The sequence below is a fragment of the Micromonospora matsumotoense genome, assembly GCF_050951065.1.
Taxonomy (GTDB): Bacteria; Actinomycetota; Actinomycetes; order Mycobacteriales; family Micromonosporaceae; genus Micromonospora; species Micromonospora matsumotoensis.
In genome coordinates this window covers 4,400,465-4,455,992 of record NZ_CP192025.1, presented here as the reverse complement: position 1 = coordinate 4,455,992, position 55,528 = coordinate 4,400,465, and the positions used below count along the sequence as shown (strand labels likewise).

Below are 55,528 nucleotides of genomic sequence, written 5' to 3'. Positions count from 1 at the left end.
GCCGACTTCGCGGCGGCCGAGGACGCCGTGCAGGACGCACTGGTCCAGGCGGTCCACGGCTGGCCGGCCGACCCGCCCCGGGACCCGAAGGGCTGGCTGGTCACCGTGGCCTGGCACCGGTTCCTCGACGCGGGCCGGGCGGACGTTGCCCGCCGACGGCGGGAGTCACTCGTCGTCGAGGAACCGCCCCCGGGGCCCACGCCCGGGGTGGACGACACGCTCCAGCTCTACTTCCTGTGCGCCCACCCGTCGCTGACCCCGTCGTCGGCGGTCGCGTTGACCCTGCGCGCCGTCGGCGGGCTGACCACCCGGCAGATCGCCCGGGCGTACCTGGTGCCGGAGGCGACCATGGCGCAGCGGATCAGCCGGGCCAAGCGCACCGTGTCCGGCGTACGCCTCGACCGGCCGGGCGACGTCGCCACCGTGCTGCGGGTGCTCTACCTGGTCTTCAACGAGGGCTACTCCGGCGACGTCGACCTCGCCGCCGAGGCGGTCCGGCTCACCCGGCAGCTCGCGGCGATGGTCGACCACCCCGAGGTGGCCGGGCTGCTCGCCCTGATGCTGCTGCACCACGCCCGGCGCGCGGCCCGGACCACGCCGGACGGCAGCCTGGTCCCGCTCGCGGCGCAGGACCGGAGCCGGTGGGACACCGCCCTGATCGCCGAGGGGGTGCGCATCCTTCAGGCGGCGCTGGCCCGGGACCGGCTGGGCGAGTTCCAGGCCCAGGCCGCCGTCGCCGCGCTGCACGCCGACGCGCAGGCCGCCGGGGAGACCGACTGGGTGCAGATCGTCGAGTGGTACGACGAACTGGTGCGACTGACCGACAGCCCGGTGGTGCGGCTCAACCGGGCGGTGGCCGTCGGGGAGGCCGACGGGGCGTGGGCCGGGCTGGCGGCACTGGCGGCGGTGGACCCGTCGGTGCCCCGCCACGCGGCGGTGACGGCGTACCTGCACGAGCGGGCCGGTGACCGGGCGACGGCGGCCCGGTGGTACGCCGAGGCCGCCCACCGGGCCGCCCACCTCGCCGAACGTGACCATCTGATCCGCCAGGCCGCCCGCCTCAACGCCCGTCTGCCCGGCTGACCTCCGGTGCGCGCCGCCCGGCGGGCGGGGCTGACGGCGGCGTCGCGTTGCATCGACGTACTCGATCGTCGTGGTCGCCTGCGACTAGGCTTCCCGTGCCGATGACACGACGTGGTGGGGACGCTGCCACTTCCCTCCCGCCGGATGGGCGGGCGGGCCCGTCGACCCGGCCGGTCGTCGACCGTTGGTCGCTCGGGGCGGTGGATCGCGGCGGCGTACCGCCCCGGTGGCGGGCCCGGCACACGCCGACGGCACCGAGAGATTGGTGGGACAGTGACCGGGTAGACCGCCGCCTGGACCGGGGACGACCCCGAACCGGACTGGCACGCCCTCTGTGCCCGGTTGGAGCTGACCGGGACCGGCGTCCCGTTGACCCGGGAAGACCTGTGCCGACTCGGCCTGTCCGGCATGCTGGCCCCGGGCGGGCTGCCCCGGTTGACCACGCCGGACCTGCGCAGGTACGTGACCGGTTACCTCGACGGCGGTGACTTCTACCGCGAGCACCGGCAGCGGCTCATGCGTCTCGGGGCGAGCCCGCAGGACATCCCGCAACGGCCGGCGTTCATGCTGGAGCAGATGCTCCAGTTCCACGGGCACCGCTGGATCTACGACCTGGACGAGTTGCGGTACGCCCTCACCATCGCGGGCTTTGACCCGGAGGCTGTCACCGTCCGATCGTTCGGCGCGGGGGCGGTGCCGGACGTGGCAACGCTGGACCGGGAGGTCCGCAACGACGAGACGATGTACGTCGAGGCGGTCCGCTGACCGACCGGATCGGTACAGGCGCGGGCAGCCGACGACCGTGTGTCGCAGGTTCGAATCCTGCCGGGGGCACACAGCCGGACATAATGAACCGATCCTTAAACACCCTGGTCAACAGCTTGCACGGAATTGTCGCAGGTCTTGGCCCCTCGCATCTCTAGCGGCAAATACTGGCAGGTCAACGCGGTGCGGGTTCGCGCAGGTTCGTGCCCCTCCACCTTGGCCGTTCGGTCACGTCGGCCCATCCGTTCGAGCCGTGGTGCTCTAACGCCGAGCGCGAGGTCGGAGACACGGCGTTCTGGCACGTGTCCACTGTGCTCATTGGCACAGGATGGCTAGGAGTTCGGCGTAGCGTCCCACAGGCGGCGTTCCCTGTCGTGGGCGATCGGGCGTACGTCGGCCACCTTGTCGCGTACGACGAAGGCGCCGTCGCGCAGGTGTGCCCACTGGTCGTCGAGAGCGATTGAGGCCCGCACCGGCCCGGAGCGCGCCGGAGTGGCGATCCGGGCAGGCGGGTGAGACCCCCCCGATCGCCTGGGCGGCGACGGGCGCTCCGCAGCCCAGCGACGTGCCGGGCATCCAGCCGGCTCCAACATCGACGCGGTGACGCCGGGTCCGACGCGCCGCCGCAAGCTCGTGCGCGTAGTAAAGGATGGCCAGCTCGGCGTTGGAGGACCACCCCGCGGTCGGCCGGATCGCGCTCGACTGCGACACGCTCATCGTCGCCCTCGACGACCTGCGCATCACCGTCTACACCACCGAACCGGGCACCCAGGGCACCGAACGCCGCGCGCTCGCCGTCGTTCTCGGCGCGCAGGCGGTTGCCCACCTGGCACAAGGTCGAGATCGGTCACCCGGCGGTCTGAGACCCCGGCAGAAGTCCTGGTGACCGGACCCGCGTCGGCCACCGGTGACCAGGCATTGGCTCTAGGGCAGCACGAGGACCACTTTGCCCTTCGCCCGGCGTGTCTCGACGCGGGCGAGGGCTTCGTCCGCCCGGGCGAAGTCGTAGGTGCTGTCGATCTTCACGCGCAGTGCGCCGTCGTCGATCAGCGACCCGAGCTCGCGCAGGTCGTCGCCGCTCGGGCGCATGGAGAGGAACCCGTATGTGTAGCCGCCCCTGCGGGCGTGGCGTCGCGGGCCGAGGGTGGCGAGCCGGAGAGCCGTCTCGAGCAGCACGGCCCGCCACGCGGCCATGGTGTAGTCGTGGCGGACGGATCCCGGTGTGGGTGTCGCCGAGACCGTGACCAGGCGACCGCCGGGTGCGACGACACTGGAGAGTGCGGCGGCCGGTGCCCCGCCGACCAAGTCGAAGACCTTGTCGAAGACCCCGGAACCGGTGTCGATCGCCTGTGTGCGGTAGTCGATGACCTCGTCGGCACCCAACCCGCGCAGAAGTGACTGGCTGCTGGACGAGGCTGTCGTCACCACGTGCCCGCCGGCACGCGCGGCGAGCTGGATGGCGAACATGCCGACCATGCTGGAGCCGCCGGTGATGAGCAGGCGGTCCTTCGGTCGGACGTCCAGCGCGTCGCGGATCGCCTGCAGGGCGGTCGTGCCGGCGAGCGGGACCGCCGCGGCAGTGACGAAGTCGAGGCTGCGGGGCATGGGTGCCACCAGCCTCTCCTCGATGGCGACCCGCTCCGCGAGCGCTCCGAGTCGTGCCTTGTCCGTGCGGGCGAAGACGGCGTCGCCGACGGACAGGGAGGTCGCTTCCGCACCGACCGCCGACACCACACCGGAGAACTCGTTGCCTGGCACGACGGGGAACCGCGTCGGATTGGCGAACCGGAACGTGCCGGACCGCTGCAGGATGTCGATGGGGTTCAGGCCGATCGCGCGGGTGTCCACAACCACCTCGCGCGGGCCCGGGACCGGCTCGCGCCGGGCGCCGAGGCGGAGCACCTCCGGCCCGCCGAAGCCGGTGAGTTCATAGGCGCGCATATCGACTCCGGGAAGAAGGAAAAGTTGAGGAGTGCCGAACGCCGGGAGCCCGCCCTCGCGGCGCGGACCGGCTCTAGCCGCGGCGCGGACCGGCTCTAGAGCCGCGGCGCGGGATGCCGGGCAGCCACCGCCGCAGGAGCGCGCCGACGTCGGCGCCGGTCATCGGCGTGCCGAGATCGCCCGCGCCGGGCGCGTTCCGCAGGCCATCGATCATGATTTGCAGGTAGCGTGTCCAGGCCCTGGGGCTCACCTCGCGGCTGTGCAGGGCGACCTCGCTGATCATCGTCAGGAGCAGGGGTACGTCCTCCGCGGCGACGTCGGGCCGCAGTGATCCCTCGGCATGGGCGCGGTCGACCAGTCGCCGGACGACGGGCATGATCCGGTCGCGGATCCGGGCAAGGTAGCGCGCGTCGAAGTCGGCGCCGAGCTCGATGTCGCGTAGGCCCCGGTCGGTGGCGTGCAACTCGGCGGCGCGTCGCAGGAAGCAGACGAACCCGTCCCAGCCGGTCGGCGCGTCCAGTGCCGCCTCGATCGCCGTGGCGTGCTGTTCCAGGCGCTCCTCGAGTGCGGCCTCCAGCAGCAGCTCCTTGGCCGGGAAGCGGCGGTGGACGGTGCCGACGCCGACGCCGGCCTGCTGTGCCACGTCGTCGTAGGTCGCGGACAGCCCGCGTGCTGCGAACACGTCACGAGCGGCCTTGATGATGCGCTGCCGGTTGGCCTGCGCGTCGCGCCGCAGTGGCCGGTCGGACACGGCGGGGTCGGTGCTGTCCATGACGCCAGCCTAGCAACTGGAACGACATATTCCAGTTATGTGATTCCGCCGACAAGACAGCGCCCGGACGCCGCACTTGGGGCTTAGCCTCTCCGGCTAAGTGGAATGATCGGTTCAACTTATGGAGAGTGCGATGGAGACACGGCAACCCTGGCGGTGGTGGGCGCTGGCAGTGCTCGCCACGGGCCAGCTCATGGTGGTGCTGGACGCGACGATCGTGAACATCGCGCTGCCCGCCACGCAGCACGAACTCGGCTTCTCCGACGCCGGCCGGCAGTGGGCGGTGTCCGGCTACGCGCTCGCGTTCGGCGGCCTGCTGCTGCTCGGTGGCCGGCTCGCCGACGCCGTCGGCCGCAGGCGGATGCTTCTGATCGGGTTCGCGGGATTCGCCGCCGCCTCCGCGCTCGGCGGCGCCGCCACCGGCATCACCATGCTGATCATCGCCAGGGTTCTCCAAGGCGTGTTCGGCGCCGCACTCGCACCGACCGCGCTCTCCCTGCTCTCCGTCACCTTCACCGACCCGGTCGAACGCGGCAAGGCGTTCGGCATCTTCGGCGCGGTCACCGGCTCCGGCACCGCCGTCGGCCTGCTGCTCGGCGGGACGCTGACCGAGTACGCCTCCTGGCGCTGGTGCCTCTATGTCAACCTGATCTTCGCCGTCGTCGGCATCGTCGGCTGCCTCCTCAAGCTGCGTGACGAACCCCGGCTGCCCGGCGGCGCCCGGATGGACTGGCCCGGCGTGGTCACCGCCGTTATCGGGCTGGTCGCCCTGGTCTACGGGCTCGGGAATGCCTCCTCGGACGGGTGGACGGCTGCTGGGACGTACGTTTTCATCCTCGCCGGAACGGCGATCCTCGCCCTCTTCGTCGCCGTCGAACGTCGCGCCCGCAACCCCCTGCTGCCGATGCGCGTCGTGCTCGACCGCAACCGCGGCGGTTCCTACCTCGCCCTGACCATCGCCGGTGCCGCCATGTTCGGCGTGTTCCTGTTCCTCACCTACTACCTCGTCGGCGTCCTCGGCTTCTCAGCGATCCGGGCCGGCTTGGCCTTCATGCCGCTGATCGTCGGCATCATGTCGTCGGCGATCACCAGTGGCATGCGGCTGACCCCGCGGTTCGGGCCCCGCCCGGTGGTCACCGCCGGTGCGCTGATCGCCGCGGGCGGCATGCTCTACCTGACTCGGCTGGGACTCGGCTCCGCCTACGCGCCCGACGTGCTGCCCGGGCTGCTCGTCGCCGGCCTCGGCATGGGCATGATCTTCTCCCCCACCCAGAACGCCGCCACAGCCGGCGCCCGCCCCGGCGACGCCGGCGCCGCCTCCGCCATGATCAACATGGCGCAGCAGATCGGCGGCGCGATCGGCACCGCCCTGCTCACCTCGGTCGCCGCTTCGGCCACCGCCGGATACCTGGACGACACGACCCCGGGGCCGCAGACCGCGGCACTCGCCACCGTGCACGGCTACCACGCCGTCTTCTGGTGCTCGGCGGGCTTCTTCCTGCTCTGCGCGGTCATCTCGGCTGTGACCTTCCGCAGCGTCCCCCTCGTCGTCGAGCCTGATCCGGTACCCGCTGACGCGCCCCTGCCGCGCGGCGCGCTCAGCCCTCGCGGAGGCTATGACGGCGCGTGCTCACCTCGGGTGTGTCAACGCCGATCGAAAAATTCGACCGGCGTTGACAGGTTCGAGTCCCGTCCTGGATCTTCGATCCCCCGGACGGGACTCAAGCGCCGCGGCGAAGGAACACCCAGGGTTGTCAAGCACTCACCATCCGATCAAGTCAACACCTTAAAGCCGCACCGAGTCCGACGCGATGCGGACTACCTAGAAGGCAGCACGTATCGGCATTCGATCTCCACCGGAGCACGTTTCGCAGGTCAGATATTGTCGCGGATGCTTCGTGTGGCCTGCCGGAGGCACGTCGCAGAACTGCAAACGCGCAACGCGACCGGCCGACCACTAAGGGCGGAGGCTGCTTTCGCATCTGCGTGGACGATCAAGGATGCCCCGGCCGAGTGGCCGGGGCATCCTTGCCTTGGCTCGATGCACGGGCCCCCGGATCGCTGCTTCCCGGATGCTGAATGCGGCGCCAACCACCGCTCAAGCGACGCAGAACTCGTTGTCTTCCGGGTCCTGCATGACGACGTGGCCGAGGACGTCGCCGTACCGCTCCTCGCGGATCACCGTCGCGCCGGCCACATCATGCGGCCGGCGCGCTGCGGCCCGTCGAGGGGCGGACGGCTCCACCAGGTGCGCTCAGGAGGCGGGTTGGTCGCTGGGGAAGAAGACCTTCTCGACCTGGTCGTGTTGGGTGTGCAGTTCCCAGTACAGCGGCGCGATCTCTTCCGGTGCGGTGGCACCCGGCTGGCGGCCGATCCACGCGCCGATCGCTATGTGGCCGACCTGTACTCCTCGGGGAGCGGTGGCGGCGTGCAGACCGTGGGCCCAGTTTCGCAGCCACGCCGCGGCCGGGGCGACGTTGCCGAACATGTCGTGACCCATCTCCGGGCGCACGGATGAGGCGCCGGTGGTGAACAGGATCGTGCCCGAGCCTCGGGCGAGCATCTCCGGCAACACCTCGTTGACCGCCGCCACGGCGCCGTGCACGTAGAAGTCGAGCTGGATCTGCACGTTGTCGTGGGTCAGCTCGGTGGAGGAAGCCATCGGCAGCGCCGAGCTGGCCGGCGAGTATTCGAGGACGTCGATCTGCCCGAATCGCTGCTTGACCGCCGCGAGGCCGGAGGCGATCGATGGCCGGTCGAGCACGTCGGCGGCGAAGGCCGCCGCTTCGACGCCCTGGCCGGTCAGCTCGGCCACGACCGGGTCCAGCTTGGCCGGGGTACGCGACAGCAGCGCGACCTGGTGGCCTTCCTTGCCGAAGGTCTGGGCGATGGCGAGACCCATTCCGGGACCGGCACCCATGATGGCGATGGTAGGCATAGCTTCTCCTTCGATGACAACAGCGTGGTGAACAGGGGTGGTGAACAGCGGGATTCGGTTGGGACCGCGTGCCGCTCGAGTGGGGAGGCGCAAGAGGTGCAGGCGGGGCGCTGTGGATAACTGCGCGGCGGTGGCGTGCCGTGTGGGTGTCAGTTGCTGATCCGCAGTTCCTGCTGGGCGTATCGCAGGTCGTCGGCCTGAGTGAGCATGAACTGCGCGAGGTCGGTCCGAGAGATGCGTGAGCTGACCCGGTCTCCGGTTCCGGTCCCGGTGCGCACCTTGACCCTTCCCGGGCCGGGCTTGTCGTGGGGTGCGGTGACGACCACGATGGTCCAGTCTCGATCCGAGCTGCGGATGGCCTGGCCCACCTCGACCGTCTCGTTGACCATGGAGCGGGTGGCGGGTAGCTGCCCGAGCAGGGCGAAGCTCGCGCTGCGCACCGCGTCCAGCAGTGGGTTGCGGGGAATTGTGATGCTTGGTCCCCAGCTGTAGATGAGCCTGCTGACGCCGTAGGTGCGCATCGCGGTCAGGATGGTGCCCGTTCCCGACGCGAGGGGCAGGTCCCGGGGCCCGCCGAAGATCTTGGGGCTCAGGGCGGCGAGGACGGCGTCGGCGCCCCGGACGGCGTCGGCGACGGCCGCCTCGTCGGTCAGCTCGCCCTGCGCGACCCGCAGCCGTTCGTGGCGCAGGGTCAGCTTCGCCGGATTGCGCATCAGCGCCATCACGTCGTGCCCGGCGGCGAGTGCCTGCTCGGCCAGGTGCATGCCGGTGCGACCGCTGGCACCGAAGATGGTCAGTTTCATCAAGTCCCCCGAGCCTGGTCAGGGCCGCATCGCGGCACAACTTCTCAAAATGAGGGTGGCCTCACCTTGTGAGGCGAGCGTAGCACAGAAGTTGAGGCATTCCTCAAGTTGGTATGGTGTGGAACATGTCCCCTGAACGCGCACCAGTCGCGACCGCGACCGCGGCCTCCGCTCCCGCCCGGCGGCTGCGCCGCGACGCTCAGCGCAATCGCGATTCGCTGCTGGCCGCCGCCCGGGCCGTGTTCGCCGAGCACGGGATGCAGGCGTCACTGGAACAGGTCGCCAAGCGCGCCGGGGTGGCCATCGGCACGCTCTACAACCACTTCCCCGCCCGGCTGGACCTGGTGCAGGAGGTCTTCGCCGGCAAGCTCGCGATCTGGGTCGCCGCTGCCGAGCAGGCCCTGAGCATGGACGACGCATGGGAGGGGCTGTGCCTGTTCCTGGAAACCATGTGCGAACTCCAGGCCCGCGACCGAGGCTTCAACGACTTCGCCTCGATCCGGCTGCCAGAGAACGCCTGCCTGGCCGGCCAGCAGACCCGGATCCATGACCTCGGCGTGCGCATCGTCGAACGGGCGCGAGAACAGGGCCGCCTCCGGCCCGACCTGGTACCCGAGGACCTCGCCTTCGTCATCTGGTCCCACAGCCGGATCATCGAGGCGACCGACGGGATCGCCCCGCACGCCTGGCGCCGCCACCTGTACCTGATGCTCGACGGCTTCCGCGCCGAGCGCGCCCACCCGCTCCCCGAACCGCCCCTGACCCCCACACAGCTCTACCGCGCCATGCGCCGCCTCGGCGGCACCGACTGACTACCCGGACGCGCCGAGCCGGTGACCGTCATGCCGGACGAGTCCGTTCCCAACGCCTGGCCGTCAGCGCACCAAGCGCCCCTCCGGAACCGCCAACCTGCAACCGTCTTGGCAGCTCGAACACGAGGTCAGACCGCGCATCGGCCCAGCTCAACGCGGGCGATGCCACGGGCAAGCCCTGCAGGCTTGTCTCCAGCCGGGGGCACACTACAGAACTGCATGCCCCGCAACTCGGCCCAGATCGGGCATGTATGCCCCAAGATGCCCGTCCGGTGGTCGAGGACGCGATCACGCTGGCAGCCATCAGCGCTCACGGCAAGGACGTCGCGATCGAGCTGGCCGCGAGGCTGATCACCGAGCACCGAGCGAAGGCGAGAATCTGATAACTCAGTTCTGGGGTGCGGCGTTCTCCGTGTTCGGCTCCCGGGTGTGATCGAGGTTGCCGGATAGTTACTCCCGGTAACCGCATGCTGCCGGTTGCTGCGGAGCGTGCGAGGGTGCCGTCGGGCCCGCCCCAACGTCGGCCAGATCATATTGCGAGACGGTGTCTCTGTTGACGTCGCAGCGGGGGTTGGTTAGCCTGGAGCGATCATCGCCAGCCGCAGGAGAACGCCATGATCCGAGTTCCGCAAGGCTCTGGATTGCTGGTGCGCGGCTACGAGGAGCCGTTGCGGGTACACCCGCCGCGGGAGGGCATGCGCCCCGGGACCGCCGCCGGGGACCCGCAGACCCCGTTCTGATGGATAGGCGCGCCGCCTCCCGTCCGGGACACGGCGATCGCCCACGTCGTTGATCAGCCCGGTGGGCGGCACCGCCCACGCCGGGACATTGACCCGTTTTCCGCAGAACCGACCCTCGGAGCGCACCATCATGACCACCGCAATCGATCTCGCCCCCATCTCCGGCCCGTCCGCCTGGCGCGGTGACGAGCTGCGTACCTCGACCGAATGGGTCTACCAGCTCAGCGACGCCGAACTCGCCGAGCTGGAGACCGTCGGCCGGCGGTTCGTCGCCGACAACCCCGACCTGCGTACGGTGACCGCCGCCGACTACCCGTTGCCGGCCTGTGCCGGGCTCAACGAGGAGTGCGCCCGCCAGCTCGACAGCGGACGCGGCTTCATCCTGGTCCGGGGCCTGCGCACGGAGGAGTACGGCGACGCCCTCGCCGGGGCGATCTTCTACCTGATGGGGCTGCACCTCGGCGTGCCGATGGGGCAGAACCAGATGGGCGACGTGCTCGACCACGTCATCGCCACCTCCAACAAGACCCTCGACGACCCGTCGGCCCTGCCGTCGCGGGTCCGCGACCGGCTGCCGTTCCACTCCGACAGCTCCGACGTGGTCGCGCTGATGTGCCTGCGGGCGGCCAAGGCCGGCGGGGCGAGCAGCCTGGTCAGCGGCACCACCATCTACAACGAGATCCTGCGCCGCCGGCCCGACCTCGCGCCGCTGCTATTCGAGCCCTGGCACTGGGACTGGTACAAGCAGGACCACCAGGCCCCGGCGAAGACCTACGCCTCGCCGATCTGCAGTTACGTCGACGGCGTGTTCAGCACCTACGCCGGCAGCTCGATGATCTTCTCGGCGCAGGACTACCCCGAGGTGCCCCGGCTCACCGACGCGCAGATCGAGCTGCTGCACCTCTACGACGAGGTCTCCCAGTCCGCCGGCCTGGCCCTGGACATGGACTTCCAGCCCGGCGACGTGCAGTGGCTGTTGAACTACGCCGCCCTGCACTCGCGTACCGGTTACGTCGACTTCCCGGAGCCGGAGCGTCGCCGGCACCTGCTGCGCCTGTGGCTCAAGCGGGACGTCGGCCGGCCGCTGGTCGACAGCTTCGGCAAGCACGTGGTGACCGACCGGGAAACCGCGGTCGTCACGCCGGGCGGCCGGTTCCACATCGCCGAGGCGGTCGAGCCCAACTTCGAGTGGGGCAACTGACCCACCGGCCCCTCGTCAGGACGGCCCGCAGCGCCCCAGTGTCGTGGCGCGGCGGGCCGTCCGCGTGTGGTCTCCGGTAAGGCCGTCCGGTCACGCGTGGTGCTGCGGGTCGTTCCCGGGGGGTTGTGGCGCTGCGGCCCCGGCCGGGGCCGGTCTCGGGTGGTGCCGCGCCGTCCGGTCAGCTCACCGGGTGGCGGTGAGCGGCCGTGTACCGGTGTCCGGTGCGACCCGGCGGGCCGCTTGGGCGTTGACCCTGATCGAGACCCGGACCAGCCCGGGCCCAGCATGCTGTCGTGATGGCGCAGGGTGGCCGGGCCGTGCCACGCAACGTCCCGCCCGGAATGGGCCGCCCGGCCAGGGACAGTCGGACGGGCCGGCCCCAAGGGGTGGGCCGGCCCCGTCCGGGGGAGGGTGCTACAGGTCGAGCACCAGCCGCTCCGAGCGGCACCGTCCGACGCAGATCATCATGCTCCGGCCAGCTGCGCGCTCCTCGTCGGTGAGCAGCGAGTCGCGGTGCTCCGGAGTGCCGGCCAGCACCCGGGTCTCACACGCGCCGCAGTAGCCCTTCTCGCAGTCGTAGGTCAGGCCGGGCACCACCTCGCGCAGCACGTCGATCATGCGGCGGTCCCTCGGCACCCGCAGGGTCGCCCCGGTCCGCGCCAGGTGCACCTCGAACTCGGTGTTCGCCGCCGGGTCGAAGGCGACCTCCAGGTCGTCACCGGCGGTGAACCGCTCGACGTGCAGCTGCCCCGACCGGTCCGTCTCGGCGCAGACCCGCTCCACCGCGTCGATCATGCCGGTCGGCCCGCAGCAGTAGACGGCGGTGTCCGCCCCGGTGGAGTCGAGCAGCGCCCGCAGGTCGGGCAGGCCGGCCTCGTCCTGCGGCAGCAGGGTGACCCGGTCCCCGGCCAGCGCCACCACCTCGTCGACGAAGGCCATCGAGGCCCGGCTCCGCCCGCCGTACACCAGCCGGAACGGCACGCCCCGACGGTCGGCCTCGCGGGCCATCGCCAGGATCGGGGTGATCCCGATGCCCCCGGCGAGGAAGAGGTAGCCGGGGGCGTCGACGAGCGGGAAGTGGTTGCGGGGGCCGCGCACGGAGAGGGTGACGCCCGCGCGGGCCAGCGTGTGCAGCTCCACCGAACCGCCCCGGCCGGCCGGCTCGCGCAGGGCCGCGATCCGGTAGTGCCGGGCGTCGTCCGGGTCGCCGCACAGGGAGTACTGCCGGACCCGCCCGGACGGCAGCCGCACCTCCAGGTGCGCGCCCGGCGTCCAGGGCGGCAGCTCCGCGCCGGCCGGGTCGGCCAGGCGTACCTCCAGCACCTCGTCGGTGACGGTGCCGGTGGCCGCCATGACCAGGTCCCGGTCGCCGGTCAGGCTGGCGGTGGGCCGGGTCCCCGCCGCGTCGGCGTCGCGGCGGGGACCCGGAGTGAAGACGGCCGGGATGGCGTCCCAGCCGCTCTGGTTGCCCCGGGTGGGGTAGGCGACGAGGCCCTCCTCCACGACCCGGAAGTCGGGCAGCCGGGTGAGCACCTGCGTGATCATCTCGCGGAACATCAGCCGGGCCAGGTGGGCGCCGGCGCAGCGGTGGCTGCCGATGCCGAAGCTCAGGTGCCGGGCGGCGTCGCGGTCCAACCGGAGCTGCTCGGGGTCGGGGAAGACGACGGGGTCGTGGTTCGCCGCGACCCAGGGGATCAGGACCCGCTCACCGGAGCTGACCGGGCAGCCGCCGACCTCGGTGTCGGCCCGCACGGTACGGGCCATCGACTGGGACGGGGCGAACACCCGCAGGAACTCGTCGGTGGCGGTGAGCAGCAGGTCGGGGGAGTCGATCAGGCGCTGCCGGTCGTCGGGGTGGCGGCTCAGGTGAACCAGGGTGGAGCCGGTCAGCGAGGTGGTGGTGTCCACCCCGCCCGCGATCAGCAGCCCGATGACGGAGACCAGCTCGTCGGCGGCGAACAGCTCCCCGTCGGGGCGACGCTGGGCGGCCAGGTAGCTCACCGCGTCGCCGGTCGGCGCGGCGCGACGATCGACGATCAGCTCCCGGATCCGCTGGTCGAGGTAGGCCAGGCCGGCGGCACCGCGCACGGCGCGCTCGCTGCCGGGCAGCGCGGCGAAGATGTCGTGGATCGGGCCGGCCAGCTTGGCCCAGTCGGATTCGGGGAAGCCCAGCCAGTCGAGGGTGACGGCAGCCGGCAGCGGGTTGGTCAGGTCGCGGACGAAGTCCACCGACCCCTCGGCGATGAAGGCGTCCACCACGCGGGTGGTGTGCCGGGCGACCATCGGGGCCAACTCGGCCACCGCGTCCTGGGTGAGCAGCGGGTTGATCAGGTCGCGGTAGCCGGTCGCGGCGGGCGGGTCCAGCTCGATCGGGTACTGCTCCAGGCCGGGGCCCCGGGGGATGACGATGGCGGTGCCGTCGCCGCCGGCGGTGGACCGGGCGGAGGAGAAGGTGTCGTCGTCGCGGGCGATCCGGACCACGTCGGCGTACCGGGTGGTATAGACGAAGCCGCCGTGCGCGTCGGTACGACCCACCGGGCAGGTCTGCCGGAACTCCCGGTAGTAGCCCACCGGGTCGGTGTTGCACTCGGCCGAGTGGTGGTCGAAGGGCGCGACGGGCCGGTCTTCGGTCGCGGTCTGCGCGGCGGCCGGGGCGGTGCGCTGCTGTTCGGTCATCGGGACGTGCTCCACAGGTGCGGGACGCTGCGCGGTGTTGCCCAGCCGCGCCACTGGGTGTGGGTCTGACGCCAAGGGTAATGTCGCTCACATGGCGAGACAATGTTTCGCCATGAGATACAGCGCTGTCGATTTCGCCCGATCCGGCCAGGTGGGCGGGGTTGCCGGCCTCGGCGGGTGGTCGCGCCAGCGGACGGGGGCCGGCCCGTCAGAGGGTCAGGACGGCCTTGCCGACCTCGCCGGACCGCAGCGCCGCCACCGCCTCGTTGATCTGCTCGAACGGGAACCGGGTGATCAGGCGGTCCACCGGGAAGTTGCCGGCGGCGTGCAGGTCCAGCAGCTTCGGCAGGAAGACCTGGGGCAGGCTGCTGCCGCCGATGATGCCGGTGATGCTGCGGCCGTTGAGCACGCTGCGCCACTCGAAGCTCATCTGCTCGCTCGGGCCGATCCCGACCACGCCGCAGCGGCCGAGCGGGCCGAGCGACTCGACGGCCAGCCGGAGTACGTCCTCCCGGCCGGTGGTGTCGATCGCGACGTCGAAGCCGTGCGGGGCGATCGCGGTCAGCAGCTCGCGCGGGTCGCCGTCGGCGGAATTCACCCCGTGGGTCGCGCCCAGCAGTCGGGCCGTGTCGAGCTTGCCGGCGTTGACGTCGACCGCCGCCACGACGGCGCAACCGGCCACCCGCGCGGCCAGGATCGCCGCGACGCCGACCGCGCCCGCGCCGAAGACGACGAGCGTGGAGCCGACCTCCGGGCGCAGCACGTTGAGCACCGCGCCGGCACCGGTGCCGAAGCCGCAGCCGAACGGGCCGACCACGCCCAGGTCGACCTCCTTGCTGATGGGCACCACCGCGCGGGCCGGGGCGACCACGTGACTGGCGAACGACGACTGACCCAGGAAGTGGCCGTTGACCTGCTGCCCGTCGCGGGACAGTGCCGAGCTGCCGTCGGGTCGCCGGCCGGAGAAGTTGACCGCGTCGAACTGGCGGCAGTAGGCGGGGTTTCCGCCCCGGCACAGCGGGCAGTCGCCGCAGGAGGTGAAGCTCATCGCGACGTGGTCGCCCGGGGAGATGCCGGTGACCCGCGCGCCGACCTGCTCGACCACCCCGCTGCCCTCGTGGCCGAGCACCGCCGGGGTGGGGAAGAAGTTGGCGAACTCCAGGTCGGTGGCGCAGATCCCGACGCTGTGCACCCGGACCAGCACCTCGTCCGGCCCGGGGTCGGCGAGGTCGATCTGCTGCAGGGTGAACGGTCCTCCCGCGTTCTCCAGCACCGCCGCTGTGATCCGCACGCGCCCTCCTAGTGACTCACAAAGCGAGATTGCATCTTGACATGCGAAACGTAGAGGGTCAAGGATTCGCACATGGCTGACCTGGACATTCCCACCGCCCGCCAGCTCATCGACGGCGCCTGGACCGCCGCCGCCGACGGTGGTGAGCTACCGGTGCTCGATCCCGCCACCCGGGAGACCATCCAGTCGGTGGCCCGCGCCCGCGCGGTCGACGTCGACCACGCCGTCGCCGCCGCCCGGCGGGCCGCCCCCGGCTGGGCGGCGACCTCGCCCAGCGAGCGCGGCGCGATCCTGCGTCGCTGGGCCGACCTGATCGGCGCGCACGTCGAGCAACTCGCCGAGCACGAGTCGCGTGACGTGGGCAAACCCCGTTCCGGCGGGCGGCTCAACATGTACATCACCCAGGGCATCGTCGACTACTTCGCCGGGGCCGCGGACAAGCTCACCGGGGTCACCCTGCCCACCCGTACGCCGGACTACTTCGGCTACACCCGGCCCGAGCCGTACGGGGTCTGTGCGGTGATCATCCCGTGGAACGTGCCGGCCGTGCTCACCGTGGCCAACGTCGCCCCGGCGCTGGCCGCCGGCAACACGGTGGTGCTGAAGCCGTCCGAGATCGCGCCGCTGTCGCCGTTCGCGCTGGCCGAGCTGGGCCGCCGGGCGGGGCTGCCGCCGGGCGTGCTCAACGTGGTCACCGGGCTCGGCCCCGAGGCCGGGGTCGCGCTCACCGGGCACCCCGACATCGACCACATCAGCTTCGTCGGCTCGACGGTCACCGGCCGGGCCGTGATGCGGGCTGCCGCGCAGCACCTGGTGCCGGTCAAGCTGGAGCTGGGCGGAAAGTCCCCGAACGTGGTCTTCGCCGACGCCGACCTGGACGTGGCGATCCCGGCGATCATCGCCTCGATCACCGAGAACGCCGGGCAGAACTGCTACGCCGGCTCCCGGCTGCTGGTCGAGGAGTCGATCCGGGCGCAGGTGGTGGAGCGGGTCGCCGCCGGCATGGCGGCGATCCGGACCGGCCCCTGGGACCAGGACCTGGACATGGGGCCGCTGGTCAGCCAGGCCCAGTACGAGCGGGTCCGGGGCTTCCTGGCCGAGGCCCCGTCCGCCGGGGCCCGGCTGGTCACCGGCGGCGAGCCGGCCACCGCCGCGTTCGACGACGGCTGGTACGTCGCCCCGACCGTCTTCGACCAGGTCGACTCGGACATGCGGCTGGCCCGGGAGGAGGTCTTCGGCCCGGTGCTGGCGGTGCAGGGCTTCCGGGGGGTCGACGAGGCGGTGGCACTGATGAACGGCACCGACTTCGGGTTGCTGGCCTGCATCTGGACCAGCGACGTGTCCCGGGCGCTGCGGGTGGCCGGGCAGGCCCGCGCCGGGCAGGTGGCGGTCAACCAGTTCCACGACGCCGGAGTGATCGGCTTTCCGTTCAACATGCAGAAGGAGAGCGGCTTCAGCCGGGGCGGCGGCTACGCGGCGCTGCGCGAGTACACCCAGGAGAAGGCCGTCGCGGTCCGGCTGCTCGACCGACCGTCGGCGTGAGCCGACCGGGTGAGCTGGCGGCGGCGCGACCACGGCTGGCCGTCGCCGCCGGACCGCCACCGGCCGCGTTCGCCCAGTGGCTCACCGAACTCGCCTTCGCCGGTGCCGGCTGGCCGGAGCTGCTGGCCGCGCTGGCCGAGCGGACCGGGGCGGCCTGCCGGCTGGTGGCCGAGACGGGGAGCTGCTCGCCGCCAGCGACGGTGCGGACGGCCCTCGTTGCGCCGCCGCGCCGGACGACGTGCGCCGCGCCCTGGTCGCCCAGGATGCCCGCCGACCCGTACCGGGCGGTCGGGCCGGCGGCGCGGGGGTGCCGGGCGGCGTGCCGACCCCGGTGCGCTGTGCCGACGGGTGGACCGGTCGGGCGGTGGCGGTGGGCACGGGGTCCCGCCGGCTCGGCGCGCTGCTGCTGGCCGAGCCGGTCACGGCGGGGCAGTTGGCGTTCGCGGGGGCCGCGACCACCGCACTGTTGATCGAGGCGGTCCGGCACGAGTCGCCGCCGCCTGCCGTCCGGGACGCCGCGACGGTGCTGCGGGCCCTGCGCGACGGCCTCGGCGACCCCGCCGGGTCGTCACCCGGACCCACCGGGGGCGAGGCCGGACTGCTCCGGTCGGGCGAGACCGGGCCGTCCCCTGCCGGGGGACCGGGCTGCTGCGGGCCGGCGAGGCCGAGCTGCTGCGGGCGGGTGCGGCGCACGGCTGGCGGTTGGACCAGCCGCACGCCGTCGCCGGGATCGCGTACACGGGGGCGCAGCAGCGCCGGTGGGCGTCCGCGCTGAGCTGGCTGGACCGGCCGGTGCTGGCCGAGGGGCGACGGGCCTGGACCCTGCTGCACGGTGACGTGGAGCACGAGGTGACCCGGCTGCGGGTCCGGTTGGACCAGATCGTGGGGGCCGGTCAGGTGCGGGTGGTCGCCGGGTCGCTGGTGACCGGGCCGGCCCGGACGGCGGTCTCGTTCCGTGACGCGGACCGGTTGCTGCGGCTGCTGCTGCGCTCGCCGGACGAGCGGCCCGAGCTGCCGTTCGGGCAGGCGGGGTTGGCGCAGGTCCTGTTGGCCGTGCCGGACGAGCGGTTGCGCTGGTTCGTGCACCGGCACCTGGGGCCGATCGCGCACCGCGACGACCTGCTGCGCACCCTGGACTGCTGGTTGGCGACCGGGGGCAGTCGGCAGGCGGTCAGCGAACGACTGCATCTGCACCGCAACTCGGTGGGCTACCGGGTCGGCCTGATCAAGCGGCTGCTGGGGGTCGATCCGCTCGATCCGCAGACGGTCGCGGTGCTGCGTACGGCGCTGGCCGCGCGGGAGTTGCTGGCCGCGTCCGAGGCCGGTTGATCCCCTGGTGGGCGGCCTGTGAACGGCCTGTACGACCGGCTTCGTTAACCGTTCCGCCTCTTTTGCGGCAAGCCGTTGACACGCCGCCGCCCCGCAGGCAGAGTACGTCGCTAAGCAACGAGAATCACAATGCAAGACGCCATATTGACTGGTAGACCATGGGGGAGGTTGCGATGCGGGCGATGGTCCAGACCGGTTTCGGGGGTCCCGAGGTGCTGCGCCTACGGCACCTGCCCGACCCCGAGCCGGGCGCGGGCGACGTGGTCGTCCGGGTGCACACCGCCGCCCTCAACCGCCTCGACCTGCTCCAGCGGCGGACCGCCCTGCTCCCCGGCTTCGCGCTGCCGCACGTCGGCGGCATGGACGTCGCCGGGCAGGTCACCGCCGTCGGGCCGCAGGTCACCACGGTACGCCCCGGAGACCGGGTGCTGATCGACCCGACCATCGGCTGCGGAGCCTGTGCCACCTGCAAGAACGGTCAACCGGGCTACTGTGCGACGCTGGCCGTGGTCGGCGGCAACCGCCCCGGCGGCTTCGCCGAATTCGTCACCGTCCCGGCCACCGTGGTGCACCGGGTGCCCGCGCACGTCGACCTCGCCGACGCCGCCGCGCTGCCCACCGCCTGGAGCCTCGGCTGGCACGCCGTGCACCGCGTCGGCGCGGTCCGCGCCGGGGAGTGGGTACTGGTGCAGGCCGCCACGAGCGCGGTCAGCATCGCCGCCATCCAACTTGCCCGCCGGGCCGGCGCCCGGGTGCTCGCCGTGGCGCGTACCGAGGCCAAGCGGGCCGTCGCCGCGGACCTCGGCGCGGACGTGCTCGACCTGAACGACCGGACCGTCGAGCAGGTGCGCGAGCGCACCGACGGCCACGGCGTCGACCTGGTCGTCGACCACGTCGGCACCGCCACCTGGGCCACCTCGCTGGCCAGCCTGCGCACCGGCGGACGGATCGTGCTGCTCGGCAACACCACCGGCGACCAGGTCAGCTTCTCCCTCTCCGACGTCTACCGGCGCGGGCTGCGGCTGCTCGGGGCGGGGGCGTACAGCCCGGCCGACTTCGCCGACATGCTCGACGCCTACTTCACCGGTGGCCTGCGGGTCGTCCGGGGGGCGGAATACCCGCTGGCCGACCTGACCGAGGCGTACGCCCGGCAGGAGTCCGGCGACCTCATCGGCAAGATCCTCGTCCGGCCATGACCGCCCCGACGGCGCACACCGCCGACCTCCGCCCGGCCGACCTGCTGATCGTCGACGCCGAGATCGTCACCATGACGCCCGACCGGGTGGTGGTCCCCGGCGGCACCATCGCCGTGGTCGACGGCCGGATCGCCGCGATCGGGCCGGCGGCGACGCTGCGCGCGGCGTACCCGGGCAGTCCCGAACTCGACGCCGCCGGCTGCCTCGTCGTCCCCGGCCTGGTCAACGCCCACCAGCACACCACCGCCGACCCGCTGGTGCGCAGCAGCATCCCCGACGACGTCCCCGCCCAGCAGGCCATCTTCGACTGGATCGTGCCGCTGCACAGCGCGGTCACCGGCGACGACGACGAACTGTCCGCCACCCTCACCGCCGTCGAGTCGCTCAGCTACGGGGTCACCACCCTGCTGGAACCCGGCACGGTGGCCCACCCGCTGCGGGTCGCCCGGGGGCTGCGCGCGGCCGGCATCCGGGCCCGGGTCGGCGGCTGGGGCTGGGACGCCCCCGACGTGCCCTACGCCCGGCCGGCCGCCGACACCCTCGCCGTGCAGGCCGACACCGTCGCCGCCCTGGCCGGCGACCCGCTGGTCACCGGTTGGATCACCCTGGTCGGGCACGACCTGGTCAGCGACGAGCTGTTCACCGGCGCGGCGGACCTGGCCGACCGGCTCGACGTGGGAATGACCTGGCACCTGTCGCCCGGCCCCGAGGACGCCGCCGCCTACGCCGCCGCCGGTCGGGCCCGGCCGGTGCGGCACCTGCGTGACCTCGGCGTGCTCGGCCCCCGACTGCTGCTCGGCCACGCGGTGTGGCTCGACGACGCCGAGGTCGACGCGCTCGTCGAGACCGGCACGGCGGTCGCCTCCTGCCCGGGGGCCTACCTGCGGCTCGGTCAGGGCTTCAGCCGGGCCGGCCGGCACACCGCGCTGCACCGGGCCGGCGGCCGGCTCGCGCTGGGCTGCGACTCGCACAACGCCGGGGACACCCCGGACCTGTGGCGGGCCGCCCGACTCTTCGCCGGCCTGGAGCGGGACCGGGGCGTCCCCGACCCGCTGCGCGCCGACGAGGTCTTCGCCCTGGCCACCGTCGACGGCGCCGCCGCCGTCGGGCTGGGGGCGCAGACCGGCTCGATCGAGGTCGGCAAGGCCGCCGACCTGGTGCTGCTGGACACCCGGACCATCCCCTGGACCCCGCGCGGTGACCTGCCCACCCAGCTCGTCTGGGGTGCGGCCGGGCACACCGTCCGGGACGTCCTGGTCGACGGCCGGCTGGTGGTCCGCGACGGGCGGATCACCACCGTCGACATCGACGCCCTGCGCGAGGAGGCCGCCCAGCGTCGGGCCGCCCTGCTGCGCCGGGTCGGCATCGACATCCCCCCTCGCTGGCCCTCCGTGCCAGCGACCGAGTACTCCGCGCGCCGGTCCGTGCCGGGCCGCGCGCCGACCCCACGTGAAGGGAAAGCACCATGACAATGAGGATTGGTCGGGGTCCGGCAGCGCTGCTCGCCGGCGCGCTGGGATTCACCCTGTTCGGTTGCGCCAGCAACGACGCGACCGCCCCCTCGACGGCGGGCTCGGCCAGCAGCAGTGCGGCCCCCGCCGGGCAGCCGGACGCCAACGGCGACGGCAAGGTGGTCATCGGGGTACTCAGCCCCGGCGACATCAACGACAACGGCTACTACGAGAGCTTCGTGGTCGGTGCCGAGAAGTTCGCCACCGAGAAGGGCTGGCAGGTCATCAAGCGCGGCAACGTGCCGCCGACCGAGGCGCTCAGCTCCGCCCGCGCGCTGTGCCAGCAGGGCGTGGACATGGTGGCGCTCGGGGCCTCCGAGCTCAAGGACGCCATCCCGGCCTCCGAGGAAGCGGTCTGCGCCAAGACCTCCTGGTACGTGCCGTCGTCGGAGAACATCCCGCAGACGCCCCGGGTGACGCTGTCCAGCGACGACCCCAACCAGAGCATGCTCGCCGCCGGGTACGCCACCGGCCTGGTCATGCAGCAGAAGAACGCCACCAAGGCCGGCTTCGTCACGGGCATGGAGGCCGACTTCTCGGTCAACGCCGCCAAGGCGTACAAGGCGGGCATCCGGATGGTGGTGCCGAACGCGACCCTGGTGACCACCTACACCGGTGACTTCAACGACTCGGCGAAGGCCCGGGAGGCCGTCCAGGCGCAGATCAGCCAGGGCGTCAAGGTCGTCTACCCGTACCTGGGTGGGGCCACCGACGCCGCCGCCAAGCTGGCCAACACCGGCGGCGCGCTCACCCTGACCCCGGGCACCGACCGGTGCGACTCGACCGACCCGCGCTTCGACATCTCGGTCATCTTCGACCCGGGCGCGTACTTCGCCGCCGCGCTGGAGCTGTTCGCCAAGGGTGAGATGACCCTCGGCACCACCAAGAAGTGGGAGCTGGGCAAGGACCCGTACCCGGCCGTCAAGATCTGCAAGCCGACGCCGGAGCAGACCCAGAAGATGGACGCCTTCGTCGCCGACGTGGCCAGTGGCAAGACCGACACCGCCGCGACGGTCGCCAGGCTCGGTTCCTGATTCCCGCTGCCCGACGACCAACGAGGTGAAACGGACTGTGGACGTTGACGACAAGCTGACGCCGGCTCTCACCCTGCGCGGGGTCAGCAAGCGTTACGGTCCGGTCGTCGCCTGCGACGCCGTGGATCTCGCCGTACGACCCGGCGAGATCCACGGCCTGCTCGGCGAGAACGGGGCCGGAAAGTCGACCCTGATGAAGATCCTCCTCGGCCTGGTGCACCGCGACGCCGGCACCATCACGCGCGGCACCGAACCGGTCGAGATCGACAGTCCGCAGGTCGCCGTCGAACTCGGCCTGGGCATGGTGCACCAGCACTTCAGCCTGATCGAACCGCTCACCGTCTGGGAGAACGTCATCCTCGGCGACACCGGGCGGATCGACCGGGCGGCGGCCTGCGCCCAGGTCGAGGAGGTGTCCCGCCGCTACGGGCTGCCCATCGACCCGCACGTGCGGGTAGACCGGCTCTCGGCCGGGGAACGGCAGCGCGTCGAGCTGATCAAGTGCCTGCGCCGCGACCCGTCCGTGCTGATCCTGGACGAGCCGACCTCGGTGCTCACCCAGGCCGAGTCGGCGGAACTGTTCACCGTGCTGCGCCGGGTGGTGCAGGCGGAGCGGCGGGCGGTCATCCTGATCAGCCACAAGCTCGCGGAGATCATGGCGGCCACCGACCGGGTGACCGTGCTGCGGCGCGGCGCGGTGGCGTTCCACGGCGCGACGAAGGACACCACCGCCCAGGAACTCGCCCGGCAGATGGTCGGCCGGGAGGTGTCGTTGCAGGCCGAGAGCGCGGCGCTGGGCCTGCTGCCCGTCGAGCGTCCCGCGCCGGTCGCGGGTGCCGACGGTACGGAGGTCGCCCCGTCGGCCGCGGGCCCGACGCAGGAGAAGCCGGCGGTGTTACGGCTGCGCGAGGTGACCCTGCTCGTCGGCGGCCTGCCGGTGCTGGACCGACTCAGCCTCGACGTGGCCCCCGGCGAGATCGTCGGTCTGTACGGGGTCGAGGGCAACGGCCAGGCCACCGTCGGTGAGCTGCTGTCCGGGCTGCTCGTCCCCGACTCCGGCACCGTCGAGATCGACGGCCGCCCGGTCGACCTCGTCCGCCCCGGCGCGCTGCACCACGCCGGCCTCGGCATCGTGCCCGAGGACCGGCACCACTCCGGGGTGGTGCTGGACATGAGCGTCGCCGAGAACCTGGTGATGAAGTCCCTCGCCGGGGTCACCACCCGCGGGGTGCTCAGCCGGCGGCGGATGCACCGGATCGCCCAGCGGCAGATGACCGAGTTCAACATCGTGGCGCCCTCGCCCGACACTCCGCTGCGCAGCCTCTCCGGCGGCAACCAGCAGCGGGTGGTGCTGGCCCGGGAGTTGTCCGCCGGCCCGAAGGCGCTGGTCGCCGCCCAACCCACCCACGGGCTGGACGTCGGCGCGATCGAAGACATGTACGTGCGGCTGCGGCAGGCCGCCGCGGAAGGGGTGGCGGTGTTGCTGATCTCCACGGAGTTGGAGGAGGTGATGGCCCTGGCCAACCGGATCGCGGTGATCTCCTCCGGCCGGATCGTCGGGGTGCTCCCCACCGCCGAGGCCACCGCCGAGCGGCTCGGCATGCTGGTCGGCGGGGTGAGTCACTGATGGCCACCCTCGGCATCGACGGCACCGGCCAGCGGCTGCTGCGCCGGCTCAACCCCGGACCCGGCGGCTGGCAGGTCGGCCTTGCCACGGTCGCCACGGTGGGCGTCGCGGTCGGCCTGTCCGCCCTGCTGATCGCGGTCACCGGCGGTTCGCCGACCGCCTCCGCCAAGGCCCTCTACCAGGGCAGCATGGCCTCCCCGGCGGCCTGGTCCACCTCCCTGCTCTATGTCGCGCCGCTGCTGCTGGTCGCGGTCGGGGCCTGCGTCAGCGCCCGCTCCGGCTTCTTCAACATCGGCCAGGAGGGGCAGGTGCTGATCGGCGCGCTCGCCGGCGCGTGGGTCGGTCTGCGGCTGGCCGTGCCCGGGCCGCTGCTGCTCGTTTTGGTGCTGCTCGCCTCGGTGGTCGGGGCCGGGATCTGGGCCGGGCTCAGCGCCCTGATGTACCGGTTCCGGGGCGTCAACATCGTGGTGAGCACGATGCTGATGACCTTCCTGGCCCAGCAGCTCGTCTCGTTCGCGGTGAACACCCCGTGGCTGCTCCAGGAGTCCCGGCTGGGCCGGGGCACCCTGTCTCCGCAGTCCAACCCGGTGCCGGAGAACGCCCGGCTCGCCTCCCTCGGCGACTACCCGAACCTCCAGCTCAACGGCGGTCTGGTGCTGGCCGTCGTGGTGGCGGTGGCGCTGGCGCTGGTGATGGCCCGTACCCGCTGGGGTTTCCGGTTGAAAATGGTCGGCCTCAACCCGGCGACGGCCCGGCACGCGGGCGTGCGGGTCGGCGCCCTCGGCGGCATCGCGCTGGCGATCTCCGGGGCGCTGGCCGGCCTGGCCGGTGCGCTGCTGCTGACCAGTCCGGTCAGCACCAACCGGTTGCAGCCGGGGATGTCGCTCAACATCGGGTGGGACGGCCTGCTGGTCGCCCTGGTCGCCCGGAACAATCCGCTGCTGGCCATCCCGGTGGCGGTACTGTTCGGCGTGCTGCGGGCCGGCGGCAGCTTCCTGGCCGCCACCGGTGTGCCGTCGTTCCTGGTCGACGTGGTCAAGGCGCTGCTGGTGCTGGCCTTCGTCGCGCCCCCGGTGGTGATCGGCATGCTGCGCCGACGTCGCCTGGCCGACGAGCCGGCGACCCCCACCTCCACCCCGACGGCACCGGCCGCTCCGATGGGCGCTCCGGCCCCGACGGCGCCGACCGCCGGGTCGGCCGAGGCTGCCGGGTCGGCCCCGGCCGGATCGGCGGCCCCGGTGCCCGGCCCCCGGACCACCGCGCCGCCACCGGCGGACCCCGGCGACGCCGGGACCGCCGGCAACAAGGACGCCATGGAAGGCAGGTTGGCATGAGCGCCGCCGACAACATCGCCACCATCCTCTCCAGCGGGGCCCGGCTCACCGTGCCCCTGGCCTTCGCCGCCTGCGGGGAGTACGTCGCACAGCGCGCCGGCACCCTGAACATCTCCGTCGAGGCGATGATGCTCGGCGCGGCGTTCGGCTCGATCGCGGTCGCCAGCGCCACCGGCAGCGCCACCATCGGCCTGGTGGCCGGCGCGCTGGTCGGGGTGGCGGTGGCGTTCGTGCACGGCGTCCTGTCGCACCGGGTGCAGATCAACACCTTCGTGGTCGGCCTGGTGCTCAACGCCCTGGTGCTCGGCCTGACCAGCTACCTGATCACGGTGAGCACCTTCACCGGCCACCAGGTCTGGCAGGTGAACGTCCCCGGGCTGCGGGACATCCCGATCATCGGGCCGATGCTGTTCGTCCAACGCTGGCCGGTCTATCTGCTGCTGGCGGTGATCCCGCTGACCTGGTGGCTGGTCGAGCGCAGCCGGTGGGGGCTGGAGCTGCGGGCGGTGGGGGAGAACCCGCAGGCCGCCGACGTGAGCGGGATCGAGGTCAACCGGCGACGACGGCAGGCGCTGCTCTGGTGCGGGCTGCTCGCCGGGCTGGGCGGGGCCTACCTGGCGGTCGGCGAGGTGGGGTCGTTCAACCAGAACATGACCGCCGGCCGGGGTTACCTGGTCATCGCGGCGGTCATCTTCGGGGCCTGGCGGTTGGGCCGTACCCTGATCGGCTGCGTCGTCTTCGGTCTGGCCGACGCGATGCGGCTGGCGCTGCCGGCGCTCGGGGTCACCATGAACTCGCAGCTGCTGATCGCCGCGCCCTACCTGCTCGCCCTGCTGGCGATGCTGGTGTTCGCCACCACCCACCGCGAACCCCGGGCGCTGGCCCAACCGTTCCAACGCGGCACCACCTGACGGGGGATTCCTCGACTCCGGTCCGCCCACACGGCGCAGCGGCCACCCTCCTCCGGTGGCGGTCGCTGCGCCGTGTGGGTCCTGGGTCGGCACCCGCCCGCCGTGGTGGTCGTATCTCGTTGATCACGAGGACCCGGGGGCTCACGGGGCATACCATGACTTTTTGTCACGATCGGTCGTGACAGCAGGACACTTCCGCAGCGCCTCGCGCGCTTGATTGGCTGGTCAGGCATCACGGGAGTGATCCGGATGCGCCGCCGATCCGAAATGAGAACCCATGCGAAAGCCCGTGCGAGTCGTGCTCACCACCCTCGGTGTCCTGGTCGCCGTGCCGGTGCTCCTGCTCGCGACCACCGCCGTGGTGAACGTGGTGGCGACGAAGTCGGAAGCCTCCTCGATCACCCGTTACGGGCAGCTCGTGCCCGTGGACGGCAAGCAGATGAACGTGGTGGTCGCGGGCAGCGGTGCCGAGACGGTCGTGCTCCTGCCCGGCCTCGGCACCGCCGCCCCCGGGCTCGACTTCCAGCCGCTGATCACGGAACTGCGGAGCACCTACCGGGTCGTCGCGGTCGAACCGTTCGGCACCGGCCTGAGCGACCCCGCCGACACCGACCGCACCGCCGCGAACATCACCCGGGAGGTGCACGAGGCGCTCCAGCACCTCGGCATCGACCGTTACGTGCTGATGGGCCACTCGATCGCCGGGATCTACGCGCTTACCTACAGCGCCAGCTACGCCGACGAACTCGTCGCCTTCGTCGGCATCGACAGCAGCGTCCCCGACCAGCCCGGCCGGGACGAGCCGATCCCGACCGGGGTGATCGTCGGCCTGAGCAAGCTCGGCATCACCCGGGCGCTGGCGGCGATCGCCGACGACCCGTACGCGGGCCTGCCCTACGACGAGCGGACCAGGAAGCAGCTGCGGTTGCTCAGCGCGAAGAACACGGCCGCCCCGACCATGGTCGACGAGATGGACCACGCCTCGGCGAACTTCGCCGCGGTCAGCGGGAAGACCTTCCCGAAGGGGCTGCCCGTCCTGTTGTTCGTGCGGTCGGACGACCCCGACGTGGCGGGCTGGGTCGCGCTCCACGAGCAGCAGGCGGCGAGCGTCGACACCGGTCAGGTCGTTCTCCTGACGGGCGACCACTACCTGCACCACACCCTGTCGCCGGAGATCGCCCAGCAGACCAGGGCTTTCCTGGCGGCGCGGTCGCTACGCTGAGCCGGTGACGGACACCTGGCCGGGTGCACCGCGGGTGACCGCCGACCTCAGGGCGATGCGGCTGTTCACGGTGTTCTCCCTGGGGCTGGGGATGCTCGTCGGCGGCGTCGTGCAGCTGGTGCTCGGCGCGGGCACGGCCACCGGCGTGCGGGCGGTCACCCTCCTGGTCGCCACGATCGCCGCCGTCCTGGTGGGGCTGGCCGCGATCCCGCTGCTGCTCCGGGCCCCCGACGAGGCGACGCCCGGGCATCCACTCGTCCTCGTGCTGCTGGCGCTGTCCGGCGCGGTGTGGGTGCTGGCCGTGCTGCCGCCGTTCGCGGGCTGGGGGTGGGCGTTCACGCTCGCGATGGCGGGCGGCGTGCTCAGTTGCCTCGTGCGGGGCTGGTGGCGGGCGGCGGTGATCCTCGGCTCCTGGGCCGCGATCGGGCTCGGCGGCCTTATCGGCGTGCTGGCCCGGCCGCAGGCCGCCGTCGTGGCGTGGCGTGCCGAAGCGGGTGCCGAGGCCGTCGTGATCGGCACCCTCGCGCTGGTCACGCTGCTGCCCCTGAGCGCGGTCTGGGTGCAGCAGGTGGTGTGGCGGCTGGAACACGCCCGCCGGCTCGCGTCCGACCTGGCGGTGGCGAAGGAACGGCTCCGGTTCGCCACCGACCTGCACGACATCCAGGGCCACAACCTGCAGGTGATCGCGTTGAAGAGTGAGCTGGCGGAGCGGCTGCTGCCCGATCGGCCCGAGCGGGCCGGCCGGGAGATCGCCGAGATCCGCCGGATCGCGCAGGTGGCCCTCGACGACACCCATGCCGTGGTGAACGACTACCGCACCGTCACCGTGGCGGTGGAGGCGCGCAACGCGGCGGCGGTGCTGCGCTCCGCCGGCATCCGCTGCGCGGCGCGCATCGAGACACCGGACCTGCCGGTGGCCCTCGGCGCGGTGTTCGCCGTCGCGATCAGGGAGGCGGTGACGAACGTGCTCCGGCACAGCAGGGCGACCGAAGCCACGATCGCACTCGTCCGCGTCGCGGCGGAGTACCGGCTGACCGTCACCAACGACGCCGCAGGCGTGCCGCGCCGGGACGGAACGGGCCTGGCCGGCCTCACCCAACGCGTCGCGGCCCACCGCGGGACGGTCGAGACCACCCGAGAGGACGACACCTTCACCCTGATCGTCCGCATTCCCGCGACGGACGCCGCCGTGCCGGGGCCTGTTCCGCAAGAGCGGACCCCGCCGGGGAGAGGAAAGGGGAACCGCCGGTGATCCGGATCGTGATCGCCGACGACGAGGAACTCATCAGGGGCGCGCTCGTGGCGTTGCTCTCCCTCGAACCCGACATCGAGGTCGTCGCGGATGTCGCCGACGGCGAAGCCGCGGTCGCGGCTGCCGTCGCGCACCGACCCGACCTGACCCTGCTCGATCTCGAAATGCCGGGACTCGACGGGGTCGACGCCGCCCGACGACTGCTGCGTCTCGTTGCGACGCAGGTCGTCATCGTCACCCGACATGCCCGACCGGGGACGTTGAAGCGTGCGTTGAGCGCCCGGGTGCACGGCTTCGTGCCGAAGTCCACCCCCGCGTCGGAGCTGGCCAGGATCATCCGGTCGGTCGCCGCAGGCGAACGCTACATCGATGCGCGTCTCGCCGCGTCGGCCCTCACCGAGCAGGAGAGCCCGCTGACGCCCCGGGAGATCGACGTGCTGAGACTGACCCGGGACGGCCTGCCCACCAAGAACATCGCGCGGCAGCTCGGCCTGGCCCACGGCACCGTCCGCAACCACCTCTCGTCCGCGATGGCGAAACTGGACGTCGATTCGCGCACCGCCGCCGCCACGATCGCCTGGGAACACGGCTGGATCTGAGCGTCCGGCCGTGGGACGCCCCGTTGACGCTTTTCGCTATTTCGCCGATATGGCGGTATCGAAGTGACGTGATGCCGCAACATCGGCGACATTGAGTCGATCGAGGCTGTTGCCGGTAAGTCGGCGGGCAACCGTGACGGCGTGGAACGAGGGGTTATGCGGTGACGGGACGCTCGGTAGCGTTGGTGTGACGGCGGCCGGTGGGCCGGTGGCGCATCCCGTGCTGACGAGGAGGTCGGGGTGGATTCCTTGCCGGAGTTGACGTTCGGGCAGCGGTTGAAGGTCTACCGGGAGCGTTCCGGCAAGACCCGCGCAGTGCTCGGCGGGTTGGTCGGCCGGAGTGCCGAGTGGGTCAAGGCGGTGGAGACCGATCGTATTCTGCCGCCGCGTATTCACATGTTGGACCGGATCGCGCGCGCCCTCAAGGTCGACGTCTCCGTTCTCGCTGGTGAGCTGGGCAACCGGGCGGCGGTGGTCAACGGCCCGGAGCATCCGGCGCTGGCGTCGGTGCGGGACGCGGTGAACCGCTTCGTGGTCCTTCCGGATGCTCCGGCCGAGTCGTTGTCCAGCCTGCGGGAGCGGCTTGCGGCGGCGTGGCGGGCGCGTCATCAGGCGTCCGATCACCGGACGGTGCTGGGTGCGTTGCTTCCCGGCCTGCTGCGGGATGTGCAGCACGCCGCTCTAAGGTGCGAGGGCACGCAACGACGACAGGCGCAGGCGTTGTTGGCCGAGACGCTCGGGCTGGTGCAGATGTTCCTCGCCTACCAGCCGGCTGCGGAGCTGATCTGGCGGGTTGCGGATCGGGCGATGGTGGCGGCGCAGGAGTCGGGCGACTCCGAGGCGATCGCCAGCGCTGGGTGGTTCCTGGGGCAGGTGCACCGCGACTCCGGCGATTGGGATACCGCGATGGTGGTGACGCTGGACGTGCTGTCCGCCCTGGAACCCCGGGCGGCTGAGGGGGGTACGGGTCTGCTAGCCCTGTGGGGGGCGCTGAACTTCGAGGCCGCCTACACCGCGGCTCGGGCGGGAGAGGAGGGCCGGGCATGGCGGTACTGGGACCGCGCGGACCGGGTCGCGCAGCGCCTGCCGCAGGGCTTCTACCAGTCGCAGACGTCGTTCTCCCAGGTCATCATGGGTGCTCATGCCGTGACCGTGGCCGTGGAGTTGCAGAAGCCAGGCGAGGCGCTGCGGCAGGCACGCCGGCACGAGGCGGCGGCGATTCCGTCGAGGCCACGCCGGGCGCGGCACCTGATCGAGGTCGCCCGGGCGCACTACGGCAAGGGTGACAAGGAGACGACCGTGGCGACGCTCCGGCAGGCGTACGAGTCGGCCCCGGAGACGATCCGTTTCAACGGGTATGCCCGGCAGATCACCCTGGACCTGCTCGACGGTCCACGGTCCACCCGCGACGAGGCCCGCGACCTCGCGGTGAAGGTCGGCCTCGTCCCGTGAACCGGGGGTAGAAACCCTACCCATTCCCCATGGTCACCGTACGTAACGTCTTCCGCACGGGATGCGGCGGGCGGTGCGACGTCGCCTGGTCGCCGCGTCCCCCTCAGCACGGAGGCGAGCGATGCCCCGTGATCCGGCGCGGCGGCTCCCGACCACACCGCCGCGCCCCTTCCGAAGGGGACGCGCGTGGGTGAGCTGGACAGTGATCGGGGCGCAAGCCGGGGCGAGCAGATCCAGGCGGCGGAGCGGGAGGCGGCGCGGCAGCGGCTGCTCGCGCAGGCCGAGGCGGAGCGGATACCGGTGGAGGAGACGACCCGGGCGGTGCCGGATCGGCGGTGGCGTGGTGGACGGTAGCGGGTTGTTGCCGGTGGGTCGGCGGGTGGCGTACTGGCGGGGGCGGCGCAACCTGTCGCAGCAGGTGTTCGCCGACCGGTTGGGCAAGTCGAAGAGCTGGGTGGACAAGGTCGAGCGGGGTGTCCGCACCCTGGACAAGGTGTCCACCCTTCAGGACATCGCCGTCGTGTTGCGGATCGACACCAGCGTGCTGCTCGGCCGGGACGTTCCGCCGGCCGGGACGGCGGGGCAGGTCGAGGGGGTGGGGCGGGTCCGGGAGGCGCTGTCGACGTACGACATCGTGGTGGGCCGGCCGGCAGCGCCGGGTCAGGTGCTGTCGGTGGATCGGCTGGCGCGGGACGTCAGCCTTGCCTGGGCGACGTTCCAGCACGCCCGGTATCCGCAGCTGACCGGGATGCTTCCGGGGTTGTTGGCAGGCGCCCAGCGCGCCCATGCCGCTGATCCGGCGGCGGGCCGGGTGGTACTGGTGCAGGCGTACCGGCTCACCGCGTCGCTGCTGGTCAAGCTGGGTGAGCTAGAGCTGGCGTGGTTGGCCGCCGATCGGGCGATGACCACCGCAGCCGGTGACGTGGTGCTGGTGGCCGCCGCGACCGTGCCGCTGGTGCAGGTGTTGCGCGCGTCGGGGCGGGCGCATACGGCCCGGTCGACGGCGCTGGCCGCCGCGTACCGGATCGCCCCGCCCGACCTCGATGCTGCGCCCGCGCCGGTGCTGTCGCTGTGCGGGACCCTGGTCGTGCAGGCCGCGTTGGCCGCCGCCCGGGTCGGCGACGACCGGGCCACGGCCGACCTGCTCGACGAGGCGGCGGCGATGGCGGCCCGGGTCGGCGACGGGCACGACCACCACCGGACCGGGTTCGGGCCGGTCGCGGTGGACCTGGCCCGGGTCGCCGCCGCCCTCGACCTGGGCGACGCCGGTGACGCGGTGGCCCGGCACGAGAAGACCACCACCTGCGACGCCTGGCGGTGGTTACCCGCCGAACACCGCGCCGCCCACCTGCTCGACGCCGCCCGCGCCTACCTGCACGTCGGCGACCCGGTCAGCGCCGGCCGCGCCCTGCTGGCCGCCGAGCGCACGGCCCCCGGCGAGGTACGCCACCGGCCCGCCGCCCACGCGGTGCTCATCCCACTGGCCCACGACCCGCACGCCCCCACCATGATCGTCCAGCTCGCCGCCGCCCTCCGGGTGACCTGAGGATGACCGCCTCGTTGCTGTCGCTGGCCCAGATCCGCAACCGGCTGATCCTCCAGGCCCGCCGCGCCGGGCGGCTCGCCGCCGATGGCCGCTGCCCCTGTGCGGGACGGTCAGGGACGACGGCGCAGGGTCGGGTCGGTCAGCGCCGGCACCTGGTAGCCGGCGTCGGCCGGGTTGACGTCGTGGCCCGGCCGGACCAGCGTGTCGATCCGGTCCAGCACGTCGGCCGGCAGCCCGGCCGGCTCCCCGGCGGGCAGTTGGCTGCGCAGTTGGGCCAGGGTGCGTGGGCCGATGATGGCGCTGGTCACCGCCGGGTGGCTCAGCACGAAGCCGAGCGCCAGCTCGATCAGGGTCAGGCCGCTCTCGTCGGCGAGCGTGGCCAGCTCGTCGACCAGGGCGAGCTTGCGGTCCCGGGTGGCGGCGTCGCGGAAGTCGAAGTGGTCGCCGTTGCGCCCGGCGCGGGAGTCCGCCGGCACCGCCGTGGACCGGTACTTGCCGGTCAGCCAGCCGCCGTTGAGCGGGCTGAACACCAGCACGCCGAGCCGGTACCGGGCGGTGGTGGGCAGGGCGGCGGCCTCGACGCCCCGGGTCAGGATCGAGTAGCCGAGCTGTTCGGTGGTGAAGCGTTCCCGCTGCCGGCGTTCGGCCACCCACTGCGCCTCGACGATCTGCTCGGCCGGGAACGCCGAGGTGCCGATCATCCGGACCTTGCCCTCCCGGACCAGGTCGGACAGCGCGCCGAGGGTCTCGTCGACGTCGGTGAGCGGATCGGGCCGGTGCACCTGGTAGAGGTCGATCCAGTCGGTGCCGAGCCGGCGCAGGCTGCCCTCCACCGCCTGCCGGATCCAGCGGCGGGAGTTGCCGCGCCGGTTGCGGTCGTCCCCCATCGGCTCGTGGAACTTGGTGGCCAGCACCACGTCGTCGCGCCGGCCACGCAGCGCCCGGCCGAGGATCTCCTCGGACTCGCCGTGGGCGTACACGTCGGCGGTGTCGACCAGGTTGATCCCGGCGTCGAGCGCCTCGGCGACGATCCGATGGCACTCCTGCTCGTCGGGGTTGCCCCAGGCGCCGAACATCATGGTGCCGAGGCAGAGGGTGCTCACCTCGACCCCGGTTCCGCCCAGTCTGCGGTACTGCATGATCCGATCGACCTCCCGTACGCGGTGTGCCCCCACGCTGGCACGCCGGCCGGCCGGTGGCACCGTCCCGGCGCGTCGAACCCGGCACGCCGGCTTTGTGTCCCCGGCACATCGACCCCGCCGCCGAACAGTGAATAGGCTGGTGGAGGCGATAATGATGGACATTTCGGTACGGTGGAGGTAACAGTGGCGACCGGTCTGACCCAAGCCCGATGGACGCACGTGGCGTTGCCCACCGGCGACCTCGACAAGGCGATCTCCTTCTACACCGCGCTCACCCCGCTGGTGGTCGTGGAGCGGTTCGCCGACGCCGACGGGGAGAGCGTCTGGCTCTCCAACGACAAGCAGGCCGACACCCCGTTCGTGCTGGTGCTCGTCTCGTTCAACAAGGACAAGGGCGGCCAGCTCGGTCTGCTGCACCCGTTCGCGCACATCGGCATCGAGGTGCCGCAGCGTGCGGACGTCGACGAGATCGCCGCGCGGGCCCGGGAGCTGGGCTGCCTGCACTGGGAGCCCCGCCAGATGCCGCCGCCGGTCGGCTACATCTGCGCGCTGAAGGACCCCGACGGCAACGTCATCGAGATCTCCCACGACCAGCAGGTCTTCGACACCGTGCGGCGTCGGTGGGGGAGCTGACCGCAGCGTCCACCCGCGCCGCCGTACTGCGGTACCTGGCGGCGTTGAACGCCCACGACGCCGATGCCGTCGCCGGCTGCGTCAGCGCCGACTTCGTCAACGAGCACACCGCCGCCCTCGGCCGGACGGTGGTCGGCCGGGTCCGTTACCGGGCCCGGCTCGACGGCTTCCTCGCCGAGTTCGTCGACCTGCGCTACGAGGTGGAGGAGCTGCTCGTCGACGGTGACCGGGCGGCGGTGGCCTACCGGATGTCGTTCCGGCTGGTGTCGGCCGGCCGGGCACCGGTGCGCATCCGCGGCGTGTTCCGGTTCCGGGTCGACCCGGACGGGCTGATCGCCCACCGGGTCGACTACTGGGACAGCGGCGAGGTGCACCGTCAGCTCGCCGCGGCCACCGGACCGCCGCCCGCCCCCGGTTCGGGGGCGGGCGGCCCGGCGTAACCCGCCCCCCGCGCCGCGTCCCCGGGCGGCGATCTTGGTGGCAGATGGCCCCTCCGGGGGCCGCGATCCTCCAAGATCTGTCGGGACACCGCGCGTCGCCGTGCGGGACCGGCCACGTGCCGGGCCTGTCCGTTGTCGGGCGGGACGCCGGTTGCGGGGGAGAAGTCGGCGGCGTGGTGTGGTGTCCGTGTCGCCGGATGCGGTCGGTGCTCGGTAGAGTTCGCCTTTCGGTGGACGGCGGCGAGTGCGGGGTGACGCGGTGACGGGCGGAGTCGACGAGCCGGCCGGTGACGCGCCGGCGATCCAGACCGTGCAGCGGGCCGCCACGATCCTCCAGGCGTTCTCGGTCGAGCGGCCCCGGCTCACCCTGGCCGAGTTGACCGCCGACCTGGCCATCAGCCGGGCCACCGCGCACCGGTACGCCCGCGCGTTGCGGGCGGCCAACCTGCTGCGCTTCGACGTGGCCACCGCCACCTACACGCTGGGTCCGCAGGTGTTGGCGATGGAGGCCGCCGCCCGTGCGGCGCTGCCCATCGTCACCGCCGCCGAGCCGTACCTGGACCGGCTCACCCGGTTGACCAACCAGACCTCGGTGCTCAGCGTCTGGAACGGTGAAGTGCCGACGGTGGTCCGCTGCATGGACAACACCAGCGGTGACGTGCGGTTGAGTGTGCGCACCGGCTCGCCGTTGGATCTGCTCCGCTCGGCGCAGGGCCGGGTGTTCTGCGCCTACCTGTCGGCCGCCGAGGCGCCCGCGGTGGCCCGCCAGTTGCGGCTGTCGGCGGGGTTGCGGGTGGTGGTCGAGCAGGTCCGCCGGGACGGTTTCGCCGCCAACTCCCCGGAGGATTTCGGGGTACGCGTGCTGGCCGCGCCGGTGTTCGAGCGTACCCAGGTGGTGGCGGCGTTGGCCGTGCTGGGCACCAGCACGACGCTGTCCGGCGCGGTGGAAGCCGCCGCGGCGGACAGCGTCGTGCTGGTGGCCCGGGAGTTGTCCGAGGCGCTCGGCGCAGGCTGAGCCGGGGCCTCCCGCCCGTCAGCGGTGGCCGTTGCTGCCGGCCGGGGGGTGGTGGCCGTTGCCGCCGCTGCCCAGCTCGGCGGTGACCAGGGCGGCGACGCGTTGCAGGGCGATGGCGAGCGGGCTGTCGGTGCCCTCGGGGACCGAGGTGGTGGTGCCGACGATCGCCATGGCGGCGATCAGGGTGCTGCCCCGGAAGATCGGCGCGGCGATGCTGCGGACCCCGTTGGCCGAGGGCGTGTTGGCCGAGATGCCGGTACGCCGGATCTTGTCGACCTCCCGGCGCAGCTCGGCGGAGGCCGCGATCTCGCCGGCCAGCCCCGGGACGTCGGCCTCGGGGAGGAAGGCGCAGAACACCCGGCCCTGGGCGGACTCGGTGCGCGACAGCCGCGAGCCGGTACGCACGCTGACCCGGATGACCCGGTCGGTGTTGTCGTCGGCGCGGACCACCACGGCGGTGTCGCCGTCCCAGACGCTGAGCACGACGGTCTCGTCGATCTCACGGACCAGTTGCTGCATGCGCGGGCCGGCGATGCTGATCACCGGCATCGCCGCGCGGGCGGCGGCGGAGAGGGTCAGGATCTGTGGACCGAGGGAGTAAAGTCCCTCCCGCTCGTCGTAGCGCAGCAGGTTGCTCTCCCGCAGCGCCTTGGTGTAGCGGTGCGCGGTGGCCTTGCTGGTGCCGAGGCTGGCGGTGAGTTCGTTGAGGCTCAGGCGCGGACGTGCCGCCGTGAACGCGTTGAGGATGACCGCCGCGCGCTGCACGGTCTGGATCGCCGGTGAGCTGGGATCAGCGCTCTTGACCGGCGAAGGGGCATCGTCCGCCATCTGGATTCCTTTGTGCGCAGAGTGAGACAGTATCATGGCATATGACACGTCAGCCTGTCGATGCCTGCTGGTGCCGCAGTGCGATGTCGGCGTACAACCGGGCGAAGCGCATCAGTTCCGGCACCGCGTACCTTTCCCGTCGGGGATCGGTCGGATCGGGCGGTAGCGCCGGCGGGCCCAGTCGGACCGTCGGCACCCCCCGTCGACGCAGCACCACCCCGTCGGTCGAGCCGGTCCAGCCGCGCACCGGTGGGGCCGGCCGACCGTATGCGGCGAGCCAGGCTCTGCCCGCGTGCCGGCAGATCGGCGCGTCCGTCGGGGTGGCGGCGGACGGATGGGCCGGGTGGCCGGCCACCGCCAGCCCGCAGCCGGCCAGGGGAGTGCCCCGCAGTCGCTGGACCAGGGTCGCCCGCAGCGCGTCGGTGATCTGCCCCGGATCGTCTCCGGGCACCGTGGTCAGGTAGAGGTGGACGTCGACCGCCCCGGGCAGCAGGTCGGGTTTGCCCGGTTGGCCGGCCCGGACCGCCCCGATGCCCAGTTCCGCGCCGACCAGGGCGTCCGGGTCGGCCCGACGGGCCAGGTGCGCGCGCCGGAACTCCTCCAGCGCCTCGACGAGCACGCCGAGGTGGGTGAGCAACCCGCCCGGGGGGGTGGCGGTGTCCCGGAACAGGGCCGGATGGAACCCGCTGGACAGTCGTACCCGCAGGAACATCGCCCCGGGCTCGGCGGTGAGGATGCCCGGGCTGGTCTTGGCCACGATCGCGGCGGCCGGCAGTGGCCGGTCGCGCAGGTGGTGGAGCACCCCGCCGGTGGTGGGGGCGGGCGCCACCCCGTCGTCCGGACCGGCGGTGGGATCGTCGCGGTGGGTGCCGGTGGCGGCGAGCAGCAGGGTCAGCCGGTGCGGCCGGCCGGCGGCCCGGCAGGCCTCGGCCGCGGCGGCGTAGCCGACCAGGGCGGCGGCGGCTGCCGCCCGCGCCACCCCGAGGCCGAAGCCGCTGACCACCTCGCGGGCCGGGCCGGACAGCTCCAGCGCGGGGGCGGGGGTGCGTCGACCGGTGATCGGGGCGTCGAAGTCGGTGGCACCGGTCAGTGAGGTGTCCAGGTGTGAGTAGATCAGCAACTCGGGGCGTGCACCGAGGTCGGAGCCGCCGACCAGGTTGGCGCTGTCCGGCGTGGCCGCCGTGCGCGGCACCGGGTCGACCCGCCAGGACAGCTCGGGCCAGCGGGTGGCGGCCCAGTCGGCGACCCGGTGCGCGGTGGCCCGTTCCCGGCCGTACGGGCTCGGCTGCGCGGTGAGCGCCGCCAGGGCGTCGAGCAGGGTGGCCTCGTCGACCGCCCGTTCGGCGGCGTGGCGCAGGGTCGCCGGCACCTCGTCGTCCATCCGGTTCCTCTCGCCAGCGTGACTTCATTCAAGATGACGTCTCGTATGTTGACATACTCTGGGCCAGGTCTCTAGCGTGGCCTGACACCCAACGACATCGCCCCCGCATCCGGCGACGTCACGGAACGGGCCCGGCACGCCGGATCGGCTGCGCGCCCCGACCTGCCGCGTCGGCTCGGATGTGGCGGGCCGACCGAACCGCAGGAGGACCGATGACCTACGTGGTCACCGACGAATGTGTGGACGTACAGGATCGGTCCTGCGTCGAGGAATGCCCGGTGGACTGCATCTACGAGGGCGACCGGATGATGTACATCAACCCCGACGAGTGCGTCGACTGCGGGCGCTGCGAGCCGGTCTGCCCGGTCACCTCGATCTTCCATTTCGACGACCTGCCCGCCGACCGGGCCCGCTTCGGGCCGATCAACGCCGAGTTCTTCAGCGAGATCGGCACCCCGGGCGGCGCCCGCAAGATCGGCCGGGTCGGCCACGACCACCCGGCCGTCGTGGAAAGCGCCAGCTGATGGCCCCGCGGCACGAGGTCGATCTCGCCATCATCGGCGCCGGGCCGGCCGGCCTCTACGCCACCTACTACGCCGGCTTCCGGGGGATGAGCGTGGCGGTGATCGACTCGCTGCCCGAACCCGGCGGGCAGATCGCCGCCCTCTACCCCGAGAAGGCGATCTACGACATCGCCGGGCTGCCCGCCGTCCGGGGCCAGGAACTCGTCGACGCCCTGCTCACCCAGGCCGCCACCGCCAAGCCGACGTTCCTGCTCGGAGAGAGCGCCGTCGAGCTGACCTGCGCCGAGGACCACGTGCTGATCGGCACCGACGTCGGCACCCAGGTCCGGGCGGCGGCGGTGCTGCTGACCGCCGGCATCGGCACCTTCACCCCCCGGGAGCTGCCGGTCGGCAGCGACCACCTCGGCCGGGGGCTGCGCTACTTCGTACCCCGGCTGGAGGAACTCACCGGGCAGGAGGTCGTGGTGGTCGGCGGCGGCGACTCCGCCGTCGACTGGGCGCTGGCCCTGGAGCCGTACGCCCGCAGCGTCACCCTGGTGCACCGACGGCCGCAGTTCCGCGCCCACGAGCGCAGCGTCACCCAACTGCACGACTCGACCGTGCGGGTGCTCACCCCGTACGAGGTGTGCGGGATCGACGGGGAACAGACCGTCGAGGCGGTGCACCTCGCCGAGGTGCGCGGCGAGGGCCGGGAGACCCTGCCCGCCCAGGCGGTGGTGGCCGCGCTCGGTTTCATCGCCGACCTCAGCGCGATGGAGCGGTGGGGACTGGAGATGCGTCGCCGCTACGTCGCCGTGGACCGGACGATGCGCACCAACCTGCCCCGGGTCTTCGCCGCCGGCGACATCACCGACTACGACGGCAAGGTACGCCTCATCTCGGTCGGCTTCGGTGAGGCCGCCGCCGCCGTCAACAACCTGGCCCCGCTGGTCAACCCGGCGCTGGGCACCGTTCCCGGCCACTCCTCGGACGCGGCATGACCGCCCCGGGGCCCACCGCCCCGCACCTGGTCGTCACCCGGTACGGGCTGGGCCGGATCACCGGCGACGACGTCGAGCTGCTCGACCTGCCGTACCCGGACGTGGCGGCCCTGCTGCGCGCCGGCCTCGGGCTCACCCCGGCCGCCGAGGCCCGGGTCCGTCGCCGGCTGCCGCTGGAGACCCTCGTCGGCGATCTGCGCCCACCGCTGGCCGGCACCCGGGCGGTGTGGGGGGTCGGGCTGAACTACCACTGCAAGGCCCGGACCACCGGGCGGGCGCTGCCCACCCGACCGGTGCTCTATCTCAAGTCGCCCAGCGCCGGTTCCGGCCCGGGGGACACCGTGCCGCTGCCCGGCTCGGTCAGCGAGCAGCCCGACTACGAGGGTGAGGTGGCTCTGGTCGTCGGCGCGCGGATGCACCACACGCCGGCCGAGCAGGTCTGGGCGCAGCTCGCCGCGATCACCGCCGCCAACGACCTGACCGCCCGGGACGTGATGGCCGCCACCGGCAACCCCACCCTGGCCAAGAGCTTTCCCGGCTTCGGGGCCCTGGGCGCGTCCGTGCTCGGCCTGGGTGCGGTCGCCGACCGCGAGGCCATCGGGGTCCGCACCACCGTCAACGGCGAGCTGCGTCAGCAGGCCAGCACCGCCGACCTGATCTTTCCGGTGCCCGAGCTGCTGGCCTGGATCACCCGGTACGTGGTGCTGGAGCCCGGTGACGTGGTGCTCACCGGCACCCCGACCGGCACCGGCCAGGACCGGGGCTGCTTCCTGGGCCCCGGCGACCTGGTGGAGGTCACCGTCGCCGGGGTGCTGCCCCTGCGTACCCGGTTCCGTGCCGAGAGCCCGGACCACCCCGCGCCGGCCGCCGTCAGCGCGTCGACCCACTCGCTTCGCACAGAGAGCCCGATGTCATGAGTGAGAATTCCGACCGATACGACCTGGTGCTGGCCGGTGGCCAGGTGTTCGACGGCGAGACCGGGGCCAGTCGGGTCGCCGACGTCGCGGTCACCGGCGACCGGGTGGCCCGGATCGCGCCCGGCCTCGCCGCCGACGCCGTCCAGGTGGTCGACTGCACCGGGCAGTACGTGCTGCCCGGCCTGGTCGAGGCGCACACCCACATCTTCGCCGAGGTCTCCAAGGTCGGCGCCCCGCCGGACGAGGCGCACCTGCACCGGGGTGTCGTCGCCGCCTGCGACGCCGGCACGGTCGGCGCGTCCACCTTCGCCGCCTTCGAGCGGTACGTCGCCGAGCCGGCCCGGATGCGGCTGGTGAACTTCCTCAACGTCTCGGTCCTCGGCCTGATCGACTTCCGGTTCGGCGAGCTGATGAACCCGGGCACGCTGGTCCCCGAGGACGCGCTGGCGGTGGCCGAGGCGAACCCGCACCGGGTCCGCGGCTTCAAGATCCGGCTCTCCGAGGACGTCGTCGGGCTGGACTGGCGTCCGCTGCTCAAGCGGTCCCTGGCGCTCGCCGCCGAGGCCGGCCTGCCGCTCATGATCCACATCGGCGAGACGCCGGAGCCGCTGCCGGTGATCCTGCCCCTGCTGCGCCCCGGCGACGTCGTGGCGCACTGCTACACCGGCAAGCCGTACGGCATCCTCCACGACGGCACCGTGCTGCCCGAGGTGTACGCCGCCCGCGAGCGCGGGGTGCTGTTCGAATCCGCCCACGGCAAGAGCAACCTCAGCTTCGCCGTCGCCCGGCCGGCGATCGCGCAGGGCTTCCTGCCCGACGTGGTCACCTCGGACACCAGCGCCCGCAACTGGCGCGGCCCGGTCTTCGACCTGGTCACCAGCATGGCCAAGCTGCGGGCGATGGGGATGACCCTGGAGCAGTTGGTGCCCCGGGTGACGTCCGCACCGGCCCGGCTGACCGGCCTGGACGCCGAGGGTTACGGCAGCCTGGTCGAGGGCGGCCCGGCCCACGTCACCGTGCTGGCCGAGGCGGAGGAGGCGGTGCTGCCCGACGCCGCCGGCAACAAGATCACCGCGCCCCGGCTGGAGCCGAGCGTGGTGCTGCTCGCCGGTGAGCAGGTGCCGACCGTGCCGTGGCGCGGCCTGCCCGCCACCGGGGCGTGACCCGCTGATGTCCGCCGCCGAGCCGCAGCCGGGGAGCGCGGCGTCGACGTCCACCGGGTCGACGCCGGGTAGTGCGGCGTCGATGCCCGCCGGGTCGACGCAGGCGTCGACGTCCGCCGAGCCGACGACGCCCACCGGCGTGCACGGGTCCCGCGCCCGGCTGCGGGCCGTGCTGCGCGGCGGCGGGCAGCTCGTCGGCACCTTCGTCAAGCTGCCCGGTGCCGACGTGATCGCCCTGGCCGCCCGCGCCGGCGTCGACTTCGTCGTGGTCGACCTGGAGCACTCCGGGCTGGACGAGCGCACCGCCACCGACCAGCTCCGGCTCGCCGCCCTGGCGGGCCTGCCGGCGCTGGTCCGGGTGCCGGCCGTCGACCCCGGCCAGGTCAACCGGCTGCTGGAGGCCGGGGCCGTCGGGGTGCAGCTGTCGACCGTGCGTCGCCGGGCCGACGTCGAGGCGCTGCGCGCGGCCAGCCGGTACGCCCCACACGGGCGGCGCAGCATCAGCCTGGCGCACCCGTCGGCCGGGTACGGCGGCGACGGACTGGACCGGTACCTGGCGGCGGAGGCCGCGCACCCGCCCGTACTGGTGGCGCAGATCGAGACGGCGACCACCGACGACCCGTTGCCCGCCCTGCTGACCGGGGTGGACGTCGGCTTCGTCGGCACCACCGACCTGGCGGTGAGCCTGGGCCTGTCGGGCACCGACGACCCGGGGCCGTTGCTGCGGCGCACCGGGGACATCGCCGACGCGGCCCGCGCGACCGGGGCCGCTCTCGGCGGGTGGGTCGCCGAGCGCTCCGTCGGGGCGCTGGGCCGCTACGGCCTGACCGACGCGCGGTACCTCGTCGTCGGCTCGGACCTGCAACTGCTCGGTGCCGGCCTGCGACGGCTCGCCGCACCTGCCTGACCCGCCTGAGAAGGGACGCGTTCACATGCTCAATGCGCAGCTGTACGGCATCTCGGTCAACTGGGACGACATCCCGGCCACCGAGGTCCGCCCGGGGGTACGCCGCAAGGTGTACGCCACCGACGAGGTCCTCTTCGCCTGGCACGAGCTGGCCGTCGGGATGGACCTCAACCCGCACCACCACGACGACTTCGACCAGCTGGTGCTGATCCTCGGCGGCCGGTGCAACTACTACGTCGACGGCGTGCCGCACCCGATGGGGCCGGGCTCGCTGCTGCTGGTGCCGCGCGGCGCGGAGCACTACATCGAACCGACCGAGGGCCCGTGCATCAACGTGGACGTCTTCGCCCCGCCCCGGGCGGACTTCCTGCCGCACGCCTGGCGTCCGGGACAGGGCTGACCGTGATGACCGACATCGTCGTGGTGGGCAGCCTCAACGTGGACGTGGTGGTGCCGCTGCACGAGCTGCCCGCCCCCGGTCAGACCGTGCTCGGTGCGGCCGACCACCGGCGCACCGGCGGCGGCAAGGGCGCCAACCAGGCGGTCGCCGCCGCCCGGCTGGGTCGCCGGGTGGCGATGGTCGGCGCGGTCGGCATCGACGCCGACGGGGACTGGCTGCTCGGGCTGATCGCCGCCGAGGGGGTGGCCACCGAATCGGTGCTGCGTGCCCCCCGGCCGACCGGGCAGGCGATCGTGTTGGTCACCGCCGACGGCGACAGCACCATCGCGGTGAGCTCGGGGGCGAACATGTGGCTCGCGCCGGAGCACCTCGCGCCCCTGCGGGACCTGCTCGGGTCGGCGCGGGCGGTGCTGCTGCAACAGGAGGTCGACGCCGCGGTGGTGGCCGAGGCGGTACGCCTGGCGGAGGGCCTGGTGGTGCTCAACCCGGCCCCGGCCCGCCCGGTCGACCCGGCGACCCTGGCCCGGGTCGACGTGCTGGTGCCCAACCGGGGCGAGCTGGCCGCCCTGGCCGGTGCGTCGGCGACGGACGCCGGGGTCGACGGGTTGGCCGCGATGGCCCGCTCGCTGGGCACCCGGGGGCCGGTGGTGGTGACCCTCGGCGGTGACGGCGCGCTGGTGGTGACCACCGACCGGCAGTGGCTGGTGCCGGCGGAGCAGGTCGACGCGGTGGACGCCACCGGTGCCGGGGACACCTTCTGCGCCGCCCTGGCCGACGCGCTGCTCGACGGCGCGGCGATCGACGAGGCGGCCCGGTGGGCGAGCCGGGCGGCGGCGGTCACGGTCACCCGCCCGGGGGCGATGGCCGCCGCGCCGCGCCGCGCCGAGGTGCCCACCGCCGCCTGACCTGCCCGCCTGCGGTCCTGATTCTGCCGCCCGTCGTGCCGTTTGCGGCGAGGGAGCGGCCCGGCTCCGGCCGGCTGCGCGCGTTGCCCCCGGCTTGTCCCGGTCGGGGGCAGCGGCGTGGCGGCGGCTGCACCGGCGGGGCGGGCGCTGAGGTGCCACCCGGTCGATCCGGGTCCGCTGCCGACCTCCCGGTCCCGGCCCGCAGCACGGTGCCACGGGCCGGGACGTCACGCGCTCCGGTCAGAAGTGGGCCGGGAAGTCGGCCTTGCGGATCAGGCAGTGGATGCCTTTCACCCCGTCGACGACCTGGCTGACCTCGAAATCGGCGGCGGCGCTGAGGTAGGCCAGGGCGGTCTGCGGGGGCATGCCCTGGGTGCGGACGAGGAAGTCGACGGCGGCCCGGACGGCCCGCCGCATCGCCTCGTCGAGATCGCTGTGCAGGCCGACCGGCAGCCAGTGGGTGGCGGTCTCGCCGAACGGTCCGTCGATCCCGCCGAGCAGCAGGCCGGCCTGCGCCCGGGGGATGACCGACAGCCGCAGGGTGGCCCGCAGCGGTGCCTCCAGGGCGGTCAGCGCCACCTCGCCGTCGCCCTGGGCGTAGTGCGGGTCACCGGCGTAGAAACCCGCCCCGGGCAGCTGCACCGGCAGGTAGAGGGCCGAGCCGACCTGCAACTCGTTGATGTCGAGGTTGCCGCCGAAGGCGCCGGGCGGCACCGAGTGGACCGGCTCGTCGGTGTCGACGGCGACGCCCATCAGGCCGAGGAACGGCGCGAGGGGGAAGCGGGCCGCGCGACCGTCGCCGTACGGCAGGGTGCCGAACAACCGGCCGCCGTGGTGGACCACCGGGGTGAAGTGGCTGACGGTGCCGTACTCCCGGGGACCGTCGCCGTCCGGGCCGGTGTCGGTCGGGGTGAGCGGGTACTCCCCGGGCAGCGCGCCGTAGCCGTGCCGGCTGCTGATGAAGCCGTAGGGGGCGCGGATGAGCAGGTCGACGACCTCGACCCGGAGCAGGTCGCCGGGTTCGGCCCCGGCCACCGTGATCGGCCCGGTGACCACGTGCGGGCCGTCGGCGTCGTAGTCGTGGGCGACGTCGGAGGCGGCCAGGTTGCGGGCGTCGGTGAGCACCTGGTCGGTGGGTACGTCGAACTGCTTGAGGTAGCCGACGGGGTCGCGCCCCTGGTCCTCCAGGATCCCCTCGTGGCTGAGCGTGTCGATGGTCACGGTCTCGCCGGAGCCGACCCGCAGCACGGGTTCGTGCCGCCGGTTGGGCAGCCGGCCCCACAGGCAGGTGTCCGGGGTGCTGGGCAGGTAGTGGGTTCCACCGATCGGGCCATCGTGCGGCTGGAGCATGACATCCTCCGGGAGGGGTGACACCGGCTGGCGGTGCGACGGGACGGCGCTGCCCGGTGCGGGTGGCCGGCGGCCGGCGACGGGGTGCGCGGGCCGCATCCGGGGGCCGGTGATCGCCGTGGGGCGGATCGGCCGGGCCGAGTCGGATGTGGGGCATCGTGGCCGGCGAATCAGCAGGTACGTGTTGCGTTCGTATTAACAGCGAGTAACCCGGTGCCGGAGTCTGCCCTGCTCTTGACAGTTGCCATGGCGGAGTAGCAGCATCGTGTAGCGAGATGCTGTCTCGCATGACGTAGAAGGCGGTGAGGTGATGGCGCAGCAGACGCCGGTACGTCCGCTCGGTGCAGCCGGCGCGATGATCGACGAGGACTGGGAGGCGCTGCGGTTCCGGGTGCACCGCTCGGCGTACCGCGACCCGGAGGTCTTCCGGACCGAGGTCGACCGGATCTGGAATCACACCTGGCTCTATCTCGGCCACGAGACCGAGATTCCGAAGGCGGGGGACTTCAAGACCCGGACCCTCGGCGGTCGACCGCTGATCTTCTGCCGGGACGCCGACGGCCAGGTGCGGGCCTTCTTCAACGCCTGCACCCACCGGGGCACCGTGCTGTGCCGGCACAGCGAGGGCAACACCAAGTTCTTCCAGTGCTTCTACCACGCCTGGGCGTTCAGCAACGCAGGTGACCTGGCCGCGCTGCCCGGCGACGACGCGTACCCCGACGACCCCGCCTTCCGGGCCTCGATGGCCCTGCGGCAGGTGGCCCGGCTCCAGATCCACGAGGGATTCGTCTTCGTCTCCTTCGACCCGGACGTGCCGGACCTGCTGACCCACCTCGGCCCGGCCGCGCACTACATGTCGCTGACCGCCAAGATCGGCGAGCACGGCATGACCACCCTGCCGGGCGTGCAGCTCTACAGCGTGAAGGGCAACTGGAAGCTGGCCGTCGAGAACGCGATGGACGGCTACCACTTCGCCCCCACCCACAACACCTTCGTCGGCTACCTGCGCGAGACCGGCTTCGCCGTCACCGACGACGACCAGTACGCCTACGACCTCGGCGGCGGCCACGGGCTGCTCGTGCTCACCGGGCACAACGGCCGGATCGGGATGGTGTGGGAACCCCGCTTCGGCGACGAGGAGAAGACCCGCACCGTCACCAAGCGCCGCGAGCTGGAGGCCCGTCTCGGCCCCGAACTCGCCGCCGAGGTGGCCGACGCCAGCCGCATCCTGTTCGTCTTCCCCAACCTGCTGCTGTTCGACCTGGAGGCGCTGACCATCCGGCAGCTCGAACCCGTCGCCGCCGACCGCACCGACGTGCGGGCCTGGCAGTTCGTCGAGGTCGGCGAGCCGGAGTCGGTCCGCGCGCTGCGGATCAAGACGATGGTCAGCTTCGTCGGGCCGGGCGGCCTCGCCACCCCCGACGACATCGAGGCGTACGAGGCGGTGCAGCGCGGCATCACCGCGACCGCCGACTCGGTCGACCCCGCGCACGACTGGAGCGACATGTCCCGGGGCATGGCCAACGAGAAGCAGGGCAACCAGGGCCGCTCGATCGACGAGGGCGCGATGCGCAGCTTCTGGCGACGCTGGGCCGAGGTGGTCGGGGCGAGCACCAGCGTGGCCGGCGACCCGCCGGCCGGTACGCCCGCCGCCGGACCCGCCGCGGGTGGTGCGGGCAAGTGAGCGCGATGTCAACGACGGTCGGTAGCCCCAGGGGAGTGGTCAAGGTGGAGTCGCGTGAGGTGACCCGGGCCGAGGTGGAGGACTTCCTCTACCGGGAGGCCCAACTGCTCGACGAGTGGCGGCTCGACGAGTGGCTCACCCTGATCGAGCCGGGCGGCCGGCTGGAGGTGCCGACCACCGACTGGGCCGGCTGGGACGCCACCACCGCCGGGTACTTCGTCGCCGACGACTACGAGCTGATCCAGGCCCGGGTCAAGCGGCTCAAGAGCCGCAAGGCGCACGCCGAGAACCCGCACTCGCGTACCCACCGGATGATCTCCAACGTGCTGCTGTTGGAGGCCGGCGCGGAGACCGTCTGGATCAGCGCCAACTTCCTCATCCACCGCTACCGCGACGGCGGCGCCTACACCTACGTCGGCCGGTACGAGCACGTGCTCAAGGTCGACCCGGACGGGCTGCGGTTCCGACTGCGCCGGGCCGTGCCGGTGATGGAGTCGATGGACCCCGGCGCCCGACTCAGCTTCATCCTCTGAGCCGGCCTGCCATGATCACTCACATCCTGGTCTTCCGGTTCCGCGACGACCTGCCGCCCGGCGCGGCCGAGTCCGTCCTGGCCGAGCTGGAGACCTTCCCGCGCCGCTATCCCGCGATGCGCAACTGGCGCAGCGGGGTCAACGTCAGCACCCGGGACACCAGCATGACCCACGGCTTCGTCGTGGAGTTCCCCACCGAGCAGGACCTGCTCGACTACCTGCACAGCGACTCGCACGAGCAGTTCGTCCGGGAACGCTGGCGGCCGGTCGTCGCGCGTCAGGCCATCGTCAGTCTCCCCACCGCCGGGGACGCCCAGCCCATCGAGAGGGGTCACAGATGACCACCGAGGCCACCGCCCGCCGCCGTGGGCCGTACGGCATGGAGTACGCCCGGATCGAGGTGCCCGACCTGGCCGCCTCCATCGAGTTCCTCCAGTACCACGTCGGGCTGCAACTGGAGCAGCACGACGACGAGTACGCGTTCCTGCGCGCCGACCTGGAACACCACAGCATCGAGCTGATCGCCGCGCCGCAGCGCACCGAGTCGTGGACCACCGCGGTCGGGTTCAGCGTCGAGAACGACGCGGTCCTCGACGACCTGCGCGAGCGGGTCACCGCCGCCGGGCACGAGGTGTTCGAGCTGGCCGACCGGGTCAAGGGCCTGGTCCAGCGGGGCTTCGCCGTCCGCGACCCCAACGGGCTGATCGTCGAGCTGTTCACCGAGTTCCAGGAGTACGCCGAGCCGCCGCTGATCGAGCTGCGCCCGCTGGACCTGGTACACCCCTTCCTGGCCACCGACAAGTACGACGAGACGCTGGCGTTCTATACCACGGTGCTCGGCTTCCAGGAGTCCGACCACGTCGGCGACGTCACGGTCTTCCTGCGCAGCGAGGACCGCTATCACCACAGCCTGGCGATCCAGCGCAACAACGAGTTCTACGTCGCGCACCTGTGCTTCATGATGAAGAGCTTCGACCACGTGATGCGCGGCCGGGCGCGGGCCCAGTACAAGCAGATCCCGATCGCCTCGGACCTGGTCAACCACTCGGCCTCGACGTCGATCGCCTTCTACATGCACGACACCCGGCACGGGCCGCGCTACGAGCTGTGCGACCGGCACCGGGTGTTCACCCCCGAGGAGCACGAGACGCACCGGGCCCGGCGGATGGCGGTGGACCCGCGCAACATCGACGTGTGGCGGCCGGCCGCCGACGACTGGGCGCGCTTCTGACCGCTCGCCCGGTGACCGGTGGGCGGGGTGTCGTACCCGCCCGACCGGTAGGGCGCGCTGGAGCGGGGTGGCCCGGTCAGGGGGCCACCCCGCCTTCCTGCGCGCGACGTCCGGTCCCGCCGCGCACGCGATGACTTGACCTTGCCATTGATGTCAGGGTTCTAGCATCGCCAGGTGCGGAAGGGGACCAGCGACATGCGGATCGGAGAACTCGCGCGCCACTGCGGCGTCAGCCCCCGGTCGGTGCGGTACTACGAGCAGCAGCGCCTGATCGCGCCACGCCGTGCCGCCAACGGCTATCGGGAGTACGACGAGTCGGCGGTGGTCAGGGTCCGGAACATCCACGAGCTGCTGGACTCCGGCCTCACCATCGAGGACATCCGGCTCTCGATCGACAAGGGCTGCCTCGACGAGCCGTTGAGCACCCTGCCCCGGTGCCCCGACGCGCTCCGGGTCGCCACCGACCGGCTCGGCGCCCTGGACCGGCGGATCGCCGCTCTCCAGGACCTGCGCGGGCGGCTCGCCCGGCAGCTCCTGGCGACCGAGTCGGCGATGGCCCGCACCGAGGCACGCATGGCCGACGAGTGGTCACGATGAGATTCGGACTCTCGCTCGAACCGCAGGCGTGGCCGGGCGACGCGGGTGCCGCCATGCTCCGGGCGGCGCGGGACGCCGAGCGGATCGGCCTGGATTACGTGCTGATGGCCAACCACGTGCTGGAGAACCCGCACGGCACCGGCTTCGACCCGGTGGTCCTGCTGGCGGCGGTCGCCGGGGCGACGACCCACCTGGGGATCGCGACGAGCGTGCTGGTCCTGCCCTACTACCAACCTGTGGTGCTGGCCAACCAGCTCGCGACGCTGGACGCCGTGTCGGCGGGTCGGCTGACGGTCGCCGTCGGCACCGGATGGAACCCGCAGGAGTTCACCGCGCTGGGGGTGCCGCTCCGGCTCCGTGGCCGGCGGACCGACGAGAGCCTGGAGATCATGAAGGCCCTCTGGGCCGGCACCACCGCAGACCTGGACGACAGGTTCGCGAGCCTGCGCGACACCCACATCGGCGTCCCCCCGTACCGGTCCGGCGGGCCACCGATCTGGGTGGGTGGGCACAGCGACGCGGCGATCCGGCGGGCGCTGCGGTTCGGGGACGGCTGGCACGGCTCCGGCATCGACCACGAGGAGGCCCGCCGCTTCCGGCGTCGGATCGAGGAACTGGCCGACGGCACGGGACGTGACCCGGCGACGATCGGGATCAGCACGGTCGGGTTCCTGGTACCACCGGGAGTGCCGGCGGCCCGGCCCGCGCCGGGCCGGCTGATCGGCGGCACCGACGCCAGCACCGAGTCGATCATCGAGGACCTGGGCCGGCTCGCCGACGCGGGGGTGTCGATGTGCTCGCTGTGGATGCCCATCGACGGTCGCCTGGTGGCTGCGGCGTTGGAGTGGCTTGCCGGCGAGGTTCTGCCCCAGGTGCAGCGCACGGGCGGGTCAGGCCCGCGCTAGCCGCCGCTCGGCGGAGGGGGCCGGACAGCCGGCCCCACCCGGCGTGCCGGTTCTTGTATGGCGGGGCCCGTCGCCTTACGGCAGCGGGACGACGTAGGAGTCGACCCGGGCGATCAGCCCGTCGCGGAAGGTGAACAGGTCGTTGAAGGCGAAGCGGAACGGCCCGTGGTCGACGCTGACGCCCCGGCCCTCGCCCGTGACGACGACGACCGGGCCGTCCTCGTGGACGCGGTGGACGTCGAGCGCCGGGCTGCCGGTGAACGCCGGGTTCTCGATCTCGCCGTCGAACTCCGCCCGGCCGTGGGTGGTCCGGTGCCCGTGGATGACCCACTCGACGTCGTCGGTGAGGGTCGCGAGGATGCGCGGGTGGTCGCTCGCCCGGAACCCGGCGAAGTACTCCGCGACGAGGTCGCGCTGGGTCTGCTGGGTCATGGCTGCTCCGTCTTCAGGTGGGCTGGTGCAGGCTTCAGGTGGACTGGCGCAGGTGTGCGGCGAGGGCGTCGAGGATCGCGGTGAGCCCGTCGACCGCCTGGGTGGTGCGTAGCTCAGGGGGGAGCCGTCGCTGGTGGACGGTGAGGTCCGTGCCGTCGGCGGTGGGGCGGAGGGTGACGATCGTGCGCAGGCCGGTGACCGGTTCGTCGAAGACGAGTTCGTGTGGTGCGGTGACGCGCACGTAGACGAACCGGAGCCGGTGGGTGCGGCCGTCCGGCGCGCGGCTGTCGAGCGCGAACTCTCCCCCGGGGCGCAGGTCGACGGTCACCGATCCGGGTGGCACGGCGGCGTGCGAGCCGCCCCAGAAGGCGGTGATGCCGGCCGGCGAGGTGAACGCGGCCCAGACCCGCTCGGGTGGCGCGGCGAGCTGCCGTCGGGCGATCAGCTCGTCGCCGCGCAGCTGCGCGGCGGTCACCGGGCCGCCCCGTCGTCGGTGAGGTGTTGCTCCAGGGCGTCGAGCCGGTCGTTCCAGGTGCGCCGCTGCTCGTCGATCCAGGTGCCGAGCAGCGAGAGCTGATCGGTCCTGAGCCGGCACGGGCGTCGGGTGCCTTCGCGTCGCTGCTCGACCAGGCCGCACCGGCGCAGCACCCCGACGTGGTGCGAGATGGCCTGCGGGGTCAGGTCGAACGGCGCGGCGAGCTGCCCCACCGTGGCATCCCCGCGGGCGAGGCGGGCCACCAGGGCACGCCGGACCGGGTCGCCGAGCGCGGCGAAGGCCGCGTCGAGATCCGGGCCGGGTGCGACGGGTACGGGTGCGGTGGGTACGGGGGCGGTGGGTACGGGGGCGGTGGGTACGGGGGCGGTGGGCACGGGGGCGGTGGGCACGGCCCCACCATAATGCAAACCATTATTTGTGCAAGCGACTATTTGTCGACGGGTTCCGCCGGCGTCGCGCCGGGCGGTGGGCGTCGTGCCGGCCGGGCGAGCAGCAGCACGACCGTGAGAACGGCGGCGGCGACCGGCAGTCCCCAGGGCCGCCGGGCCGCCGACACGGTGAACGCGAGCGGCCGACCGGGCACCGCGATCCGACCATCCACCTCGTACCGGCCGAACGGGGCCGCGTCGGTGGGCACCGCGACGTGGTACTCCCGGGTCTGCCCGGCGGCGATGGTGCCCACCGCCGGGGCGGCCACGATGGTCCGGGCCCGGCCGGGCGGCCCGACGGTCAGCTGGAACGCAGGATCGGTGATCTCCTGCGGGCCGGGGTTGTGCACGGTGATCCGCACCGCGAGTACGCCCGGCAGGCCGAACCACCCGCGCGGCCCGGACCGGTCGGCGGCCCGCAACGCCACCAGGGTCAGCTCCGCCGGGGCGGTCGGCGCGACGGCCGGGGCGGTCACCCCGGCCAGCGTCAGGTCGGCGACGGCGGTGGCCGTGCCGGTCGGCGTCCGGACCCGCAGCACGCACGGGCAGGCCACCGGCGGGGCGGCCAACAGCACCGGCAGGGTGGCCCGGCCGACCGGCGGCACCTGACCGTGGGTGGCGGCCCCGGTCGCGCAGTCGAGCGCTCCGCGCTGGGCGGCGTTGCCGCACACCTCGATCTGGACGGTGCCGGCGGGCCAGCCGTCCAGGCTGACCAGCACCCGCTGCCCGACCCGCAGCGCTCCGGCGGGCAGGGTGACGCCCGGTCCGGCGGCTGCCGCGCCACCGCCGCCGCCCTCCGTGGCATCGACCTTGGCGGCTGCCCCGGGGGCCGGCGTCGTCAGGACGGCGACCACAGCCAGCAGGACGACGGCGCGGACCGGTCGGGTCATGAGGCGTCGGGGCGTCGGGCGTCGGGGCGCGGGTCGACACCCGGAACCGGCCCGGCGGCCGTACCGCCCGACGCGGCCTTGGCGGCCGGTTGCGGTGCGGCCGGGGCGTCGGTGGGGCCCGGGGCGGTTCGCTGATCGGCGGGAGCGCCGGTGGGGCCCGGGGCCGGCCGTTGATCGGCGGGGCTGGGGGCGGGCGGTTGCCCGGCGGGGGCGTCGGCGGGGCCCGGGGTGGTCACCCGGCCGGCGGTCGGCGCGTCCCGTCGTCGCCACCACCGCAGCCCGCCCCCACCGGCCGCAGCGGCGAGCAGGGCCAGCAGCAGCCAGGGCGGGGCCCAGATCCCGGCGGCGCGGACCACCGGCGGCAGCGCGGTGTCCGTGCTGGTGGCCGCGATGTCGACCGCGGCGGTCAGGCGCAGCAGCGGGGGTACGCCGGTGATCCGCTCGGTGACGGTGAAGGTGGCCCCGGGCAGCAGCTCCGGCAGGTCGGTGGGGGAGGTGCGGGCCTGTTCCCACCCGAAGGGCGCGTCGACGGTCACCGTGCCGCTGCCGCCGAGCCGGACGTTGCCGTCGTTGCGCAGCCGGTAGCGGACCACCACGTCGCCACCGGCGAACGGGTTGACCGGGTTGTCGTAGGAGACGTCGACCGCCTCGACGGTGACGGCCGGCCGGACCGGGCCGTTGACCCGCAGGTAGACCCGGGCGGCCAGTCGCTGGTCGACCAGGACCCGCTGCCCGTCGGCGGTGGTCCGGACCCGGGCGACCGCCCCGATCACCCCGCCGGTGTGGTCGCCCGGGGTGGCGTTGGCCGGCACGGCGAGCCGGAACGGGATGTCGACCCGCTTGCCCGCCGGGATCGTCCACTCGCGCCGGTCGACGCTGATCCAGGAACCCACGTCGGTGGCCGGCCGGTCCGCCGGCAGCAGGGCGAACGCGCCGTCGGCGGCGCTGTACGCGTCGGTGCCGTACACGGCGAAGGTGACCGGGCGGTCGCCGAGGTTGGTGATGCCGACGTGGTCGGTCAGGGTGCTGCCCGGGGCCAGGTCGTAAATGAAGTAGTTGCGCCCGGTCGGGCCCTTGGCGCTGGACGGCTGGACGGCCCAGCGGGCCGCGCCGGTCTCCCCGACGCCGGCTGCGGTGCCGGGGGAGGGGGTGGGCGCGGCGTGGGCCGGCGCGGGCAGGGCGGTCGCCACGAGCAGCGCGGCGGCGAGGGCGGCGCTCGTCCGGGACAGGGCGGTACGCAGGGACATGCCGGGCTCCGGGGAGTGGTCGGGCCGGTGGGACGGGAGCGGGTCCCGTCCCACCGGTGTGGTGCCGAATCAGGAGAGGGTGAGGGTCAGCACCGCGCTGTAGTCGCCCGCCGGGGCGGACGCCGGGACTCCGAGGTGGAGTTGGGCGCCACAGGTGAAGGTGCCGTTGCTCGCGCCGGTGGCCGAGGTGCACAGCGCACGTGCCGTGCCCAGGCCGGCACCGGGCGCGGCGGGCGCGCCCGGGGTGACCACGCCGGGGGCCCCGGCGAGACCGTCGACGCCTACGGTGGCGCTCGGCGTCCAACCGAGGTTGTCGGCGGCGATGGCGCCGCCGCTGGCCGAGGCGAAGTCGGCGACCTGCCCGACCAGGCTCCAGCCGGCGTTGGTGCCGCGCAGGTCGGCCACGGTGGCGGCGTTCAGTGCCCCGTTGGTGACCTGCCCGTTGCTGACCGCCGGCAGGGTCACCGAGGAACCGGTCACGCCGAGGGTCAGCGCGCCACCGGTGACGGTGGTGGTGATCTGCTGGCTGGCGTCGCCGCCACCGGCCGGGGTACGGCTGAACGTCACCGGGGTGAAGGTGTCCTGGCTCCGGTCGGCCGCGCCACGGGCGGCGAAGGTGATCACGTAGCACTGCACCGCAGTGCAATCGACCCGGGTGCCGGTGCGGTCGGTGTAGACCGCGCTGATCGGCAGGGTGGTGCGGAACGTGCCGTCGGCGTTGAGGCGGTCGCGGGCCTCGGTCGGCTCGTTCGTCTTGTTGACCCACTTGGTGACCTGGAGGACGCCGGCGTTCGTCCAGTGCTCGTCGACCTTGGGGCCGAAGGAGACATAGATCCCCGCCGCCCCGTTGGCCTCCGGGTCGAAACCGCTGCCGGTGACCGTGATCGTCGCCCCGGCCGGGTCCAACCCGGTGGCCGGGGTGACGCCGACCGCCGGCCCGGTCTGTCCGCTGCCGCCACCGGTGGAGAAGGTGAAGGACAGCGGGTCGAGCGCGGAGCCTGCGGAGTAGAAGCCGTTGAACGCCGAGGCGCCCTCGGCGGTCAACGTCGCCGCCAGGTTGGTCGCGGTCACCGTGCCACCGCTGCCACCGGGCTTGCCGTCGATGGTGGCGATGGTGGCCTGCCGGACCGACACCGGCTCGGCCGCGGTGGTGAGCAGGTCGACGTCCGCCGTGACGGACGTGGTGCCACCGGTGACGACGATCGTCGGGTTGGCCAACGAGATGGTGAAGAAGTGCGCCGGGTACGAGAAGACGATCTTTCCGCCGTACCTGGCGTCGATGGCGCCGGTGTCGGGGTCGTGCGTGCCGCCCTTGGCGGGGAAGGTGAAGGTGCCGTCGCTGTTGATGCTGGCGCCCTCGCTGGCCGCGATCGGCGGGTTGCCGTTGCCGGTGTTGACGTAGGCGCGGAACGACGCCTTGAAACCCCAGGTCAGGCTGCCGGAGCGGATGTCCGTCCCGGCGGCCTGGGCGGGGCTGACACCGATGAGTGCGGCCGATGCGCCGAGCAGGGCGACTGCCGCCCACCGCGCCGACCGCCACCGACCGGTACCGGTTCTGGATCTGACCATGCTGCTCCCTCTCTTGTGCCCAATACGGACAGTGGTTGAGGTTAGGCAAACCTAACTACCGGAGCACAGTGGGCGACAGGTTGAAGATCTTGATCCGAAGAACCCCTTGTGAACTGCGGATCTCTCGCTTAGGTTAGGCAAACCTTAGCTACGGTCGGTGTGTCAGCCGGCCCGATCCGTCATGGGGGGAGCCTGATGCGAGCACTGCGTCGCGCCGTTCTGACCGCCACCCTGATCACTCTCGGTGTTGGCGTGCTGCCGACGCCGGCCCACGCCGGCACCGGTCGGGGCGCTGCCGGGCAGACCCTCACCGTCACCCCCAGCGCCGGGGTGGGCCGCACCGGGGCGAAGGTGACCGTCGCCGGCAGCGGGTACGACGTCACCAAGGGCATTTACGTCGCCTTCTGTGTGGACAACGGGGCCGGCGTCGCCCCCAGCCCGTGCGGCGGCGGGGCCGACACCACCGGCAGCACCGGCGCGTCGCACTGGATCTCCTCCAACCCGCCCTCCTACGGGGAGGGCCTGGCCGTGCCGTACGGCGCCGGCGGCTCGTTCCGGGTCAGCCTCACCGTGGCCACCCGCATCGGCGACGTGGACTGCACCGTCCGCCGGTGCGTGGTCGCCTCCCGGACCGACCACACCCGCACCGCCGACCGCTCCCAGGACGTCCGGGTGCCGATCACCTTCGCCGCCGGGGCCGCTCCGGCGCGTACCACCGCGGCCGCCCCGGCCACGACCGGTGTCGGCGGCAGCACCGGTCGGACCACGCCACCGGCGGCGGCACCGACCGGCGCGGTCGCCGCGCCCACCGGCGCGGGCCCGGCGTCGGTTGCCGCCGGCCCCACCGGGAGCGTCCCCGCCGGGGCCGGCGGCGGGGCCGACCAGGCGGGCCGGACCGACCAGGCCGGCCAGGCGCAGGTGACCCGGGTCAGCGCCGCCTCCGACACCGACCGCTGGTGGCTCGCCGTGCTGGTCGTACCCCTGCTCGGGGTGGCGCTGCTCGCCGGCCTGCGTCGTCGCCGTCGCCGCCGGGCCACGTCGTGACCCGGCGCGCGCTGCCGCTCGTCCTGGTGCTGCTCGCCGGTGCCCTGGTCGGCTGCACCGACCCGGCGGCCGAGGCGCGGTCGACCACACCGACGTCCTGCGGCCCGGTCACCGCCACCCTGCCCGACACCGACGTCACCCCGCTGGACCCGCCGCCGGCCCCGGCCCTGCCCGTCACCGTCACCTCCGCCGACGGCGTCGCCAGCACGGTCACCGACGCCGCGCGCATCCTGCCGGTCAACCTCTACGGCTCGATCGCCGAGATCGTGTTCAGCCTCGGGCTCGGCGGCAACGTCGTCGGCCGGGACAC

Annotated in this window: 56 protein-coding genes and 1 pseudogene (2 of these 57 cut by a window edge); 40 read left to right on the top strand and 17 right to left on the bottom strand. The window is 72.9% G+C overall.

What is annotated here, in order from left to right; genetic code table 11:
* Both ACQP1S_RS19500 and ACQP1S_RS19495 read left to right on the top strand, forming a co-directional pair.
* Positions 1-1,083, top strand: partial view of an RNA polymerase sigma factor gene (locus tag ACQP1S_RS19500; RefSeq protein WP_432897414.1) — the 3' portion only. 63 nt of this gene lie to the left of the window's left edge; 1,083 of the gene's 1,146 nt are visible here — the last part of the coding sequence; its start codon lies off the left edge, out of view; it ends in the stop codon at positions 1,081-1,083.
* 342 nt (positions 1,084-1,425) lie between these two features.
* Entirely contained in the window at positions 1,426-1,848 is a 423-nt protein-coding gene (locus tag ACQP1S_RS19495; RefSeq protein WP_432897411.1) for a hypothetical protein, read from the top strand.
* 332 nt (positions 1,849-2,180) lie between these two features.
* Here the strand turns inward: ACQP1S_RS19495 and ACQP1S_RS19490 are convergent, their stop codons facing one another.
* The gene (locus ACQP1S_RS19490; RefSeq protein WP_432897408.1) at positions 2,181-2,321 is read right to left on the bottom strand and encodes a hypothetical protein; all 141 of its coding nucleotides are present in this window, start codon (positions 2,319-2,321) and stop codon (positions 2,181-2,183) included.
* Positions 2,322-2,497: 176 nt separating this feature from the next.
* Here ACQP1S_RS19490 and ACQP1S_RS19485 point away from each other — a divergent pair, with 176 nt between their 5' ends.
* On the top strand, positions 2,498-2,734 hold the full coding sequence (locus tag ACQP1S_RS19485) for a hypothetical protein (protein WP_432897406.1): 237 nt from the start codon (positions 2,498-2,500) through the stop codon (positions 2,732-2,734).
* Between the two features lie 38 nt (positions 2,735-2,772).
* Here the strand turns inward: ACQP1S_RS19485 and ACQP1S_RS19480 are convergent, their stop codons facing one another.
* Both ACQP1S_RS19480 and ACQP1S_RS19475 read right to left on the bottom strand, forming a co-directional pair.
* Positions 2,773-3,696: an NADP-dependent oxidoreductase gene (locus ACQP1S_RS19480; RefSeq protein WP_432897403.1), complete on the bottom strand. Its 924-nt coding sequence runs from the start codon at positions 3,694-3,696 to the stop codon at positions 2,773-2,775.
* A 166-nt stretch (positions 3,697-3,862) separates the two neighbouring features.
* Positions 3,863-4,561 carry a TetR/AcrR family transcriptional regulator gene (locus ACQP1S_RS19475; RefSeq protein WP_432897400.1) on the bottom strand — a complete coding sequence of 233 codons (699 nt, stop codon included), beginning with the start codon at positions 4,559-4,561 and terminating at the stop codon, positions 3,863-3,865.
* A gap of 121 nt (positions 4,562-4,682) precedes the next feature.
* On the opposite strand from ACQP1S_RS19475, the pseudogene ACQP1S_RS19470 reads away from it, so the two are divergent.
* A pseudogene (locus ACQP1S_RS19470) lies at positions 4,683-5,981 on the top strand (MFS transporter); the annotation flags it as partial.
* Between the two features lie 834 nt (positions 5,982-6,815).
* On the opposite strand, the gene ACQP1S_RS19465 reads toward ACQP1S_RS19470, so the two are convergent.
* A complete protein-coding gene (locus ACQP1S_RS19465; protein WP_432897397.1) occupies positions 6,816-7,499 on the bottom strand; it encodes an SDR family NAD(P)-dependent oxidoreductase in 684 nt (227 codons plus the stop codon).
* A 149-nt stretch (positions 7,500-7,648) separates the two neighbouring features.
* A complete protein-coding gene (locus ACQP1S_RS19460) occupies positions 7,649-8,302 on the bottom strand; it encodes an NAD(P)-dependent oxidoreductase (protein WP_432897394.1) in 654 nt (217 codons plus the stop codon).
* A gap of 125 nt (positions 8,303-8,427) precedes the next feature.
* On the opposite strand from ACQP1S_RS19460, the gene ACQP1S_RS19455 reads away from it, so the two are divergent.
* The 3 genes from ACQP1S_RS19455 (at position 8,428) to ACQP1S_RS19445 (ending at position 11,055) form a co-directional block, all read left to right on the top strand.
* The gene (locus ACQP1S_RS19455) at positions 8,428-9,114 is read left to right on the top strand and encodes a TetR/AcrR family transcriptional regulator (protein ID WP_432897391.1); all 687 of its coding nucleotides are present in this window, start codon (positions 8,428-8,430) and stop codon (positions 9,112-9,114) included.
* Between the two features lie 614 nt (positions 9,115-9,728).
* The gene (locus ACQP1S_RS19450) at positions 9,729-9,854 is read left to right on the top strand and encodes a hypothetical protein (protein ID WP_255554102.1); all 126 of its coding nucleotides are present in this window, start codon (positions 9,729-9,731) and stop codon (positions 9,852-9,854) included.
* A 130-nt stretch (positions 9,855-9,984) separates the two neighbouring features.
* Entirely contained in the window at positions 9,985-11,055 is a 1,071-nt protein-coding gene (locus tag ACQP1S_RS19445; RefSeq protein WP_432897387.1) for a TauD/TfdA family dioxygenase, read from the top strand.
* A 414-nt stretch (positions 11,056-11,469) separates the two neighbouring features.
* On the opposite strand, the gene ACQP1S_RS19440 is transcribed toward ACQP1S_RS19445, so the two are convergent.
* Entirely contained in the window at positions 11,470-13,731 is a 2,262-nt protein-coding gene (locus tag ACQP1S_RS19440; protein ID WP_432897384.1) for a cytochrome P450/oxidoreductase, read from the bottom strand.
* Between the two features lie 208 nt (positions 13,732-13,939).
* Positions 13,940-15,022: an NAD(P)-dependent alcohol dehydrogenase gene (locus ACQP1S_RS19435; protein ID WP_432897381.1), complete on the bottom strand. Its 1,083-nt coding sequence runs from the start codon at positions 15,020-15,022 to the stop codon at positions 13,940-13,942.
* Positions 15,023-15,094: 72 nt separating this feature from the next.
* Between ACQP1S_RS19435 and ACQP1S_RS19430 the strand changes: the two genes are divergently transcribed.
* The 15 genes from ACQP1S_RS19430 (at position 15,095) to ACQP1S_RS19360 (ending at position 31,577) form a co-directional block, all read left to right on the top strand.
* Positions 15,095-16,564: an aldehyde dehydrogenase family protein gene (locus tag ACQP1S_RS19430; protein WP_091243714.1), complete on the top strand. Its 1,470-nt coding sequence runs from the start codon at positions 15,095-15,097 to the stop codon at positions 16,562-16,564.
* A gap of 238 nt (positions 16,565-16,802) precedes the next feature.
* A complete protein-coding gene (locus ACQP1S_RS19425) occupies positions 16,803-17,339 on the top strand; it encodes a hypothetical protein (protein ID WP_432897378.1) in 537 nt (178 codons plus the stop codon).
* The gene (locus ACQP1S_RS19420; protein ID WP_432897375.1) at positions 17,267-17,893 is read left to right on the top strand and encodes a PucR family transcriptional regulator; all 627 of its coding nucleotides are present in this window, start codon (positions 17,267-17,269) and stop codon (positions 17,891-17,893) included. The genes ACQP1S_RS19425 and ACQP1S_RS19420 overlap by 73 nt, the downstream gene beginning before the upstream one ends.
* A gap of 173 nt (positions 17,894-18,066) precedes the next feature.
* Positions 18,067-19,089, top strand: a complete 1,023-nt coding sequence (locus ACQP1S_RS19415) for a zinc-binding dehydrogenase (RefSeq protein WP_432897372.1) — start codon at positions 18,067-18,069, stop codon at positions 19,087-19,089.
* The gene (locus ACQP1S_RS19410) at positions 19,086-20,558 is read left to right on the top strand and encodes an amidohydrolase family protein (protein WP_432897369.1); all 1,473 of its coding nucleotides are present in this window, start codon (positions 19,086-19,088) and stop codon (positions 20,556-20,558) included. Before ACQP1S_RS19415 ends, ACQP1S_RS19410 begins: the two co-directional genes overlap by 4 nt.
* On the top strand, positions 20,555-21,634 hold the full coding sequence (locus ACQP1S_RS19405; protein WP_432897366.1) for a BMP family ABC transporter substrate-binding protein: 1,080 nt from the start codon (positions 20,555-20,557) through the stop codon (positions 21,632-21,634). Before ACQP1S_RS19410 ends, ACQP1S_RS19405 begins: the two co-directional genes overlap by 4 nt.
* Positions 21,635-21,671: 37 nt before the next feature.
* Positions 21,672-23,261, top strand: a complete 1,590-nt coding sequence (locus tag ACQP1S_RS19400) for an ABC transporter ATP-binding protein (protein WP_432897363.1) — start codon at positions 21,672-21,674, stop codon at positions 23,259-23,261.
* Positions 23,261-24,595, top strand: a complete 1,335-nt coding sequence (locus ACQP1S_RS19395) for an ABC transporter permease (protein WP_432897361.1) — start codon at positions 23,261-23,263, stop codon at positions 24,593-24,595. The genes ACQP1S_RS19400 and ACQP1S_RS19395 overlap by 1 nt, the downstream gene beginning before the upstream one ends.
* Complete coding sequence (locus ACQP1S_RS19390; protein WP_363670530.1) at positions 24,592-25,506, top strand: ABC transporter permease; 915 nt, start codon at positions 24,592-24,594, stop codon at positions 25,504-25,506. The genes ACQP1S_RS19395 and ACQP1S_RS19390 overlap by 4 nt, the downstream gene beginning before the upstream one ends.
* Positions 25,507-25,783: 277 nt before the next feature.
* Positions 25,784-26,728 carry an alpha/beta fold hydrolase gene (locus ACQP1S_RS19385; protein WP_432897358.1) on the top strand — a complete coding sequence of 315 codons (945 nt, stop codon included), beginning with the start codon at positions 25,784-25,786 and terminating at the stop codon, positions 26,726-26,728.
* Positions 26,729-26,732: 4 nt separating this feature from the next.
* The gene (locus tag ACQP1S_RS19380) at positions 26,733-27,980 is read left to right on the top strand and encodes a histidine kinase (protein ID WP_432897355.1); all 1,248 of its coding nucleotides are present in this window, start codon (positions 26,733-26,735) and stop codon (positions 27,978-27,980) included.
* The gene (locus ACQP1S_RS19375; RefSeq protein ID WP_432897352.1) at positions 27,977-28,579 is read left to right on the top strand and encodes a response regulator transcription factor; all 603 of its coding nucleotides are present in this window, start codon (positions 27,977-27,979) and stop codon (positions 28,577-28,579) included. Before ACQP1S_RS19380 ends, ACQP1S_RS19375 begins: the two co-directional genes overlap by 4 nt.
* Before the next feature lie 240 nt (positions 28,580-28,819).
* Positions 28,820-30,031, top strand: coding sequence for a helix-turn-helix domain-containing protein (locus tag ACQP1S_RS19370; RefSeq protein ID WP_432897349.1), 1,212 nt, complete (start codon positions 28,820-28,822; stop codon positions 30,029-30,031).
* 186 nt (positions 30,032-30,217) lie between these two features.
* The gene (locus ACQP1S_RS19365; RefSeq protein ID WP_432897346.1) at positions 30,218-30,385 is read left to right on the top strand and encodes a hypothetical protein; all 168 of its coding nucleotides are present in this window, start codon (positions 30,218-30,220) and stop codon (positions 30,383-30,385) included.
* Positions 30,372-31,577 (top strand): helix-turn-helix domain-containing protein, encoded by a 1,206-nt coding sequence (locus tag ACQP1S_RS19360; protein WP_432897343.1) that lies wholly within the window; start codon positions 30,372-30,374, stop codon positions 31,575-31,577. Before ACQP1S_RS19365 ends, ACQP1S_RS19360 begins: the two co-directional genes overlap by 14 nt.
* Before the next feature lie 110 nt (positions 31,578-31,687).
* Here ACQP1S_RS19360 and ACQP1S_RS19355 read toward each other — a convergent pair whose 3' ends face one another.
* On the bottom strand, positions 31,688-32,716 hold the full coding sequence (locus ACQP1S_RS19355) for an aldo/keto reductase (protein WP_432897340.1): 1,029 nt from the start codon (positions 32,714-32,716) through the stop codon (positions 31,688-31,690).
* Positions 32,717-32,902: 186 nt separating this feature from the next.
* Between ACQP1S_RS19355 and ACQP1S_RS19350 the strand changes: the two genes are divergently transcribed.
* From ACQP1S_RS19350 to ACQP1S_RS19340, 3 genes are all read left to right on the top strand, one after another.
* Entirely contained in the window at positions 32,903-33,352 is a 450-nt protein-coding gene (locus tag ACQP1S_RS19350) for a VOC family protein (RefSeq protein WP_091243671.1), read from the top strand.
* Positions 33,340-33,792, top strand: a complete 453-nt coding sequence (locus ACQP1S_RS19345) for a nuclear transport factor 2 family protein (protein ID WP_432897338.1) — start codon at positions 33,340-33,342, stop codon at positions 33,790-33,792. The genes ACQP1S_RS19350 and ACQP1S_RS19345 overlap by 13 nt, the downstream gene beginning before the upstream one ends.
* Before the next feature lie 259 nt (positions 33,793-34,051).
* Entirely contained in the window at positions 34,052-34,807 is a 756-nt protein-coding gene (locus ACQP1S_RS19340; RefSeq protein WP_432897335.1) for an IclR family transcriptional regulator, read from the top strand.
* An 18-nt stretch (positions 34,808-34,825) separates the two neighbouring features.
* Here ACQP1S_RS19340 and ACQP1S_RS19335 read toward each other — a convergent pair whose 3' ends face one another.
* Both ACQP1S_RS19335 and ACQP1S_RS19330 read right to left on the bottom strand, forming a co-directional pair.
* Positions 34,826-35,635 (bottom strand): IclR family transcriptional regulator, encoded by an 810-nt coding sequence (locus ACQP1S_RS19335; RefSeq protein WP_432897332.1) that lies wholly within the window; start codon positions 35,633-35,635, stop codon positions 34,826-34,828.
* Positions 35,636-35,684: 49 nt separating this feature from the next.
* Positions 35,685-37,016 carry a hypothetical protein gene (locus ACQP1S_RS19330; RefSeq protein WP_432897329.1) on the bottom strand — a complete coding sequence of 444 codons (1,332 nt, stop codon included), beginning with the start codon at positions 37,014-37,016 and terminating at the stop codon, positions 35,685-35,687.
* Between the two features lie 212 nt (positions 37,017-37,228).
* On the opposite strand from ACQP1S_RS19330, the gene fdxA reads away from it, so the two are divergent.
* Genes fdxA through ACQP1S_RS19295 form a run of 7 tightly spaced genes read left to right on the top strand, consistent with a single transcriptional unit; the run spans position 37,229 to position 42,812 of the window.
* Positions 37,229-37,540 carry a ferredoxin gene (gene fdxA / locus ACQP1S_RS19325; RefSeq protein WP_432897326.1) on the top strand — a complete coding sequence of 104 codons (312 nt, stop codon included), beginning with the start codon at positions 37,229-37,231 and terminating at the stop codon, positions 37,538-37,540.
* Complete coding sequence (locus tag ACQP1S_RS19320; RefSeq protein ID WP_091243649.1) at positions 37,540-38,520, top strand: NAD(P)/FAD-dependent oxidoreductase; 981 nt, start codon at positions 37,540-37,542, stop codon at positions 38,518-38,520. Before fdxA ends, ACQP1S_RS19320 begins: the two co-directional genes overlap by 1 nt.
* The gene (locus ACQP1S_RS19315) at positions 38,517-39,437 is read left to right on the top strand and encodes a fumarylacetoacetate hydrolase family protein (protein WP_432897322.1); all 921 of its coding nucleotides are present in this window, start codon (positions 38,517-38,519) and stop codon (positions 39,435-39,437) included. The genes ACQP1S_RS19320 and ACQP1S_RS19315 overlap by 4 nt, the downstream gene beginning before the upstream one ends.
* Complete coding sequence (locus ACQP1S_RS19310) at positions 39,434-40,600, top strand: hypothetical protein (protein ID WP_432897320.1); 1,167 nt, start codon at positions 39,434-39,436, stop codon at positions 40,598-40,600. The genes ACQP1S_RS19315 and ACQP1S_RS19310 overlap by 4 nt, the downstream gene beginning before the upstream one ends.
* A gap of 7 nt (positions 40,601-40,607) precedes the next feature.
* On the top strand, positions 40,608-41,507 hold the full coding sequence (locus ACQP1S_RS19305) for an aldolase/citrate lyase family protein (RefSeq protein ID WP_432897317.1): 900 nt from the start codon (positions 40,608-40,610) through the stop codon (positions 41,505-41,507).
* Positions 41,508-41,532: 25 nt separating this feature from the next.
* Positions 41,533-41,907 (top strand): cupin domain-containing protein, encoded by a 375-nt coding sequence (locus tag ACQP1S_RS19300; protein ID WP_357774587.1) that lies wholly within the window; start codon positions 41,533-41,535, stop codon positions 41,905-41,907.
* A 5-nt stretch (positions 41,908-41,912) separates the two neighbouring features.
* Positions 41,913-42,812 carry a ribokinase gene (locus ACQP1S_RS19295; protein ID WP_363670499.1) on the top strand — a complete coding sequence of 300 codons (900 nt, stop codon included), beginning with the start codon at positions 41,913-41,915 and terminating at the stop codon, positions 42,810-42,812.
* Between the two features lie 240 nt (positions 42,813-43,052).
* Here the strand turns inward: ACQP1S_RS19295 and ACQP1S_RS19290 are convergent, their stop codons facing one another.
* Positions 43,053-44,162, bottom strand: coding sequence for an acetamidase/formamidase family protein (locus ACQP1S_RS19290; RefSeq protein ID WP_432897313.1), 1,110 nt, complete (start codon positions 44,160-44,162; stop codon positions 43,053-43,055).
* A 310-nt stretch (positions 44,163-44,472) separates the two neighbouring features.
* Here ACQP1S_RS19290 and ACQP1S_RS19285 point away from each other — a divergent pair, with 310 nt between their 5' ends.
* The 6 genes from ACQP1S_RS19285 (at position 44,473) to ACQP1S_RS19260 (ending at position 49,112) form a co-directional block, all read left to right on the top strand.
* Entirely contained in the window at positions 44,473-45,846 is a 1,374-nt protein-coding gene (locus ACQP1S_RS19285; RefSeq protein ID WP_432897310.1) for an aromatic ring-hydroxylating oxygenase subunit alpha, read from the top strand.
* A gap of 44 nt (positions 45,847-45,890) precedes the next feature.
* Positions 45,891-46,379: an aromatic-ring-hydroxylating dioxygenase subunit beta gene (locus tag ACQP1S_RS19280; RefSeq protein ID WP_432897307.1), complete on the top strand. Its 489-nt coding sequence runs from the start codon at positions 45,891-45,893 to the stop codon at positions 46,377-46,379.
* An 11-nt stretch (positions 46,380-46,390) separates the two neighbouring features.
* Positions 46,391-46,720: a Dabb family protein gene (locus ACQP1S_RS19275; protein ID WP_432897304.1), complete on the top strand. Its 330-nt coding sequence runs from the start codon at positions 46,391-46,393 to the stop codon at positions 46,718-46,720.
* Entirely contained in the window at positions 46,717-47,610 is an 894-nt protein-coding gene (locus ACQP1S_RS19270) for a VOC family protein (protein WP_432897302.1), read from the top strand. Before ACQP1S_RS19275 ends, ACQP1S_RS19270 begins: the two co-directional genes overlap by 4 nt.
* Positions 47,611-47,784: 174 nt before the next feature.
* Positions 47,785-48,207 (top strand): MerR family transcriptional regulator, encoded by a 423-nt coding sequence (locus ACQP1S_RS19265; protein WP_432897299.1) that lies wholly within the window; start codon positions 47,785-47,787, stop codon positions 48,205-48,207.
* Positions 48,204-49,112, top strand: a complete 909-nt coding sequence (locus tag ACQP1S_RS19260; RefSeq protein WP_432897296.1) for a TIGR03619 family F420-dependent LLM class oxidoreductase — start codon at positions 48,204-48,206, stop codon at positions 49,110-49,112. The genes ACQP1S_RS19265 and ACQP1S_RS19260 overlap by 4 nt, the downstream gene beginning before the upstream one ends.
* A 75-nt stretch (positions 49,113-49,187) precedes the next feature.
* Here the strand turns inward: ACQP1S_RS19260 and ACQP1S_RS19255 are convergent, their stop codons facing one another.
* From ACQP1S_RS19255 to ACQP1S_RS19230, 6 genes are all read right to left on the bottom strand, one after another.
* Positions 49,188-49,544: a nuclear transport factor 2 family protein gene (locus tag ACQP1S_RS19255; protein ID WP_432897293.1), complete on the bottom strand. Its 357-nt coding sequence runs from the start codon at positions 49,542-49,544 to the stop codon at positions 49,188-49,190.
* Positions 49,545-49,578: 34 nt separating this feature from the next.
* On the bottom strand, positions 49,579-50,019 hold the full coding sequence (locus ACQP1S_RS19250; protein ID WP_432897290.1) for an SRPBCC family protein: 441 nt from the start codon (positions 50,017-50,019) through the stop codon (positions 49,579-49,581).
* On the bottom strand, positions 50,016-50,429 hold the full coding sequence (locus ACQP1S_RS19245) for a metalloregulator ArsR/SmtB family transcription factor (RefSeq protein ID WP_432897286.1): 414 nt from the start codon (positions 50,427-50,429) through the stop codon (positions 50,016-50,018). The genes ACQP1S_RS19250 and ACQP1S_RS19245 overlap by 4 nt, the downstream gene beginning before the upstream one ends.
* Before the next feature lie 38 nt (positions 50,430-50,467).
* Positions 50,468-51,358, bottom strand: coding sequence for a hypothetical protein (locus ACQP1S_RS19240; RefSeq protein ID WP_432897283.1), 891 nt, complete (start codon positions 51,356-51,358; stop codon positions 50,468-50,470).
* Positions 51,355-52,605 carry a WxL protein peptidoglycan domain-containing protein gene (locus tag ACQP1S_RS19235; RefSeq protein ID WP_432897280.1) on the bottom strand — a complete coding sequence of 417 codons (1,251 nt, stop codon included), beginning with the start codon at positions 52,603-52,605 and terminating at the stop codon, positions 51,355-51,357. Before ACQP1S_RS19235 ends, ACQP1S_RS19240 begins: the two co-directional genes overlap by 4 nt.
* 69 nt (positions 52,606-52,674) lie before the next feature.
* Positions 52,675-54,174 (bottom strand): HtaA domain-containing protein, encoded by a 1,500-nt coding sequence (locus ACQP1S_RS19230; RefSeq protein WP_432897277.1) that lies wholly within the window; start codon positions 54,172-54,174, stop codon positions 52,675-52,677.
* Positions 54,175-54,369: 195 nt separating this feature from the next.
* On the opposite strand from ACQP1S_RS19230, the gene ACQP1S_RS19225 reads away from it, so the two are divergent.
* Both ACQP1S_RS19225 and ACQP1S_RS19220 read left to right on the top strand, forming a co-directional pair.
* Positions 54,370-55,218 carry a hypothetical protein gene (locus tag ACQP1S_RS19225; RefSeq protein WP_432897274.1) on the top strand — a complete coding sequence of 283 codons (849 nt, stop codon included), beginning with the start codon at positions 54,370-54,372 and terminating at the stop codon, positions 55,216-55,218.
* Positions 55,215-55,528: the 5' portion of a heme/hemin ABC transporter substrate-binding protein gene (locus ACQP1S_RS19220; RefSeq protein WP_432897271.1), read on the top strand. 703 nt of this gene lie beyond the right edge of the window; the window shows 314 of its 1,017 coding nt (coding positions 1-314); its start codon is at positions 55,215-55,217; the stop codon falls past the right edge of the window. The genes ACQP1S_RS19225 and ACQP1S_RS19220 overlap by 4 nt, the downstream gene beginning before the upstream one ends.

Coding starts and splice junctions, on each gene's coding strand:
- ACQP1S_RS19255 (WP_432897293.1), bottom strand. CDS start 49,544: ATGACCCAGCAGACCCAGCGCGACCTCGTCGCGGAGTACTTCGCCGGG.
- ACQP1S_RS19225 (WP_432897274.1), top strand. CDS start 54,370: ATGCGAGCACTGCGTCGCGCCGTTCTGACCGCCACCCTGATCACTCTC.
- ACQP1S_RS19320 (WP_091243649.1), top strand. CDS start 37,540: ATGGCCCCGCGGCACGAGGTCGATCTCGCCATCATCGGCGCCGGGCCG.
- ACQP1S_RS19455 (WP_432897391.1), top strand. CDS start 8,428: ATGTCCCCTGAACGCGCACCAGTCGCGACCGCGACCGCGGCCTCCGCT.
- ACQP1S_RS19335 (WP_432897332.1), bottom strand. CDS start 35,635: ATGGCGGACGATGCCCCTTCGCCGGTCAAGAGCGCTGATCCCAGCTCA.
- ACQP1S_RS19405 (WP_432897366.1), top strand. CDS start 20,555: ATGACAATGAGGATTGGTCGGGGTCCGGCAGCGCTGCTCGCCGGCGCG.
- ACQP1S_RS19300 (WP_357774587.1), top strand. CDS start 41,533: ATGCTCAATGCGCAGCTGTACGGCATCTCGGTCAACTGGGACGACATC.
- ACQP1S_RS19270 (WP_432897302.1), top strand. CDS start 46,717: ATGACCACCGAGGCCACCGCCCGCCGCCGTGGGCCGTACGGCATGGAG.
- ACQP1S_RS19410 (WP_432897369.1), top strand. CDS start 19,086: ATGACCGCCCCGACGGCGCACACCGCCGACCTCCGCCCGGCCGACCTG.
- ACQP1S_RS19415 (WP_432897372.1), top strand. CDS start 18,067: ATGCGGGCGATGGTCCAGACCGGTTTCGGGGGTCCCGAGGTGCTGCGC.
- ACQP1S_RS19310 (WP_432897320.1), top strand. CDS start 39,434: ATGAGTGAGAATTCCGACCGATACGACCTGGTGCTGGCCGGTGGCCAG.
- ACQP1S_RS19260 (WP_432897296.1), top strand. CDS start 48,204: ATGAGATTCGGACTCTCGCTCGAACCGCAGGCGTGGCCGGGCGACGCG.
- ACQP1S_RS19395 (WP_432897361.1), top strand. CDS start 23,261: ATGGCCACCCTCGGCATCGACGGCACCGGCCAGCGGCTGCTGCGCCGG.
- ACQP1S_RS19430 (WP_091243714.1), top strand. CDS start 15,095: ATGGCTGACCTGGACATTCCCACCGCCCGCCAGCTCATCGACGGCGCC.
- ACQP1S_RS19355 (WP_432897340.1), bottom strand. CDS start 32,716: ATGCAGTACCGCAGACTGGGCGGAACCGGGGTCGAGGTGAGCACCCTC.
- ACQP1S_RS19385 (WP_432897358.1), top strand. CDS start 25,784: ATGCGAAAGCCCGTGCGAGTCGTGCTCACCACCCTCGGTGTCCTGGTC.
- ACQP1S_RS19465 (WP_432897397.1), bottom strand. CDS start 7,499: ATGCCTACCATCGCCATCATGGGTGCCGGTCCCGGAATGGGTCTCGCC.
- ACQP1S_RS19445 (WP_432897387.1), top strand. CDS start 9,985: ATGACCACCGCAATCGATCTCGCCCCCATCTCCGGCCCGTCCGCCTGG.
- ACQP1S_RS19460 (WP_432897394.1), bottom strand. CDS start 8,302: ATGAAACTGACCATCTTCGGTGCCAGCGGTCGCACCGGCATGCACCTG.
- ACQP1S_RS19450 (WP_255554102.1), top strand. CDS start 9,729: ATGATCCGAGTTCCGCAAGGCTCTGGATTGCTGGTGCGCGGCTACGAG.
- ACQP1S_RS19315 (WP_432897322.1), top strand. CDS start 38,517: ATGACCGCCCCGGGGCCCACCGCCCCGCACCTGGTCGTCACCCGGTAC.
- ACQP1S_RS19290 (WP_432897313.1), bottom strand. CDS start 44,162: ATGCTCCAGCCGCACGATGGCCCGATCGGTGGAACCCACTACCTGCCC.
- ACQP1S_RS19230 (WP_432897277.1), bottom strand. CDS start 54,174: ATGGTCAGATCCAGAACCGGTACCGGTCGGTGGCGGTCGGCGCGGTGG.
- ACQP1S_RS19285 (WP_432897310.1), top strand. CDS start 44,473: ATGGCGCAGCAGACGCCGGTACGTCCGCTCGGTGCAGCCGGCGCGATG.
- ACQP1S_RS19390 (WP_363670530.1), top strand. CDS start 24,592: ATGAGCGCCGCCGACAACATCGCCACCATCCTCTCCAGCGGGGCCCGG.
- ACQP1S_RS19275 (WP_432897304.1), top strand. CDS start 46,391: ATGATCACTCACATCCTGGTCTTCCGGTTCCGCGACGACCTGCCGCCC.
- ACQP1S_RS19235 (WP_432897280.1), bottom strand. CDS start 52,605: ATGTCCCTGCGTACCGCCCTGTCCCGGACGAGCGCCGCCCTCGCCGCC.
- ACQP1S_RS19295 (WP_363670499.1), top strand. CDS start 41,913: ATGACCGACATCGTCGTGGTGGGCAGCCTCAACGTGGACGTGGTGGTG.
- fdxA (WP_432897326.1), top strand. CDS start 37,229: ATGACCTACGTGGTCACCGACGAATGTGTGGACGTACAGGATCGGTCC.
- ACQP1S_RS19305 (WP_432897317.1), top strand. CDS start 40,608: ATGTCCGCCGCCGAGCCGCAGCCGGGGAGCGCGGCGTCGACGTCCACC.
- ACQP1S_RS19475 (WP_432897400.1), bottom strand. CDS start 4,561: ATGGACAGCACCGACCCCGCCGTGTCCGACCGGCCACTGCGGCGCGAC.
- ACQP1S_RS19330 (WP_432897329.1), bottom strand. CDS start 37,016: ATGGACGACGAGGTGCCGGCGACCCTGCGCCACGCCGCCGAACGGGCG.
- ACQP1S_RS19440 (WP_432897384.1), bottom strand. CDS start 13,731: ATGACCGAACAGCAGCGCACCGCCCCGGCCGCCGCGCAGACCGCGACC.
- ACQP1S_RS19240 (WP_432897283.1), bottom strand. CDS start 51,358: ATGACCCGACCGGTCCGCGCCGTCGTCCTGCTGGCTGTGGTCGCCGTC.
- ACQP1S_RS19485 (WP_432897406.1), top strand. CDS start 2,498: ATGGCCAGCTCGGCGTTGGAGGACCACCCCGCGGTCGGCCGGATCGCG.